Source organism: Cognatiyoonia sp. IB215446 (assembly GCF_033963825.1).
Taxonomy (GTDB): Bacteria; Pseudomonadota; Alphaproteobacteria; order Rhodobacterales; family Rhodobacteraceae; genus Yoonia.
Genome location: NZ_JAXBMD010000012.1, coordinates 1 through 45,648, shown reverse-complemented (window position 1 = coordinate 45,648; position 45,648 = coordinate 1). Strand labels below are relative to the sequence as shown.

General features: G+C 57.6%; 40 protein-coding genes and 1 pseudogene. 20 read left to right on the top strand and 21 right to left on the bottom strand.

All coding sequences use genetic code 11. The features are described from left to right. Nucleotides 1-174: 174 nt before the first annotated feature. Nucleotides 175-2,310 (top strand): TonB-dependent receptor domain-containing protein, encoded by a 2,136-nt coding sequence (locus tag SLH49_RS21880; protein WP_320271271.1) that lies wholly within the window; start codon nt 175-177, stop codon nt 2,308-2,310. A gap of 623 nt (nt 2,311-2,933) precedes the next feature. Here the strand turns inward: SLH49_RS21880 and SLH49_RS21875 are convergent. Together SLH49_RS21875 and SLH49_RS21870 are read right to left on the bottom strand one after the other, a co-directional pair. Continuing rightward, complete coding sequence (locus tag SLH49_RS21875; protein ID WP_320271270.1) at nt 2,934-3,716, bottom strand: aldo/keto reductase; 783 nt, start codon at nt 3,714-3,716, stop codon at nt 2,934-2,936. A 13-nt stretch (nt 3,717-3,729) separates the two neighbouring features. Beyond that, a complete protein-coding gene (locus SLH49_RS21870) occupies nt 3,730-3,972 on the bottom strand; it encodes a DUF2798 domain-containing protein (RefSeq protein WP_320271269.1) in 243 nt (80 codons plus the stop codon). Between the two features lie 105 nt (nt 3,973-4,077). On the opposite strand from SLH49_RS21870, the gene SLH49_RS21865 reads away from it, so the two are divergent. After that, entirely contained in the window at nt 4,078-4,998 is a 921-nt protein-coding gene (locus SLH49_RS21865; RefSeq protein ID WP_320271268.1) for a LysR family transcriptional regulator, read from the top strand. Between the two features lie 244 nt (nt 4,999-5,242). On the opposite strand, the gene SLH49_RS21860 is transcribed toward SLH49_RS21865, so the two are convergent. Then, nucleotides 5,243-6,001: a 3-keto-5-aminohexanoate cleavage protein gene (locus SLH49_RS21860; protein ID WP_320271267.1), complete on the bottom strand. Its 759-nt coding sequence runs from the start codon at nt 5,999-6,001 to the stop codon at nt 5,243-5,245. Then, nucleotides 6,001-7,320: an aspartate aminotransferase family protein gene (locus tag SLH49_RS21855; protein ID WP_320271266.1), complete on the bottom strand. Its 1,320-nt coding sequence runs from the start codon at nt 7,318-7,320 to the stop codon at nt 6,001-6,003. Before SLH49_RS21855 ends, SLH49_RS21860 begins: the two co-directional genes overlap by 1 nt. Nucleotides 7,321-7,419: 99 nt before the next feature. On the opposite strand from SLH49_RS21855, the gene SLH49_RS21850 reads away from it, so the two are divergent. The 9 genes and pseudogenes from SLH49_RS21850 (at nt 7,420) to SLH49_RS21810 (ending at nt 18,536) form a co-directional block, all read left to right on the top strand. Next, complete coding sequence (locus tag SLH49_RS21850; RefSeq protein ID WP_320271265.1) at nt 7,420-8,274, top strand: MurR/RpiR family transcriptional regulator; 855 nt, start codon at nt 7,420-7,422, stop codon at nt 8,272-8,274. A 36-nt stretch (nt 8,275-8,310) separates the two neighbouring features. Next, nucleotides 8,311-9,279 (top strand): TAXI family TRAP transporter solute-binding subunit, encoded by a 969-nt coding sequence (locus tag SLH49_RS21845; protein ID WP_320271264.1) that lies wholly within the window; start codon nt 8,311-8,313, stop codon nt 9,277-9,279. Between the two features lie 89 nt (nt 9,280-9,368). After that, on the top strand, nt 9,369-11,984 hold the full coding sequence (locus tag SLH49_RS21840; protein ID WP_320271263.1) for a TRAP transporter permease: 2,616 nt from the start codon (nt 9,369-9,371) through the stop codon (nt 11,982-11,984). Continuing rightward, nucleotides 11,981-12,412 (top strand): universal stress protein, encoded by a 432-nt coding sequence (locus SLH49_RS21835; protein WP_320271262.1) that lies wholly within the window; start codon nt 11,981-11,983, stop codon nt 12,410-12,412. Before SLH49_RS21840 ends, SLH49_RS21835 begins: the two co-directional genes overlap by 4 nt. Before the next feature lie 141 nt (nt 12,413-12,553). Then, nucleotides 12,554-13,501: pseudogene (locus SLH49_RS21830) on the top strand (DUF5996 family protein). A 292-nt stretch (nt 13,502-13,793) separates the two neighbouring features. Beyond that, nucleotides 13,794-14,861 (top strand): LacI family DNA-binding transcriptional regulator, encoded by a 1,068-nt coding sequence (locus SLH49_RS21825; RefSeq protein ID WP_320271261.1) that lies wholly within the window; start codon nt 13,794-13,796, stop codon nt 14,859-14,861. 135 nt (nt 14,862-14,996) lie between these two features. Beyond that, complete coding sequence (locus SLH49_RS21820) at nt 14,997-16,187, top strand: carbohydrate porin (RefSeq protein WP_320271260.1); 1,191 nt, start codon at nt 14,997-14,999, stop codon at nt 16,185-16,187. 97 nt (nt 16,188-16,284) lie between these two features. After that, nucleotides 16,285-17,772, top strand: a complete 1,488-nt coding sequence (locus SLH49_RS21815; protein WP_320271259.1) for an alpha-amylase family glycosyl hydrolase — start codon at nt 16,285-16,287, stop codon at nt 17,770-17,772. A 17-nt stretch (nt 17,773-17,789) separates the two neighbouring features. Next, nucleotides 17,790-18,536: a glucodextranase DOMON-like domain-containing protein gene (locus SLH49_RS21810; RefSeq protein WP_320271258.1), complete on the top strand. Its 747-nt coding sequence runs from the start codon at nt 17,790-17,792 to the stop codon at nt 18,534-18,536. Between the two features lie 10 nt (nt 18,537-18,546). On the opposite strand, the gene SLH49_RS21805 is transcribed toward SLH49_RS21810, so the two are convergent. The 7 genes from SLH49_RS21805 to SLH49_RS21775 all read right to left on the bottom strand — a co-directional run bounded on the left by SLH49_RS21805 (nt 18,547) and on the right by SLH49_RS21775 (nt 26,285). Beyond that, a complete protein-coding gene (locus tag SLH49_RS21805; RefSeq protein WP_320271257.1) occupies nt 18,547-20,700 on the bottom strand; it encodes a peptidase domain-containing ABC transporter in 2,154 nt (717 codons plus the stop codon). Nucleotides 20,701-20,734: 34 nt separating this feature from the next. Further along, nucleotides 20,735-20,941 (bottom strand): hypothetical protein, encoded by a 207-nt coding sequence (locus SLH49_RS21800; RefSeq protein ID WP_320271256.1) that lies wholly within the window; start codon nt 20,939-20,941, stop codon nt 20,735-20,737. A 60-nt stretch (nt 20,942-21,001) separates the two neighbouring features. Then, on the bottom strand, nt 21,002-21,148 hold the full coding sequence (locus tag SLH49_RS21795) for a hypothetical protein (RefSeq protein WP_320271255.1): 147 nt from the start codon (nt 21,146-21,148) through the stop codon (nt 21,002-21,004). Between the two features lie 319 nt (nt 21,149-21,467). Beyond that, complete coding sequence (locus SLH49_RS21790) at nt 21,468-22,700, bottom strand: HlyD family secretion protein (RefSeq protein ID WP_320271254.1); 1,233 nt, start codon at nt 22,698-22,700, stop codon at nt 21,468-21,470. Nucleotides 22,701-23,178: 478 nt separating this feature from the next. Next, nucleotides 23,179-24,762 carry an alpha/beta hydrolase gene (locus SLH49_RS21785; RefSeq protein WP_320271253.1) on the bottom strand — a complete coding sequence of 528 codons (1,584 nt, stop codon included), beginning with the start codon at nt 24,760-24,762 and terminating at the stop codon, nt 23,179-23,181. Nucleotides 24,763-24,836: 74 nt separating this feature from the next. After that, entirely contained in the window at nt 24,837-25,724 is an 888-nt protein-coding gene (locus SLH49_RS21780) for a hypothetical protein (RefSeq protein WP_320271252.1), read from the bottom strand. Nucleotides 25,725-25,847: 123 nt separating this feature from the next. Beyond that, on the bottom strand, nt 25,848-26,285 hold the full coding sequence (locus SLH49_RS21775) for a hypothetical protein (protein ID WP_320271251.1): 438 nt from the start codon (nt 26,283-26,285) through the stop codon (nt 25,848-25,850). A 55-nt stretch (nt 26,286-26,340) separates the two neighbouring features. Here SLH49_RS21775 and SLH49_RS21770 point away from each other — a divergent pair, with 55 nt between their 5' ends. Then, nucleotides 26,341-26,601, top strand: a complete 261-nt coding sequence (locus tag SLH49_RS21770; RefSeq protein ID WP_320271250.1) for a Blp family class II bacteriocin — start codon at nt 26,341-26,343, stop codon at nt 26,599-26,601. A gap of 218 nt (nt 26,602-26,819) precedes the next feature. Then, nucleotides 26,820-27,953: a glycosyl transferase gene (locus SLH49_RS21765; protein WP_320271249.1), complete on the top strand. Its 1,134-nt coding sequence runs from the start codon at nt 26,820-26,822 to the stop codon at nt 27,951-27,953. Here the strand turns inward: SLH49_RS21765 and SLH49_RS21760 are convergent. Further along, nucleotides 27,950-28,804 carry a Stf0 family sulfotransferase gene (locus SLH49_RS21760; RefSeq protein ID WP_320271248.1) on the bottom strand — a complete coding sequence of 285 codons (855 nt, stop codon included), beginning with the start codon at nt 28,802-28,804 and terminating at the stop codon, nt 27,950-27,952. The genes SLH49_RS21765 and SLH49_RS21760 overlap by 4 nt on opposite strands. Before the next feature lie 84 nt (nt 28,805-28,888). Continuing rightward, a complete protein-coding gene (locus SLH49_RS21755; protein ID WP_320271247.1) occupies nt 28,889-29,083 on the bottom strand; it encodes a hypothetical protein in 195 nt (64 codons plus the stop codon). A 124-nt stretch (nt 29,084-29,207) separates the two neighbouring features. Here SLH49_RS21755 and SLH49_RS21750 point away from each other — a divergent pair, with 124 nt between their 5' ends. The 4 genes from SLH49_RS21750 to SLH49_RS21735 are packed head-to-tail and all read left to right on the top strand — an operon-like array spanning nt 29,208 to nt 33,556. Further along, a complete protein-coding gene (locus SLH49_RS21750; protein WP_320271246.1) occupies nt 29,208-29,915 on the top strand; it encodes a sugar transferase in 708 nt (235 codons plus the stop codon). A gap of 29 nt (nt 29,916-29,944) precedes the next feature. Beyond that, nucleotides 29,945-31,153, top strand: coding sequence for a polysaccharide biosynthesis/export family protein (locus SLH49_RS21745; protein ID WP_320271245.1), 1,209 nt, complete (start codon nt 29,945-29,947; stop codon nt 31,151-31,153). A 10-nt stretch (nt 31,154-31,163) separates the two neighbouring features. Beyond that, entirely contained in the window at nt 31,164-32,657 is a 1,494-nt protein-coding gene (locus SLH49_RS21740) for a lipopolysaccharide biosynthesis protein (protein WP_320271244.1), read from the top strand. Beyond that, nucleotides 32,654-33,556, top strand: coding sequence for a polysaccharide pyruvyl transferase family protein (locus tag SLH49_RS21735; protein ID WP_320271243.1), 903 nt, complete (start codon nt 32,654-32,656; stop codon nt 33,554-33,556). Before SLH49_RS21740 ends, SLH49_RS21735 begins: the two co-directional genes overlap by 4 nt. Here the strand turns inward: SLH49_RS21735 and SLH49_RS21730 are convergent. Continuing rightward, entirely contained in the window at nt 33,529-34,776 is a 1,248-nt protein-coding gene (locus SLH49_RS21730) for an O-antigen ligase family protein (RefSeq protein WP_320271242.1), read from the bottom strand. The genes SLH49_RS21735 and SLH49_RS21730 overlap by 28 nt on opposite strands. Further along, a complete protein-coding gene (locus tag SLH49_RS21725) occupies nt 34,769-35,557 on the bottom strand; it encodes a family 16 glycosylhydrolase (protein ID WP_320271241.1) in 789 nt (262 codons plus the stop codon). The genes SLH49_RS21730 and SLH49_RS21725 overlap by 8 nt, the downstream gene beginning before the upstream one ends. Nucleotides 35,558-35,735: 178 nt before the next feature. Between SLH49_RS21725 and SLH49_RS21720 the strand changes: the two genes are divergently transcribed. Both SLH49_RS21720 and SLH49_RS21715 read left to right on the top strand, forming a co-directional pair. Then, nucleotides 35,736-36,749, top strand: a complete 1,014-nt coding sequence (locus SLH49_RS21720) for a glycosyltransferase family 2 protein (RefSeq protein WP_320271240.1) — start codon at nt 35,736-35,738, stop codon at nt 36,747-36,749. Further along, the gene (locus SLH49_RS21715) at nt 36,746-37,717 is read left to right on the top strand and encodes a glycosyltransferase family A protein (RefSeq protein WP_320271239.1); all 972 of its coding nucleotides are present in this window, start codon (nt 36,746-36,748) and stop codon (nt 37,715-37,717) included. The genes SLH49_RS21720 and SLH49_RS21715 overlap by 4 nt, the downstream gene beginning before the upstream one ends. Here SLH49_RS21715 and SLH49_RS21710 read toward each other — a convergent pair. The 4 genes from SLH49_RS21710 to SLH49_RS21695 form a co-directional block, all read right to left on the bottom strand. Beyond that, nucleotides 37,714-37,959 carry a hypothetical protein gene (locus SLH49_RS21710; protein WP_320271238.1) on the bottom strand — a complete coding sequence of 82 codons (246 nt, stop codon included), beginning with the start codon at nt 37,957-37,959 and terminating at the stop codon, nt 37,714-37,716. The two genes, SLH49_RS21715 and SLH49_RS21710, sit on opposite strands and share 4 nt — an antisense overlap. Before the next feature lie 74 nt (nt 37,960-38,033). Beyond that, nucleotides 38,034-39,884 (bottom strand): AAA family ATPase, encoded by a 1,851-nt coding sequence (locus SLH49_RS21705; RefSeq protein WP_320271237.1) that lies wholly within the window; start codon nt 39,882-39,884, stop codon nt 38,034-38,036. Nucleotides 39,885-39,904: 20 nt separating this feature from the next. After that, nucleotides 39,905-40,822 (bottom strand): glycosyltransferase family 2 protein, encoded by a 918-nt coding sequence (locus SLH49_RS21700; protein WP_320271236.1) that lies wholly within the window; start codon nt 40,820-40,822, stop codon nt 39,905-39,907. Beyond that, nucleotides 40,819-41,835: a glycosyltransferase family 2 protein gene (locus SLH49_RS21695; RefSeq protein ID WP_320271235.1), complete on the bottom strand. Its 1,017-nt coding sequence runs from the start codon at nt 41,833-41,835 to the stop codon at nt 40,819-40,821. The genes SLH49_RS21700 and SLH49_RS21695 overlap by 4 nt, the downstream gene beginning before the upstream one ends. A gap of 345 nt (nt 41,836-42,180) precedes the next feature. On the opposite strand from SLH49_RS21695, the gene SLH49_RS21690 reads away from it, so the two are divergent. Then, nucleotides 42,181-43,083, top strand: a complete 903-nt coding sequence (locus SLH49_RS21690) for a hypothetical protein (protein WP_320271234.1) — start codon at nt 42,181-42,183, stop codon at nt 43,081-43,083. Nucleotides 43,084-43,523: 440 nt separating this feature from the next. Here SLH49_RS21690 and SLH49_RS21685 read toward each other — a convergent pair whose 3' ends face one another. Together SLH49_RS21685 and SLH49_RS21680 are read right to left on the bottom strand one after the other, a co-directional pair. Further along, nucleotides 43,524-44,585: a DUF1513 domain-containing protein gene (locus SLH49_RS21685; RefSeq protein ID WP_320271233.1), complete on the bottom strand. Its 1,062-nt coding sequence runs from the start codon at nt 44,583-44,585 to the stop codon at nt 43,524-43,526. Continuing rightward, nucleotides 44,585-45,648 (bottom strand): imelysin family protein (locus SLH49_RS21680; protein ID WP_320271232.1); only part of this gene is annotated, 1,064 nt, incomplete at its 5' end. The genes SLH49_RS21680 and SLH49_RS21685, both read right to left, overlap by 1 nt.

Sequence of the window (45,648 nt, the reverse complement as noted above, 5' to 3'; positions counted from 1 at the left end):
GTATTTAAGAGCCGTGGTCGTGATTATTCGCAATTCAATAGGTGAATGCGTCGCAACACCGCAGTGCGCATATCAAACTTGACTCTTTTTGTCAGCTTTTCTAACCGGAAAAGGTTAACCGCTGCCGCCAGCTTCCCTGCCAGCACCATAGCTCAAGAAATGAACGGGAAGCTCATGCGTATCTTACAATCCAAACGTCCTATGCTGCGCGCCTCAGTCGCCATGTCGCTGGCCCTGTCGGTGCCAGCATTTGCACAGGAGACAACCGAAACTTTCACACCATTAGGCCGGATCGTGCTGGGGGCCGGTGCCGAAAAAGTGGCGATTGACGCACCACAATCCATCTCTGTGCTGGAAGAGGAGGATATTGCCGAGGTCCAGCCTGGCACAATTGGCGATGTGCTTGAGCGCAGCCCCGGTGTGTCGACAGTCGGGTCCGAGTCGCGCTTTGGCGAAAGCTTCAACATCCGCGGGATCGGTGGCGGCACCTCTGCCGATGAACCGCGCATTGTGACCGTGATCGACGGGGTCAGGAAGTACTACGAGTCCTATCGGCAAGGCTCCCTTTTCACCGACCCCGAGTTCTTTAAGAGGGTTGAGATCTTGCGCGGTCCTGGCTCATCCACACTTTATGGCGCGGGTGCTCTGGCAGGGGTCATCTCGTTGGAAACTAAAGATGCGTCCGACTTTCTGGAGCCCGGCGATCCATTCGGCGTTGATCAAAAACTGGAATATCGCAGCAATGGCGACGGCGTCGAAACCGCAACCTTTCTCGCCTTCGCCCCGGATCAGCGTTTTGATGGCCTGATCGGCTTCATCTATGACGACAGCGATTTCTTGGAAAGCGGCGATGGTGATGAGATCCCAGGCACCCGGATCACCGAGTACAACACGCTGATCAAAGGCACTTTCTCCTTCGGTGAGGCGATGGAGCATGAGATTGAAGCGGCCTTCATTCGCTATCAGGGTGAGGCAGATGATCAATTGCTGGATGTCATTGACCTTGGCACCAGCTTTGGTCAGGTCGACCGCGAGGTGATCGATACAACCGCCTATGTGCGCTATAACTTCGCCCCCGTTGATCGCGATCTAATCGATTTGACGGTGCAGCTCTCATACGGCAAATCCGAAAACAACATCACCGATTTTCGTGTCCCCTCGCCGCCCCCTGGTTTCACCGAAGATAGCGTACGCGCGCTCTTTGACGCTGACTATGCCTACGAGGGCACTGGCCTGCGTGTTGAAAACACCTCTCAAATCCTCGGAAACCGGTTTGCCAACTATCTGACCGTTGGTACTGATATCAGCACGCAAGACCGGATTAGCACGCGTGCAACGGCGGCGAATGCCGAATTCCAGCCAGAGGGTGTCACCGACATATTTGGTCTTTTTGCCCAGAACGAGTTCATCTGGGATGAGCGCTTTACCGTTCTGACAGGCACACGGATCGATTTCCAGGAAACCACCCCAGGTGATCTGGTGGCCACCGACGAAAAGGTCGAGGACGAGGGTATCTCAGCCACGCTCGCCCTGCACTATCAGATCAATGATCAGTTCGCCCTGTTTGGTTCGACGTCATATACAGAACGGCTGCCTGTTGTGGACGAGCTTTATGATGCCCGGCCAGTCTCACTCGGACCAGGCGTCACTGGCGCCGATCAGATTTCGGCGGGTTCGCTCGAAAACGAAGAGAGCCGCAATGTCGAACTCGGCTTTTCCTATAGTCAGGATGCCGTGTTCCAGACCAATGACCAGATCGCGCTCAAGACCGTCATCTTTCGCAACAACCTTGAAAACCTCATCGCGCGCAATGATGAGGGCGTGGCCGGTGACCCGGTCTTCATCAATATCGACAAGGCCAATATCCAAGGGCTGGAGCTAGAGGCTGCATATGAATCTGACCGCCTCTTTGGTTCGCTTGCCTACACATTTCTTGAAGGTGAGAACGAAAGCGATCCCGACGGTATCAACCCGGAGCTTGAAAATCGTATTCCGGCAAACACGATCGTGCTGTCCCTGGGGACACGCATACCGGCTGCTGATCTGGAACTCGGTTGGACAGGGACACATTATGAAAGCAAGAGCCGGGAAGTCAGCTTTGCCGGCGCTGTCCAAGAGGTCGACACGCCCAGCAACCTTATCCACGATGTCTATGCAGCCTGGGCCCCTGACGAAGGCCAATTCGCAGATATCACTGTGCGTTTGGGTGTCTCAAACGTCGCTGACGAAGACTATCGAACTCATTTGCAAGACCCAGCCGTGCGTCGCGCTGGGCGCAGCATCAATCTGTCCGTGTCGCGCACATTCTGAATGAAATTCGAACAACGATATTCCTCGTTTCTTACGTTGTTCGATGCTTGTGCCACGGCATACGCTGCGGCACAGAACACCGTGTTACTCTATCGAACACCAATGCTGGGCGGGTTGCATTCTCAGATCTTCAAGAAGACGCTTTGAGGGGGCTTATCATACTGTCCGAACTCGTTGAAAGAGATATCCCGCAATTCGCGAACCGTTGTCTCTGCGCAATCTAAAAGTGGTCTCTGCTGAGACTTGCAACCTCGTTTGGATGAGCAGTTCATCACTCGGCCCCACTGCGATACCCAGTCCGTTGGCAAATCGAAAAGAGACACGCAGTATTTCGCAAGCTTTATCTACACCCGATTGATAAGCCGCCAAACCACAGCTCACACATCTTCGAGGTCCACGTTGGGCTCGTGAAACTCAATTCTTTGCAATTCGGTCTCTTCCCTATGCTGCTGTTCGATTTCGCGGAAATGTTCGATATCCAAGGTGACACAATATCACTCCCTCTTCAGGCTGACCGTTTCGACAAGCCCAAATCGACTGCAAGACGATCGTTCGACGAACGATTCCCCAAACATCTATAGCTGCGTTCCTTTCGTTGAAAGTTGTGGAGAGGCTGGGGGCGCTTAGAGCGCCGCCCAGGTTGAGAAATTCTCGGCGACATGCGCTGCTTTTGTCGTGCCAGGGATCACGACAATGTTGGGCGATCGCTTCAGAAGCCAGGCGAGCGCATCCTTGGGGTCCAGCTTCGCCCCGGCTTGCATTGGGTGCGCGCCGAGAGGGCCGTAGGGAATGAATGCGATACCTTCACGCGCCGTGAAATCGACCATCTGCTCCGCACCACGCTCTGCCGTGTTAAAGCGGTTCTGGACGGATGCGATTGGCGCGACGGAAAGCGCACGCTCCAGCTGGGTTTGATCCACATTGGACAGCCCGATATGCCGGATCAGTCCTTCGGATTGCATCTGCGCCAAGGCTTCGATTGAGCTTTCTATCGGCGTGTTGGGATCGACGCGGTGGAGCTGGAAGAGGTCAATCTTGCTCCGACGCAAGTTCACAAGGGCGTCTTCGACCTGACGGCGTAGGGTGTCTGGTGATCCATCTACAGTGATGCGATCTGGCGCTGGTTTATCGACGCCACCTTTCGTTGCGAACACTGCATCGGTGTCACCGAGTGCTTCACCAAGGATCTTGTCAGACCACTCGGGACCATAGGACCGGGCGCTGTCGAAGAATGTCACGCCTTGAGCATGAGCAGCACGCAGAAGCTCCACGCCCGCGTCCCATTGTTCATATGGGCCAAAGTTGCCGGGCTGACCGGTCAGGCGCATCGCGCCATAGCCGATACGGTTGACTGGCATATTGCCACCGATGGCGAAGGTTTCAGGGATTTTGATTGTATCGAACATTTTCGTCTCCAGTTCATTCAGTGATCCGGTCCACCAAGCGCCGAACGATGGGCGCAAGGAACGTGACCGATGGGAATGCAAGGGCAAAAGCCAGCGCGTAGGCTTGCAACCAACGATCAAAGAAGCCCGCTGTGAGGCCGGTGTTAATTGCGGTGATTAAGGCGGACATCACGCCGCCCAGGCTGGCAGACATGATGAACGCAAAGACCACCGGCGCAGCCGACTTAGGCAGTTTGTGGCGGGTGAGCGTTGTCATGGTGTCAGTCCTTTCGTTTCGATGGACTGAATATGAACGGGGCTGGAAAACTTTAGAATATGCCGCAGATTGATATCACTTATTAGTCAGACTAAATAATACGAGATGATCGACCTACGCCTCATCGAGACCTTTATCCAAGCGGCGCGGCGCGAGAGCTTCAGCGGCGCAGCCAAGGCGCTGGGCGTCTCCCCCGGTGCCGTCAGCCAAAACATCAAGGCGCTGGAAGATCGGCTTTCGACGCGGCTGTTTGCCCGCACTACAAGACAGGTCAAGCTAACGCCCGAGGGACAGCGCTTTCTTTTGCGCTGTGCGCCAGCGGTCGAGGCTCTTGGGGATGCCGCAACAGCACTGCAAGAGGATCATGCGGCCTTCCGAGGAACGCTACGCGTGACCTCGACCACCGCGTTCGGACGCTCTCACGTCTTGCCTGCTTTGACGGAGTTCCAGACGATGCACCCGGAACTCACTGTTGAGCTATCCCTGTTCGACGGTTTCGTTGACCTGGTGGCCGAAGAATTCGATCTGGCGATCCGCGCAGGTGTCCTCCCCGACAGCGACTACATCGCGCGGTTGCTTCTGCCTGTGACGCCAATGGTCTGTGCATCTCCTGACTATTTGAAGAAAGCAGGAAAACCAGAAACGCTGGCTGATCTGGCAGAACACCGATTGGTAGGGATGAGGTCTAACCCGTCACAGCGTGTTTTTGCATGGGAGTTCGAACCCAAAACAGGACGTGATCCGATCCGGCACGAAGTTACGCCATGCGTCGTCGTAAACGACCCCGAAGCACTCGCCTTGTCGATAGTGCATGGCGCTGGCATCGGGCAATTGGGGAGCAATCTGGCTCTCCCTTTGATCCGCGAAAAGAAGGCGGTTCACTTGTTTCCTGAAAGCACAGTCCAGTCTCGCGGCATCTATGCGGTCTATCCAACGAAACGGTTTGCCCCGACCAAACTCACGAGTTTCATCGAACACTTGGCAGAAACATTGGCCAACCGGCCCGACTTGGTTGTTCAGAGTTAATCGAAAGCTCCATTTTTAAAGATGAAAGGTAGGTTTTCCTGCACGGCTGCCTTCAGCACAAACATGGCCAGTTCTGTTGACTTTAACTCTCCAACATCCAATCGAGCACTGATCGAGCGAAGCAAGAAGCCTTCTCAAACCGCTTGTAGCCTTCTCCGTCTGCCGCTGCCGCCACGAGGACTGACTTGCCAAAGCTGATCAGCGTGATGGGGTTGGAGAGTTAATACTCTTGCATCAATTCGCTTTAGTTCTTCAGCAATATACGAAGATCTTCAACCTTGGCGGCATTGTTCGGCGCAATGCGGCCCGTCGACAAATGCAATGAGTTTTCGAACCCCGTCCTGCATTTGCCGCCCTTCGCGGCTGCCTCTTTCAGGCAATCGGATTCGTGCGGACCGAAGGCACAGACGGCCCAGTCGGGTGCCAATGCGCGTGTTTCCATCCAGTCTAGATACGGGGCTAAATTTGTCGGCTGCGCTGGGCGCCGCCCGTACCGGCCAAGAACAAAAAGGACCTGCAAGTCGGGATCGCTCACGTCTTTCTCTGGCAATGTCTGTTCGAGCAGGGCGCAGTCATCGCGGTCATAAAGGATGTATTGCAGCCTGATATGGCGTTGCACGCATTCCTGAACAAAATGCGTCACTTCCCCGGCAGATGCCCGGCAAATCTCGCGGATAGAGACAGAGACCATGTCGGCCCCGCCATCTAGCGCAACCTGCATCTGGTGCTGCGGGGCGTATCGGCCAGCAGCTTCGGTTGTGATTTGCACGGCCATGTCGGGCAGGGCTTCGCGCAGTGAAGCAACCAACTCGCGATAGGCGCCACTGTCCAGTATATGTTGACCTTCATTGTCCCGAATATGGGCATGGATGGCGCCAGCGCCAAAGGCAAAGCAGGATTTGGCGCAGGCGACAATCTCGCCGTTCGTGATCGGAAGTGCGGGATGATCAGCTTTCTGCAGGCGTGCGCCATTTGGCGCGACCATGATTTGCGGCAGTCGCATCAGATGACCGCTGCGAGGCTAGCCGCCAGTTTGTCCATCAGTTCGTCGATCTGCGCCTCAGTACTGATGAATGGCGGTGCCAGCAGCACATGATCCCCGGATTTGCCATCAATGGTTCCGTTCATCGGATAGCAGATGAGCCCGTTTTCCATCGCGGCCCCCCTGAGCCGCGCGGCTAGCTTCTTTTCCGGTGCAAAGGGCGTCTTGGTTTCCCTGTCAGCAACAAATTCCAGGCCCCGGAACATGCCGCGTCCGCGGATATCGCCCACATGCGGGTGCTGGCCAAAGGTGGATTGCAGCGCGCCCAAAAGGTAGTCGCCGCGCTCTGCCGCATGCGCCGTCAGACCGCCATCGGTGAGTTTCGTGACAACCGCATTTGCCGCCGCACAAGCAACCGGATGGCCAAGATATGTGTGACCATGTTGGAAAAAGCCGCTGCCGCTCGCAATGCCATCGTAAATCGTACCACTGCAAAGCATCGCGCCGATAGGCTGGTAACCTGCCCCCAGACCCTTGGCGATGGTAATGATATCCGGGCGTACATTGTCCTGTTCGCAAGCAAAAAGCGTGCCGGTCCTGCCCATCCCGCACATGACCTCATCAAGGATCAGCAGTATGCCATGCTTGTCGCAAATCTCCCGGATGCGGGTGAAGTATCCCTCAACGGCGGGCACGGCACCGGCGGTTGCACCCACGACCGGTTCGGCAAGAAAACCAATCACCGTGTCGGGGCCGAGGCGTAGCAACTCTTCTTCCAATTCGTCGGCGACGCGCTGGCCGTAATCCGTAAGGCACTCATCCTCCGCCTGACCGCGATAAGCGTAGCAGGGTGCGATATGGCTGGCAGACACCATAACCGGATCAAACGGCGCGCGCCGCCACATGTTGCCACCGGTTCCCAGCGCGCCAAGCGTGTTGCCGTGATAGCTTTGACGGCGGGCGATAAATCTTGTTCGGTCAGGCTGACCAATTTCGATCATGTATTGCCGGGCGAGTTTCAGCGCGGCCTCAACCGCCTCTGATCCGCCAGAGACCAGATAGACGCGATCAATCCCTTCGGGCGCGTGAGCGATCAATTTGGAGGCGAGATTTTCAGCCGGTTCGGACGTGAAAAATCCGGTATGGGCGAAATCAAGCGTCTCAACCTGTCTTTTGATCGCGGCAATCACGTCCGGATCATTGTGGCCAAGACAGGAAACCGCCGCACCGCCAGAGCCGTCGAGATAGGCCTTTCCCTTATCATCGTAAATATAGACCCCTTCACCACGCGTGGCAGTGGGCAGGTCAGCATGGCAGTGCCGGGGAAAGACATGAGACATTGGGCAGCCTGTTCGAACATGCTTTGAAACAAATGAAACGCCGTTTGACTTTGTCTGAAACAAGAGGAACACTCAAGCGCGGAATCGGGGGAGACATCAATGTCGTTTGAAACGCGTCTGGCAGAGCGGTATGACAGCCTGTCCGAGGCATTGCGACAGGCGGCGCGGTATCTCGAAGAAAACCCGGTAGATGTTGCAACCCGCCCGCTTCGTGCGGTTTCCAAAGAGAGCGGCGTGTCTCCGGCGGCGTTCACACGGCTTGTGCGGGCGCTGGATTACGACGATATCGAAGCGTTGCGCGATGAATTTCGTGATAAGATCACCCGCAAAATTGACAATTTCGCGCATCGTGCAGAGCGCCTGCAGCAGCAATACCATGCGGATACGAGCAGCTTTTTCGATGCTCATCTTGCGGCCTGCCAGGCGAACCTCGAATCGGTTGCGCAGATCGACCGCGCCTTGCTGGAACGGGCGGCCCAAAGACTCAGTGAAGCCCGGAAAGTCGTTTTGATGGGCGCACTTGGGTCCACGGGCGTGGTCGAATACCTATCTTACATGGCTAATTTCTGTGCCGACAACTGGTCGATGGCCAGTCGCATGGGGGCGTCACTCGGTGGCGGGTTGACGGGGCTCGACAACCGTGATGCCCTTCTGATTGTGACCAAGCCGCCATTTTCTGATCGCGCGATCAGGGCAGCGCGGTTCGCAAGTGACCGGGGGGTCTATGTCATCGTAATCACTGACACACATCGATGCCCTGCTTTGCAGGTGGCCAGTGCGGGGTTTGTTCTGCCAACGACGAGCCCGCATTTTTATTCGTCTTATGTGACGACACTATTTTTCGTTGAGGCGCTGATTGGCCTGATCGTCAGCCGCTCAGGAGATACCGCAAAGGCTCGCATCGCAGAGGTCGAACAAACAACGCAGGTGCTGGCCGAAGTATGGGACCAGTAGCGCAAGAGTAACCAACACATCACAAGGGAGAACACGATGTTTGCTAAGTTAAGAATTGTTGCAGCCGGGGTGGCGACCGCCGCGATGATGGCACCCGCCGCGATGGCGGAAGAGTTCATCACCATCGGCACCGGCGGCGTGACCGGGGTCTATTACCCAACCGGTGGCGCGATTTGCCGTCTGGTGAACCAGGGCCGCCGCGATCACGGCATCCGCTGCTCGGTCGAATCCACCGGCGGCTCGGTCTACAACATCAACACCATTCGCGAAGGCGAGTTGGAGTTCGGTGTGGCCCAGTCCGACTGGCAGTTCCACGCCTTTAACGGCACGTCACGGTTTGAGGAAAACGGCGCATTCGAAGACCTGCGCGCTGTCTTCTCGGTCCATCCAGAGCCCTTTACCGTCGTCGCCCGTGCTGACGCGGGCATCACAACCATCGAAGACCTCAAGGGCAAGCGTGTCAATATCGGCAACCCCGGTTCAGGTCAGCGCGGCACGATGGAAGTACTGATGGAGGCGCTAGGCTGGACCATGGACGATTTCGCCCTGGCGACCGAGTTGAAAGCGGCAGAGCAATCGGCAGCACTTTGCGACAACCAGATTGACGCGATGGTCTATACCGTTGGCCATCCATCCGGTTCGATCTCAGAAGCAACAACCGCCTGCGACTCTGTTCTTGTTGAAGTGTCAGGTCCGGCTGTTGAGCAGTTGATCGCTGACAACTCCTTCTATCGCTCGGCCACCATTCCCGGCGGGATGTATCGCGGCAACGACAGTGATGTGACCACCTTTGGTGTGGGTGCGACTTTTGTAAGCTCGGCAAGCGTGTCCGATGATGTGGTCTACACATTGGTGAAGTCGGTCTTTGACAATATCGACGACTTCAAGGGCCTGCACCCTGCATTTGCCAATCTGGAACCAGCCGAGATGGCATCTGCCGGTCTGTCAGCGCCGATCCATGATGGCGCCGCGCGCTACTACAAAGAAGCGGGTTTGATGGAGTAATACACAACCGCACGTGACAATTCCGGGGGCGGTTCTGCTGGCCCCGGACCTCAACAATGATCAGCTGGGAACCGGTGACAGGGGGACACATGACAAACGCAGAGAGCCGCCAGCTCAGCGAAGAAGAGCTTCAGGAACTCGTCGCCGCCAGTGATAGCGGCGCGCGCAGCCCGACAGGTGCGATTGGCACCATGATCGCGGTGACGGCGCTGATCTGGTCGATCTTTCAGGTTCTGCTCGCGTCGCCGATTGCGCCTTATGTCCTCCCGGGCGATCTTATCAACAACTCGCGGCAAATCCATCTGGCCTTTGCCGTGTTCCTTGCCGCGATGGCTTATCCGCTGTTCAAATCCAGCCCCCGTGACCGGATCCCATGGTATGACTGGATTCTCGGCGTGGGCGGCGCGTTTCTCGCGCTTTACGGATATTTCTTTTACGACAAGATCGTTCAGAACGGTGGCCTTGCCGACACGACCGATGCCTATTTCGGGCTGGCGGGTCTGATCTTCCTTTTTATCGCTGCCTACCGCACTTTGGGCCCGGTCATGGTGATCCTCGCGGTGGTCTTCCTTGGCTACGTTTTCTTCGGCTCGTCCGAGGTGGTGCCAGACCAGATCCGCTGGGCCGGTGCGTCATTGCGCAAGGCGATGAGCCATATGTGGATCACGTCAGAGGGCGTGTTCGGCATCGCATTGGGTGTTTCAACCAAGTTCGTGTTCCTGTTCGTTCTGTTCGGTGCCCTGCTCGATAAGGCCGGGGCCGGGAACTATTTCATCAAGATGGCATTTGGCGCGCTCGGTCACCTGCGCGGTGGCCCCGCCAAGGCGGCGGTCGTCGGTTCGGCGGCCACTGGCCTGATTTCTGGGTCATCCATCGCCAATGTTGTCACCACCGGGACATTCACGATCCCCTTGATGAAACGCGTGGGCTTTACGGCAGAAAAGGCAGGCTCGGTCGAGGTTGCCTCATCCGTCAACGGGCAAATCATGCCACCTGTGATGGGCGCTGCGGCGTTCCTGATGGTCGAATATGTGGGCATTTCCTACGTTGAGGTGATCACCCACGCCTTCCTGCCTGCGGTGATTTCCTACATAGCGCTGGTCTATATCGTCCATCTTGAAGCGGTGAAGAACAACATGCCGACCATCGGCAACAAGGTGGTCAGCATGGGCCGCACCATCGGTGGTATGTTCGCGTTCTTCGCGGGCTTTGCACTGCTCTGTTACGCAACCCAATATCCTGTCAGATTTGTGACCTCGCTCTTCCCGGAAGGCTCTGGCTGGATCCTCGCCGGTCTTTTGGGGCTGGTTTACCTTGCGCTGATCTATCTTGCTGCACAGACCGACGACCTTGAGCCGGACGACCCAAATGCCGACGTGGTCGAACTGCCGGATCTGGCGAAAATCTACAAGTCCGGGCTCTACTACCTGCTGCCGATCATCGTGCTCGTTTACTTCCTTATGATTGAGAGGAAATCGCCGGGCCTCTCGGCCTTCTGGGCGACATTCCTGCTGTTTGGGATCCTGCTGACCCAGAAAACACTCAAAGCGATGTTCCGGGGTGAGGCAAACGCGATCAGTCGCCTGCAGGACGGCCTGGTCGATCTGGTCAACGGCATGATCGACGGCGCGCGCAACATGATCGGCATCGGCCTCGCAACGGCGACCGCTGGTATCATCGTTGGCACGGTATCTCTGACGGGTATCGGGCAAGTGATGGCGGACTTTGTGGAGTTCCTGTCTGGCGGCAACCTGATCTTGATGCTGGTCTTTGTGGCGATCCTGTCGCTGATCCTTGGCATGGGGCTGCCCACAACGGCGAACTACATCGTGGTCTCATCCCTGATGGTGGCCGTTGTCGTGGAACTTGGCGCGCAATCGGGCCTGATCGTGCCGCTGATCGCGGTACATCTGTTTGTCTTCTACTTCGGGATCATGGCCGATGTGACGCCGCCGGTGGGGCTCGCGAGCTTTGCAGCCGCGGCTGTTTCTGGTGGAGACGCAATCCGGACAGGCTTTACCGCGTTCTTCTATAGCCTGCGGACCGTGGCACTGCCTTTCGTGTTCATCTTCAACACCGACCTTCTGCTGATCGATGTGACATGGACACAAGGGATTATCGTCTTCATTGTCTCAACTATCGGCATCCTTGTGTTTACGGCGGCCACGATGGGCTGGTTCCTGACCAAAAACCGGATTTGGGAGACGGTCGCGATGCTCGCCATCGCCTTCGCGCTCTTCCGGCCCGGCTTCTTCATGAACCAGATCCAACCACCATTCACCGATATCGCTCCGGCCAATTTCGCTGAGGCGCTGGGGAATGCAGAGGCCGGCAGCACCCTGCGGGCTGTGATCTCTGGCCCTGATTTCGATACGTTCGAGATGAAAGAGATCACAGTGCCGTTGACTGTACCGGACGTGGCGGGAGGCGATGCGCGTCTTGATGCGCTTGGCTTCATCATCATCCCGGATGGCGATGTGCAGCAAATGGATGAACCCGGTTTTGGCACCGAACTGGCCGATGCATTGTCATCGTTCGATTTCTACGGGGATGACCCTGTGACGATTTCATCGGTTCAGGCAACGTCCGACCAGCTGCCCAAAGAACTGATCTGGATCCCCGCACTTCTGCTCTTGGCCTTCATCGCATTTTTGCAGACCCGCCGCGCTGAACCGGTGCGCGAACCGCAAGGAGAATTGGCATGATTAAGAGTGTGCTTTGTGCCGTTGATGTAAACCGTCCGGAGGAGGAGACACGCGTCCTGAAAACCGCCAAGCGCATGGCCGACCTGGATGGGGCGCAGTTGGATGTGATCACCGTTGTCCCCGATTTCGGGGCCAGCGTTGTCGGCGCCTATTTTCAAGAACATCATGTAGAGACAGCAAGGGACAGCGCCGGAGAGGTCTTGAGCGGGTTCATTGCAGAAACACTTGGCAAGGATGCAGACAGCAAAGTTCGCCATATCGTTGCAGTAGGAAGCGTCTATGAAGAGGTTCTGAAGACCGCGTCACATGCTGGCACCGACCTGATCGTGATTGGCGCCCATCGCCCTGATTTCAAGGATTACCTACTTGGCCCCAACGCCGCCCGTGTCGTGCGTCATTCTGACTGCTCGGTCTATGTGGTCAGGTAACAGTGGGCCGTCGGCAGCTGATGCACAGGCGCAGTCGTCACCTGTCCCCGAACACACCTTTGCGTGGGTGAACCTACATGAAACTGTCGTTGTAAGGTGTAACGTTCTCGCCAAATAGGTGCCAGCAGGGGAAAGGATGCGATGACGACACGCAAAGAACTGTACTGGCCGGATATCCCATTCGTACCGTGGCAGGAAACCTGTGAGGCGCTTCACCTTTGGTGTCAGATCGTCGGAAAGTACCGGCTGCGACACTCTTTTTGGGTCAACCACTCTTGGCATGCCACGCTCTACGTGACGGCACGCGGTCTGACGACTGGTCCCATACCCGACCCGGTAGCGTCCGTCACAGCAGATTTCGACTTCTGTGATCACAAGCTAAAGGTCGACGCTGCGGGCGGCCAGGTGGAAAGCTTTGACCTTGAGCCGATGAGCGTCGCACGCTTTCGAAAGAAGTTCGGCGAGGCCGTCGAGGCCGTCGGCGGCGATTGTCGCATTCATGGGCGACCGAATGAACTGCCTGACCCAACGCCGTTCCTCGAGGACCATGTGGAACGCCCGTACGATGCCGGCGCGGTGGAAAGATTTCACCAGGCGCTTCTGCAAATCCACGATGTATTTAACCGTTTTCGAACGGGGTTTCACGGTAAGGTATCGCCGACTCATTTGTTCTGGGGGTCTTTCGATCTGGCTGTGACCCGGTTTTCGGGGCGTGCCGCCCCTCTACATCCTGGAGGCATTCCATTCCTGCCAGATGCGGTTACGCGCGAGGCCTATAGCCACGAGGTATCATCAGCCGGGTTCTGGCCGGGCAATGGCTATGGCAAGCCAATGTTCTACTCTTACACCTATCCCGTACCAGAGGGTTTTTCCAAAAAGAGCGTTCTTCCGGCGGGCGCATTTTGGAATGATGAACTTGGCGAGTTTCTCTTGCCCTATTAGGTTGTGCAGGGCGCCAGTGAACCCGACGATCTGCTGATGCGGTTCCTACAATCAACTTTCGAGGCAGCGGCCAGTACAGGAAATTGGGACCGAAGCATGGAGCGCCCTTTGGGCCAATGCGGTCGCCCGCCAGGTGAAGTCGTGTAGGGTATGAGGTTCGATCGATCCGAGACTTATTGGTCGGCGCTTGGTCAATTGTTCGAGCCGACTTACAGTTGACCAGTTTCAATGATGAAGACTGTGTCGGGAATTTGGCAAACCCTGCGGGCAACGGTGGGGGTCCTAATCGACAAGATCAACGCCCCAACCAAGTATTTGGATAGAGTTTCCGGAATCTAAACGTTATTTCTGCGAAATACTTTAAGAAATTTCATATTTTTCTGTACAATTAGCATTTCCGTCGATACCAGAATCTAAACGTTTAGATTCGAGACGATGAATGGTAAGCCTCAGGGACGTCAGCAAGAAGGTAGGGTTGTCGACGGCAACGGTCAGCCGCGCGCTAAACGGTTTTGATGATGTCCATCCCAAGACGCGCGCACGCGTCGAGGAGGCCGCCCGCGAGCTTGGCTATGTCGCAAACCGTGCGGCAAAGCTGCTGGTCTCGGGCAAATCCAACATCATCTGCCTGATCGCTGATCTGGAACTGGTCCGTCAAACGCGGGATGCGGGCGGCCCCGATTTCCTTGAACTGATCTCACGCCTTTCGTGTGAACTGGCAGAACGTGGCTTTGACCTCGTTTTTTCGGTCAAGTCGCCCAACGAAACCGCCGTTGCCAAATATCAGGACATGATCAAGCGGGGTATTGTCGATGCATTTATCGTTGGTGCGCCGATGCAGGACGATCCGCGGATCACTTTCCTCAAAGAGGTCGATTTCCCGTTTGTCGTGCATGGGCTACCACCAGTTGGGACTGATCTGCCGTTCGTTTCTGTAGACAACGCCCAGATCGTCCGGGATCCTTTGCTCGCGCTCCTTGATCTTGGCCACAAACATATCGCGTTCGTGCAAGGCCCACCTGACACCACGCATGCCGTCCAGCGCCATGACACCTATCGTGAGGTGCTGAATGAAGTGGGGCTCGCGGCGGATGAACACATGATCATCATGGATGGGGACAATCCGTCAAAGCTGAAGGCGCAGCTCTTGGGGCTGTTTTCGGGCCGCCTTGGGCCGAAACCCACCGCGATCATGTGTGGGTCTGTTGCGTTGGCCCAGGATTGCGCCAACATTCTGGTTGAACTGGGCCTGAAGGTGCCAGACGACGTATCGCTTGTTGCCAATGATGATGGTGGTAATCCGGTCCGGCTTGATCCCAGCATCCCGGAACTCTGCCGTACTTACTTTGATTGGAGCGACACGAGTGGCCCGTTGGCCGAAGTCGCAATCAATGTCAGCCAAAAGGGAATGAAGCCGGGGCCCGACCAATGTCGGAATCTGGCATGTGAGATGATCTTCGGAAAGTCGATCGGACGACCCAGCCCGGGTCTTGGAGGGGAAGCTTAGGGCAAAGCACTAAGGGAGGGAATTTCCGTAAGGAGATAAAATCAACAGCGTTCGTTAGGACGCTGACCGATAGGTTTTGCCTGCGCTCCCCCACCGCAAACACATCCGGAAAGCCGGATCACATTGGAGGAAAGAATGAAAAGAATACTTACGGGAACAGCGCTTGGTCTGGCCATGCTCAGCGGTGCGGCGGCGCAGGCCGAAGTCAGCTACTCACAGACGGGCTATCTGCGGATTGGCGTTGGCGAAAGCAATGGCGGCGACTTTGCAGAGCTGCAGCTGAACGGGGCCTGGACTAACTATCGCCTTGGCAACGAGTCAGATTTCTACGGCGAATTTGGCGTCAACCTGACCAATGAGCTGAAAAACGGCAGCAAGATCGTCGGCGGCGTTCGCTATCACCTTTCTGGTGATAGCAATGACTTGCGCGTCAGCGGTGAAGTGGATGCGAACCTTGCGCTGAGAGAGGCTTGGCTGGGTTATGCAGGCATCGGTGATGGCGCCTTGAGCGACAGCACTATCTGGGCTGGACGGCGCTACTACAAGCGTAAAGACATCCATATCATCGACTTCTACTACGAAGACTATTCGAACTTCTCTGGCTTTGGCGCAGGTCTCGAAAACGTCAAACTGGGCTTCGGTGATCTGTCGGTTGCTGCATTCTCGGATCAGGATTCGACCGTTATCACCCTGGATTCACGGGTTGAAAACATCGCGCTGGGCGAGGATCTGTTCGGTGAAGTGGGGCTGGCTTATGCCGTTGTTGATGAGGATGAGCCAGGCGAAGACGGATTTGCCGTGCGCGGTCACCTGCAGCGCAACAACTTCTTCGGCGGCTTTCTAAAGGCTGGTCTGATGTATTCCGAAGGGGCCGCTTGGGGCTTTTTCGGCGATGGCGCCTCCTTTGCGACCAGAGATCGTTCGCTGACACGGGCGCAGGTCCACGGTCTTGTCCCGCTTAGCGAACGGCTTGAGATGTTCTTTGTGGCACTTCATCAGATCGATGACGACGACGGTACGCAAACCGCATGGAGCTCTGCCGGTGTCCGTCCGCAATACACAATCAACGACAATTTCGCCGTCGCTGTTGAGGTCGGTTTTGACTATGTCGATGACGAAGCTGCGGACGAAACCCGTGACCTGACCAAAGCGACAATCGCGGGCATCTACACCTTCGGCAAGCCAGGCTTCTGGTCGCGGCCACAACTGCGCGTCTTTGCAACACAGGGCAGCTGGAGCGAAGTTGGCGCGATCAGCAATCAGGCCGCGTTCGATGACGATACCACAGGCACAACTGTCGGTGTCCAGTTTGAAACCTGGTTCTAAATCAGCCGCTGCTTGACCCAATTATCAACAGCATCGCGTCACCTGACGGAAGGTATCGGGTGACGCCCATCAAAAACATGATGAAAGGAAAGATCAGATGCGTCTTCATGCAATTCCACTGCAGCTTCTTTTCATCCCCCTGCTGCTGGCTTGTGCCGGACCAACCCTTGGCGAGAGTGAGGATGTCGCGGCCGCCGCGAGCTCGGACTGGAACCGCGAGATTGTCTATTTCGTCATTCCGGACCGCTTTGCCGACGGGAAACCAAATACGCATGAGGTTGACCGCAGCCAGCCGGGTTACTTCCACGGTGGCGATTGGAAAGGGCTGACCGATCAACTGCCCTATCTTGATGATCTGGGCGTCACCGCCCTTTGGATTACACCGATTGTCGACAATATCGACGGTTTCGTGGATGGCGCCGGTTTCCCGGACTGGGCCTATCACGGCTATTGGGCTGACGATTTCAACGCATTGGACGACCGTCTGGGAACAGAGGCCGAACTCAAGGCATTGGTCGATGGCGCGCATGCACGAGGCATGAAGGTTATCGTGGATGTGGTCTTTAACCATGTCGGCTATGACAGTGACTTTCTGGAGGCGCATCCCGATTGGGTCAGACAAGGTGTGCAATGCGGTCAGGATGACCAGACGTCTTGCTTGTTCGGTCTGCCGGACCTGCGCACGGAGCAAGCAGAGGTGACCGAACATGTACTGGCCGCACACGCAGATTGGGTGGAGCGGATCGGCTTTGACGGATACCGGATCGACACCGCGAAACATGTGGCACCTGCGGTGCTCGCACAGAACCAGCAGCTGGTGACTCAGCGGTTCGGCGCTGATTTTCTGACCCTGGGCGAGGTCTGGGGTGCTAATGCCGCCACGCTCTCATCACAATACTTCGCGCCGCAGTTGATGAATGGAGGTATCGACTTTTCGTTTCGCGGTGCGACCCGTGACTGGCTTTTGGGGCGGGGTCGGACCGTCGCATATGCAAAGGGTTTCCTGCCCCGACGCCATGCACACACATCCGGCGCTGTTCTGGGCCATTACTTGTCGAGCCATGACGAGCCCGGATTGCTGCTTGAGCTAGGCGGCGACCGCGATCTGTTCAGACTTGCCGCTGGTCTGCAGATGACATCGATCGGCATGCCCATCATCTTCTACGGTGAAGAGGTGGCGCGTGATATCGGCGACTGGCCCGACAACCGCTCTGCCATGCCGTGGGGTGATCAGGGAATTCTGCCCGGCGCTGGGATTCAGCAAGACGACGACATGCTTGCGTTTTATCGCAATCTCATCGCAATCCGGCGGGCGACGCCCGCGCTGTCCATGGGAACCTATCGCCCGATCTCATACAATGGTGACCTGCTGGTCTTTGCCAGAGGCTGGCAGGGCGAAGTGGCGCTTGTGGCCGTCAATCGAGGTGATGTCGAACAATCAGCGACCCTGATCGATGCAGCGTTTCAAGGTCAGGACAGATGGGCCGAACGCCTGACCGGTCGTGATCTGATCGTCTCAGATGGTCAGTTAACACTCCAATTGCCACCACGCTCCATCTGGATCCTGACGCCAGACAGTAAATGAACCAAAGGGAGATCGCCGTGAGAAGCGCCATTCTTACGTCCTTATTCGCATTGCTGTTGTCTACAGCAGCAGCCGAAACCGTCTCATTCACTGATCCGCGTGGCGACGATCATGGCGACGGCGCGTTGGTCTATCCAACCAATCCGGTTTTCCGACCGGGCGTCTTTGATCTCGTGGCTTTCAAGGCGACGCCAGAAGGCGACGGGCTACATCTGGAATTCGAGATGGCAGCGCCGATCCAGAATGAATGGAATATGGCTGGCGGGTTCGATGTGCAGATGTTTTTCGTCTTCATCGATACGCAGCCCGGTGGGCATAGTGCGGGTTTGCCCGGATTGAACATCGCATTCGCCGAAAATAGCGGCTGGGAACGCGCAATTGTTGTCTCACCGCAACCTTTTGAGCGTGTCGTTTCAGAAATCCGGAAAGCTGGAGATCTGGCACTGGATGTCATTCCGGCCGAGGGCGTCTCAGCCGTTGATCATACAATCAGCGCCTATGTACCACTGGACAAGCTCCCTGACTTGCCGCTGGAGAATTGGGGGTTTCAGGTGGTTGTTCAATCGAATGAAGGCTTCCCGGAGGACAACGACCTGCTGACCCGGCGCGTGAATGAGTTTGAAGGTGAGTATCGCTTTGGCGGCGGCTTTGACGGGAATTGTGATCCGCACGTCATCGATGTTTTAGGCGCTTCTCAGCAATTGTCCTATGATTGCGGTGTAGCAAAAGCGACAATTCAGATGATCCGAGTGACCGATGGGTAGTTGGGAAGTATCAGCGTGCCAAGGCAAAGCTGGTCTCCTTCGCGGCTTGTTCAGAGTTTTCGGAGCTGCATGAAACGCGGCGTTTATCAACGTACAACCGGTCTGACACTGAGTTGTTGCGCTCAGTACCGAGGGTCAGCACCTCATCGGCGTATGAAAGCAATGCGGGGCGGTGGGCGACGACGATCCGTGTTATCTTCATCGACTTGATCGTTTCGGCGATGATCTGTTCGGTTGCGACGTCGAGGTTTGCTGTGCCCTCGTCTAGGATCAATACCTTGGGCTGCCGATAAAGCGCACGGGCCAGCAGGATTCGCTGACGTTGCCCGCCGGAGAGTGCTGCGCCCATGTCACCGACAAGACTGAGGTAGCCCATTGGCATGCGGGCAATATCCTCGTGAATTTGGGCAGCCTCAGCGCAGGCTTGCACGCGCGCCATGTCGATAGCCGGATCAAAGAAGGCGATATTGTCGGCCAGCGTGCCCGACAGCAAGGTGTCGTCTTGCGTCACAACGCCAAGGCCTGCGCGCCAGCGACTGATCCCGAATAGCGGCAATGGCAGACCGTCGACGCGAACCTCGCCAGTGCTTGGCTCGGCCAACCCCAGCATCAGTTTCAGCAAAGTTGACTTGCCCGCGCCCGATGGGCCGGTGATCGCTACAAACGCCCCCGGTGCGATATCAAGCGAGAGATTTTCGAGTATGTAAGGATCCGCCGCGCCGTAGCGAAACGAGACGCTTTCAAGCGCCAATGCACCTTTTGTCGAAGGGGCCGCGAGGGCCGTGTGCGGGCGGATTTCTTCGCGTTTGGCCTGTACGATGTCAGCCAGACGCTCAAGGTGAATCCCCAGCATCCAAAAAGAGATTGCATGTTGAACAAGCGAGGTTGCGCGGTCGGCAAATTGCTGGCGATAGGTCATGAAGGCAAAGAGCATACCAACTGAGAACCCGTCGCCATTTATGGCCATCTTTGCACCCATATAGACGACGATGATCGTTTGAAGACCGAAGATCAGCGTTTGTGCTACGGTCAATGCGATGTCGAGCTTTCCCAGCCGGATCCCCGCATTCATCACATCGCTGAAGAGGTTGCGCCAACCGGTTTCGCGTTGCGCCTCGCCGCCAAAGACCTTGATGGTCCGCGATGCGCGAAGGCTTTCCAGAAGGTAAGTTTGCTCGGTCGCGCGGGCCGCGATCTCTTCTTCTTCGCGGGCGCGGATGGCGGGATAAAGCGCCAGCGATAGCGCCACGTAGAGAAGCGTGCCCGCCAGGACGACGAAGGCGAGTATTGGCGCATAGATGAAGATGACGATAGCCGTGACGATCAGCATCAGCGCATCGATGAAGCATTCGACGATCGTGCTGGTCAATGCGGCCTGGATCGGGTTGACCGAGCCCACGCGCGAAACGATATCACCCATATGCCGGGTCTCGAAATAGGCGGCGGGCAGGCGGAATAGGTGCCTTATGACGTTGCCTGCGATCTGGAATGACATCGTCTGGCCAAGGGTCAGGATCACCCAGGATCGCAGGCCGATTGTTATCGCGTTGATTATGTGGAGCCCGGCAAAGCCAAGGGCCAGCAAGAGCAGGAAATCCATGTCAGCATTGGCAATGGATTGGTCCACGGCGAGCTGTAGAAAGAACGGGAAGGACACCGCGGCAAGCTGTAAAAGCAGCGACAAGAGCAGCAGCTGTGTCGCCGCGCGGGCCCAGCCATCGAGACGGCCCCAAAGATCGCGCAGCCGCGTGCGGGTGCGCAGGACCGGAGGCGCGAAGCTGGTGGTGGGCGTCAGCTCAAGCGCGACGCCTGTGAAATGCTTTGCCGCTTCTGCGGGGGTCAGCCGTTGTTCGCCCTGCGCTGGATCAATGATCACGATACTGCGACCTACGGATTTCAGGACCACGAAGTGGTTCATGTCCCAGTGCAGAATGGCGGGCAGTTTGAGCTTGGCGAGGCTTTCAGGTTCGAGCCTGAGTGCCCGTGTGCCGAAATTGAGCGTATCGGCAAAACCCATCAGATCGCGCAGCGTTGCCCCGCGAAGGGACACACCGAATTTGGCGCGCAAGCCGCGCAGATCGACCCGCGCGCCATGGGCCGTCGCGACCATAGCGAGGCAGGCGAGGCCGCATTCAGCGGCCTCGGTTTGTCTGATTGTTTTCATCACTGGCTCCCAAAGGATAAGCGACGCTGCGCCGTTATTTCGCGTAGCGCCGCAAGAAGAAGCCGCCAGTGAAGACGGCGGTTGAAATAGCAAAGCCAACCGGACCCCCAGCAGCAGTAGCAAGGACAATGCCCCCAATCCCAAGGATATTGGCCGCCCCTTCTCCGCGACCATGCGTTTGGCCGCCACCGACCTGCGCGCATGCGCTTGGATCAATTTCGATGATGTCTGAATTTTGCATTGAGAATTTCCTTTCCATTCAATCTTGCGGCAGAGCCGCCTTCAAAATGTTCGAGCGTGCCTAGAACACGCCGTCGTCAATGATTTCGTTGGGCTGAAACCTGCGGAAAGTGAAATTCTTCCACGGGTCTTTGAGACTGGCCTTCGACAACGATCCTCCACTTACGGCTTCGGTCTCTACCTTGGTCAGTTGCTTGATCTTTCGCATTTCAAATGTCCTTTCGTTGATGGGGTTTAGAAGACGTGGGTGTTGACCGGGGGGCGTGGTGGACAGATCACTGGCGGCTCTATTGGTGCCGGTCTCAGTGGTGGCAGCTTGCGCCTTAGCAAAGGGTCCGGGCAGATCAGCCTTGATCCATGAGCCCAACACAATGTGCCGCCACCGACGCGGTCCAGCTTGTGGTTTTCAATTTCGTACATTCATAAATCCTTTTTGTTTTCTGGAAGTCGGTGCGAGGTTTTGTCTTTGCCCCGCGATTAGGTGTTGGTCTGAGCCTCCTTTCATTGTTGCTGTGGTGAGAGATCGGTCATCGGTTCGCCGCCGCCCGGACAGGGTCGGTCAGCAGGGACCAAAGCGTGCGCGTTTCCAGCACCAGATCGGCGGTGAGGGTCATGCCGGGCTGCAATGGCATGTCGGTGCCGTAGGCTTGGACGGTTTGGGCGTCGATCTCTGCGGTCACGCGAAAGACTGGCTCTTCCACAGTCCGTTGGCCGGGCATCAGGACGGTTTTGGAGACGGTTGCAACCTGCCCGGTCGCGATCCCGAATGTCTGATGTGGAAAGGCATCGTACCGCAAACGCACCGGCTGGCCAGGCGACAGAAAGCCTGCCGCGCGCGATGGCACGAGCAATTCAGCCTGCAATGCAGCCCCCGCCGGCATCAGGCTGACGACAGGCATTCCCGCCTGCAGATCGTCACCGAGATGCGCAAGGAGTGCGCCAACCTCACCGTCAAATGGGGCGCTTATCACGGTCTTGCCCGCAATCTCGGCCTCGGTACGGCGTTGGTCGAGCGTGGCCAGATGGGCGTTGATCTCGGTCTGCCGCATCGCGGCTTCAACGGTTAGTGCGGCGACCTCGGCCTCCGCTTCGGCGCGGACGCGATCCGTGCGTGCGATGGCGGCGCTCAGTTCGGCAATCCGTTCGTGCAAGGACAAGTAAAGGTCCTCGCGCTGCGACAACTCGATTTGCGTGACGGTCCCTCTGGTCAAAAGGTCTTGTGCTGTGTCGCGTTGGTGTGCGGCCAATGTCGCGCGTTCAGTCGTGACGCGCATCTGTGTCTTAAGCGCCGATTGCTCTGACAAAAGACCAGCGTGCCGGGCTTCCAAAAGCGCGCGGCGCTCTGCCGTTTCGTCGCGGAGCAAGGCAAGCCGCCGCTCCGTTTGCATTCGTTCATCGGCGATTTGGGCCAAAAGCTGGTGGTTGGCATCGGCCCCGCCAGCCAGTCTCGCGTCGCGCACGATGGTGATCAGCGGTGCGCCCTTTGCGACCATGTCGCCTTCCTGTGCGTGTATTTCCAGCAACCGACCGGCCCGGTCGGTGCGGATCTCGGCAAGGCCGCCTTCGGGCATCAACTGCCCCAGCACCGTTTCACGGCGGGGATACTCGCCCATTACCAGCAGCGTGAGTGCGGCGCCTGCGATCACCGTTAGCAGGGCCGTGATCGCCCAAGAGCCAAGTGCGACATCAAGCCGGACATCACCCTCTAGGCGTTTTGAGCGGGCATGGATCGCTTCTTCGCGGAACAATGCATGTTTCACGGTGTCACCATCTGAATAGAAGATCGTTAGTTGATGAGGCGGTCGCAGGAATGGACCACCTCGGCTGGTAGCACGCCCCTCAACCAGCGATGAGGAACGCGTTATGACCTACCCGCGTATATCACCTGCTGGCATCGATATTGTGGGATCCTTATCGCCAGCGTTGGCACCGAACCAACCTCCGATGACACCCCAAGCAAATCCTAGGCCAAATTGGATGCTTTGCCCCATGCTCATGGGGCGGGGAGAGACGCTGCCACGCTCGCCACTCATTTGACCGTTGCCAAGCGTGTTTGCCGCACCAAGAAATGAAGAGCCGCCTGCGACATACAATTGTTCTCTCGCGTCTAATTCGCACTTTTTAGTATTCATCATAATCAACCTCTGTCAGGGCCGTCGGGTAATTCCATCGGTAAGGACAGCATAGCGTGATCGTCGGCATTGGGTTTCACCCACATGGGGGATGTTGACAAAGGAATCAGGGGACCTCGCCCTGCACGCAATGGTCTTGCTCAATCCAGCCAGCGATATGGTCCCAGACAAGATCAGGTTGTGAGACAAAGCAGAATTGTCCCCCATCTTCGATCACCGCCAGCCGATCCCCACGTGATGGGTTTTGCAGCTTTTGCATGACCGCCAGTGGATTTGCGCGATCTGCAGCACCATGAATTGTAAGGATCGGCATTTGAGACCTCTCAAAACCTTGCGCGTAGATGTCTTTGTAGAAGATGTAAAAATCGTCAGCGACACCGATGTAAGAGGATTGGTAGCTGACCTGCAGCGCCGGATACGCGGGTGGGCTGGCGCTATGTCCTTCAAAAGCCGCGATATCTGCGGGGGTTTCCTGAAACAACCGTCGCAGGGCCGTACGCATAGCCTTGGGCGTTGCGTAGCGACGACGGAATTCCCGGGCGAGCATCCGAAACACCTCGGGCGAGGAGGCCAGTTTGGCGAAGCTGCCGAAGAAACGGCGATGCAGGCTGTCGCGCTCTGGCCTTTCGCCGCGTACTGGAAACGACAACATCATGATATGTGTGACCAGATCGGGATAAAGCGCGGCAAAACGCAGCGCGATCGGGGAGGCGAAGCCGTGGCCGATGATCGGCACCGATCCGTGTTCGCGCAGGTCGCGATAACTGGCAACATCGCTGCAAAACTGGTCGATATCTGCCACATCAAACGGCGTGCTGGCACTTTCAAGATAGCCCGGGCGCACCGGCATTTTTAGCCGGATGCCCAGCCTATGAAGCTGCGGTGCGGCGCTGGCCAAGAGAGGCGCAAATGTCATGCTGTGGAAAAGAATGACGGGTCTGCCGTCATCCGGGCCACATTCGATGACACGCAGGTACCGCCCGTCTTTCAGCCGATGAAGCCGGAATTGTGTGCCTGCCGGGCAGAAATCTGCAACGAAATCCTCGGTGATCTGATCGCGATCACCGTCATTGCTGCTTAGGGTCAGAAGATGCACTAGCTGACCGAGGGCCAACCGGATCACGTCGTTCTGACCGCCGCATTCCAGCTTAAGGCATATCGTCTTGAACTGGCTGCGCTTTGTCTCGAACGAGACGCCGTCCTGATCAGCGGCGTCGCGCAAGCTCATCCCGATTGTCAGTTGCGCGATGATGCGTGTTTCGGCGTCGGTCAGACCAGCATCGGGGTTGAAGTATTTCAGGCTGTCCGACACGAGCGCAAAGGTGACAAGAAGGGCGCGGACATTGGTTTCCTGCTGCAGGGAATAGGGCAGAAGCCAGACGAACCGCTCTTCGTCCTGCAGTGGAATGATCTCGCCCGGTTTGGCGGCTTTGCCGATGATGACCTTTGACATTTGTGCGATGTCTGCATCTTGGGCGACATCGCTGAACAGGATGTCCGTGCTGTTGTTGATGTCGGTCGCACCTGCCCGCAGAAACTGGCCGTTTTTGTCGAGGTCCAGCCATTTCAGGTTGTCTGAAAAGCCCCAGCCGCTTTGACGATAGCTTTGAAAGAATGATGCACGGGCGCTTTCGGCGTCCTTTTGATCGAGGATCGCGAAGACCTTGCTGATGTCGTTGGGTGCAATCATGTCATGACTTTAGGCAACGGAAATGAGACGCAACAAGATGTGTTGCGCGCGAAATATGCGCAAATCTAAGGCAATCAGCTGTCTTTGATCGCGGGGCCCGTACTGCCACCTTTTTGGTGGTTGGTGCGCCAGGAAAAGTAGCAAAAGAATTGGGTCAGCCAGACAAAACCGAATGCGACGAAAGCGATCAACTCACCATGGTAGACAGGTCTGATGCTGGTTGCATATGCGGAATTGTTCCATGGAAACCAGGCAAAGAACTGGGCCCAAAAGCTGCCATTGGACTGGCCCCACCATGCGTCTTCCCAGATGATCAGGGTAAGACCATAGGCGATGGCGCTAAGCCCGATTGCGTTGATGCGTTTCTCGACCAGTTTCACAGGTCGGGCCACAAAGCTGCGCGTCTCGGTATCATAGGCTTTGTAGCTGTCGCGCGCCCAATGAACGATGCATAAGACTGCTAAAGAGCCGATGATCGCGAGAGCCCCGCCCCAATGAAGATATTGCGACAAGGCGTTGCCGATCAGGAATTCCTGACCGTGAAGGGTGACTTTCTCTGCGAACCACCCCGGCGAGAGGTTTGACCCCTCAAGCGCAATCAGTCGGAAATCTCCGCCATCATCCAATTTGCACCCCAAGCCACGCGTCGGCGCAAACGCGGTTAGCAATGCGCCCAGGCCGCCAATCGTCGCGATCACGCCATCGGCAAAGCACTGACCGCGATAAGCGATCATGAAGGCACCGACAAAGCACAAGACACCAACAAAGAAGGTGCCCGCAACCGGGGCGTAGAAATAGTGGCTGACGCTTTCTCGGGGGCAGGCGCTTCCGTCCAGCATATCGAAATGGCCGACAAATGAGGCAAGGATGATGCTGAGGACACCAACAACTAATGGGACGATGTCCGCCTTGGTTGCCTGGCCGCGTAGCGGTTTCTTCAGATAGTCTTCATCCGGCCTCATTGCGTGGCCGAGCCACTGTCTGCATTGCCTTAATATGTTACGGCCTTTGCTTGATCCTGAAGCCATCACAAACCCCTAGCTGAATTGCAAATGAAAAGGTGCATTGAAAATACAGCCTTTGTATCATTTGCGGTGGTCAGGCCTTTCACCCAAATGGGTGACGCAGTTTCTGGGCGCATCTATCTGACAGATCATGAAAGGCAACATGTGGATCAATATTGTGCAATCAGCTTTGGATGGCTGAGAAAAAGCTATTGCTACTTCTCCATGTAAATGGGCCTTTCTGATCGAGATCCGCCTTAGCAGGCCCTCAAGTTCAATCATCGGCCTTGCCCGCGGCGAATAAGCCATAGCTCTCAACTGTGCTGCGGACGACACAAAGGATAGTTTCTCGCCCGGTTTACGCAGGCGGCGCGGTTCGAGCATCATAATCTTGCCGTCAGTCAGCCCGGCTTCGAGCCCTTTCAAACTTGCCTCCACACCCATTCTGCTAGACGGAAAGAGTGTCTGCTCAAAAAGCTCATCCGCATCCCCCATCTGGGTGAACACGCCATTTGCCACTGCGGCTACGCATGGGCTGCGGCAATTCTGCCGTTGTTCAGATGGAGATTTGAAAATGACTGATAATGAAATGCGTGAATTGAACGTTGACGAGCAGATGCAGATCGCCGGTGGCGGCTGGGGATGGGGGATCGTCGGTGGTATTCTTGGTGCAGGCGCAGGCTTTCTAAAAGGCGGACCGGTAGGCGCCATCGCTGGCGCAGTTGCGGGTGCGACCGTCGGTGCCACCAAGGACAAGGTGAGTGAAAAGGTGTTCAAGGTCACCTTTGGTGGCGGGGGCGGCAGCCCCAACGAACAAGTGCAGCGAATGCACTAGGCACGTAGGAAAGGCCTGCGCAATCGCACAGGCCTTTTCTTTGATAAATCCTTCTCCTCCAAGACTGGTCGTGGCCATCTCGCGTAGATGCAGACATGCTGACCCAGCAGTGTGCCACCGCTCGTAGGCAATCCCGATTGGCATCACGTCATACACGCATTAGGTGTTACTTTGACAAGATCCACCACTCGAAAATCCCGCACTGCAGGAACTGGTAATTGGCGCATATCCTTGTCTTTGCATTTGACCTGACTGAAGCATCGCAGGTCAGGCGGATCAAGAGCCTTCAGATTCTGGGGCATTCGGTGCAATCCGCCTCTTTTCGGCGGGGCAATATGAATGCCGACTTTGTGCCGGATTGGCCCAATGTCGATCTGGGATATGTGGCGAACAACAGCTACGGGCGACGCGTGATCGGCATCATGCGCGGTATCTGGCAGATGATGCAGCACAAGCAGCAGGTAAAGGCGGCGGACGTTATTATTGCGCGAAATTTTGATCTTTTGGTGATTGCCTGGGCCGTCAGGCTGCTCTCGGGCGCGCGACAGACACCGCTTGTCTATGAATGCCTCGACATTCACGGGCTTTTTACACGCTCTGACCGGGTTGGTGCAGTTATGCGCTGGTGCGAAAGGCAGTTGCTGACGCGGGTGCAGTTGCTGATTGTCTCTTCGCCCGGGTTCATCAGCCAGTATTTTGCGCAGACCCAAGGCTATCTGGGGCCCTACGCCCTGATCGAAAACAAACTGTGGTTCGATGGGTCACCGGTCGCCCGTCCCACCGCGCGCAAGTCACACGACCCCCTGACGATTGGCTGGGTCGGTTCCATCCGTTGCGCGCCCAGCCTGCAGCTGTTGCTGGCTGCGGCGGATCACTTCGGCGACAACCTTCGCATTCGCATCCACGGCAATGTGCATCGCCATGTCTTGCCTGATTTTGATGATCAGATCGCCGCGCGCGACAACATAATCTATTTTGGCCCGTACACCTATCCTGACGGTCTCGCAGCGGTTTACGATGCTTGCGACGTTGTCTGGGCGCAGGATCTTTGGCAGCGCGGGGCGAATTCCGACTGGCTGCTGCCGAACCGCATCTACGAGGCAAGCTGGTTCGGTTGCCCCTCTATCGCTGTGGCCGATACCGAAACCGGGCGCAGGGTGGCAGAGGACGGACTGGGCTTTGTGATCGACGCACCCACAGCCGAAGCACTGATCGAACAGATCGGCGCGCTGACCCCAGAGAAGATCTCAGCCGTCAGCCAGCACTTGCTTGCCACACCGGACAACGCCTTCATGCTGCAGCCAAACGACATTGCGGCCGCACTCGCGCCTGTCTTGCCGCCCTCGCGCTAAAGCCCTGCCCGCGCCTTCAGACGTTTCGCAACTTTCCGCGCCCTGTGACGCAGGACAGCGATGTTATCGGGATAGGACACACCCGGAATCGCATCACCCTTTGCAAGCCTGTCGCGGCTGTCAGCCTCAAACCGCGCCAGCCAATCCGCCTGCGCCTGCCGCTTTTGCCGCTCGGGCGTGAAAGTGCCGGCGTCCGGTACGGCCTCGTCAATCCGCACATCCGTATAATCGGCGATCCGGGCCAGCGCCCCCGACATATCGGCGACAATGTCCTCGTAGTAGAGCTCCAGCGGCTGAATGCCGAGGCACTGCAGAAAGCCTTGCCAATCGGCATTCCCGCGCGAGATGTGGTCCATCTTCGTGGCAATCAAACCCCAGTCGTAGTAGGCGGGCGCAATCTCCGGCATGTCGGAAATCCAGGCACCGGTCTGCTGCGCACGCGCGAATGAGATCGCCTGCCGCGTCAGATCACGCCGCCGCAGATGGATGAACTTGTACGTCAGTGGCTCGGGCTCTTGCACCAGAAAGTCAGTCAAGTGCTCGTGGTGCAGTTTTACCGCGAAAACGCCGTTCGGCCCTGTCCGTTTCGACTTGATAAAATCGAGCGTTGGCATCTCGCCCGCACGCCTTTCCCAGATCTCCCAATTGCCGGGGTTGAGATATTCCAGCGGATAGCCAAAGGCGCCAAGGCTGTGCAGTTTGTGCCCCAGAAAATGGCTCCCGCAGCGCGGGGTTGTACACAGCGCAACTTTCGTATTCACCGGAACGGTCGGAAAGTCATGGACCGGATCGAACTGCCGCGACCACAGCCCGGTGTGGCTGTCTGTTGAGGTTTCGGGATTTGACATCATCCAAGCCCTCCGAGAGATTTGACGGTGTGATCGGCCTCAAAGTCTTGCGTGAACCCTACACCGAAATTGACGGCAAAGTAGATATTATTGCTGCAACGCAGAATCGCCCTTTTGCAGCTGCGGGTGCAAGGCCACAGATCTCTGCCATTCGGCGGATTTTCGACATTTCACGCGCAAAAAACCGTCGCCTCGCACAAGTACATGAAAAGAAACAGTAAATAATGATGTTTTTCCCGGCATGTGATTTTTCTCGCCCAAATTCTGGGCGGCGTCCGTCATGACCTCACGACACGTATGGCGGCTTTTCGCCGATTTCGCGCAACGCAGGGATGAATCGCTGCAATTGCACAAAGGTCTGTCACCTTAATTTCGTTCACTGAGTCGCAAACGTGGGGGCACGAAAATGGCGATGATGGATAGTGTAGGCTTTTCAGCCTTTGACGAAAGACCGGTACCAGTTTCCACCACAGTGACGAGTGACGAAAAACCAGCCCGGGCGCTTGGCGGCATCGCCAAACGCGGGCTAGATACACTGATCGCGGGAACTGCGCTGACGCTGCTTTCGCCGCTCTTCCTTTTGGTCGCAATGGCAGTGAAGTTCGCTAGTCCCGGACCGATCTTTTACGGCCACAAGCGCATTGGCCATGGCGGTGCATCTTTCCGCTGCTGGAAGTTCCGTTCGATGGTCACTGATGGCGACCGGGTGCTTGAGGAGTATCTCGTCAAGCACCCCGATGAGCGCGAGGAATGGGAAACCAACCGCAAATTGCGCGACGACCCGCGCGTGACCCGCATCGGTGCTGTACTGCGTGCCTACAGCGTCGATGAACTGCCGCAACTGATCAATGTGCTCCTCGGCGACATGAGCATTGTCGGCCCACGCCCCGTCGTTCAGGACGAGCTGGACATGTATGGCGAGGCCGCACCGCTTTACCTCAGCACGCGGCCGGGCATTACCGGTCTTTGGCAAGTCAGCGGGCGCAGCGACACAAGCTACGATCAGCGTGTGGCGCTTGATACGCGCTACGTCCAGGCGTGGTCGCTTTGGTCGGATCTGATGATCATCCTGCGCACTGTTCCCGCTGTCATCTCCTCAAAAGGGTCGTACTGATCCGCGCCCACCTCTCAGAGAGGCCGAAGATGTTGTTCAATCGTCTCGCAACCTATGTTGTTGCCCTGCTACTTCCCGTGCCCCTGTGGGCAGAGGGTTACCTCGTGGGCGTCAATGACAGGCTGACCGTGCAAATCGCCGTTTGGGACGAGTTGAACACCACCGTGACCGACCTGCCCGGCGTCTCGGGCAGCTATCCCGTGGGCGCGGGCGGCATGATCTCGTTGCCACTGGCCGGATCATTCCCTGCAGTTGACCGCACCTTGGATGCCATCGCTGCAGATATTGAGGAAGCGCTGACCGCTTATGTCGGCATCGGACAATCCGCTGGTGCCGCCCTCAGCGTCGAACGCTACGCCCCGATCTTCATCAGCGGCGAGGTCAAGACACCGGGCGTCTATGACTTCACCCCCGGCCTGACCGTCCAGCAGGCGCTCGCCATGGCTGGCGGGGCTGGCACGCTTGAACCGCCCGAAGGGCAGGAGCGGAACTTTCTGTCTGCGCGGGGTGCCATCGCCATGCTGCAGCAAGAGTTGATGTTTCTCACCGCAAAACGCGACAGATTGATCGCGGAGATTGATGGCACGACATCGGTTCCACCGACAGAGACAAGCACCACAATCGCCTGGGCTGCGGAAGAGGCCATCCTTGCCGCGCGGAACGCCCGTTATGAACACGAACTGCAATCGATCGCGCGCACCAAGGCGACATTGCAGGAAGCAACCGCTGTGTTGCAGGACAAGTTGGAGAACAACCGCGTACAACTTGCCGCCGGACAGGCCGAACTTGATCGCGAAGAGGAACTGGTCGAACGCGGCCTTGTCGCATCCGTCCGCGTCTTTGAACGCGCATCCTACGTCAATGAGCTTGAAAGCCGCATCCTCGATATCGAACGCAGTCTCGTTTTCGCCCAGCAGGACATTCAGGAGCTTGAGCGCAACGAAAGCGTTCTTCTGGCCGTGCGAAACGAGGATAACGCAACCAAACTGCAAGAGGTCGAAGCCCAGATCGCCGAAACCGAAGCACAACTGCGCACGCAATACGATCTGCTCTCTGCCGCGGCTGGCCAGCAGATCGCGCTGATGGCGGGGGTCGATCCGTTGACCGCAGAAATCGGCCTGACGATCACCCGCGTGCGCGGCGGGCCAGCGACACTCAGCGCCGACATGCAGACGGTGATGATGCCGGGCGATGTCGTGGCGGTCACTTACGTCGCACCATCGACCCCGTCGAATTAGGGGCTGGCGCATGACGAGCCCCGCCATCGCGAAGCCGGACATCGACAACGACTACCCGCATCTCACCTCGGGGCGATCCGTTCTGGCCTTGGCCGGGGTCATGTGGTCGTCGCTGCAAACGCTGATCCCCACGATCAGCGCGGCAATCGTGTTTTTTGTGAGCGCGATGTTTCTCTCACCTGCGGATTTCGGGCTGGTGGGTCTGGCGAGCGGCCTTGTCATGACCGTCATCGCCTTCACCCCGGTGGCATTTGGAGAGGCGCTGATCCAGCGCAAGGAACTGTCCAAGGCGCATGCGGACAGTGTCTTCTGGCTGACTGTAGGTTTCGGTGCTTTTTGCTTTCTGCCGCTCCTGATCTGGTCGGGACCCATCGCAAACCTCATGGGGGACGCGGCAATTGCCGCCATCCTGCCCGTGCTGGCCCTGCGCATCCCACTTGATCTTGCGGCAGCCGTCCCCAACGGCATGATCGCGCGGTCGATGAAGTTTAAACTGATCGCGCTGCGCACCGCGGTGGCAACACTCGTCAGCCTCATCGTTTGTCTGGTGATGCTCTTTGCGGGCTATGGTTATTGGGCCTTGGTTGGCAGCCAGATCTCCGGCAGCCTCGTGGCCTGCGCCATGGCCTTCTGGGTCGCGAAATGGCGGCCCGGCTTCTCGCTACGATGGCAAGCCCTGCGCGATCTGGCGCATTATGGTGTCTTTGCATCAGGCAACCGGATGCTGGCCACGGTGAAGCTCGACCATCTGGTGCTGGGCATCTTGGCGGGTCCAGCCATCCTCGGCCTCTTTTTCTTCGCGCAACGTTTTTACTTCATGCTGACCCAGCTTGTGGGCGGCGCGCTGTCTTCGGTCACGCTGGCATTGCTTTCGACCTTACAGGACGACGCGCCCAAAACCGCCAAGGCCTTTGGCATGGCCTCATACCTGTCAGCGGCGGTCAGCATGCCGATGTTTTGCGCGCTGGCCATCACGGCGCCAACGCTTCTTGATCTGCTTCTTGACGATGAGTGGGCGGGTGCGGCCTTTGCGGTGCAAGCATTCTGCATCGCGGGCGTTCTGGCAGGCATCGGCGTGGTTCAGGCCGCGCTGATCAAAGCACAGAACAAGGCGAATTGGTGGTTCTGGTATCAACTGGTGCAGCAGGCAACCTCCGTCCTTGTCATTGCGCTGACCGCCAATCTTGGCCTGCAAGTGCTGATGGTGGCGTTGATGGCGAAGAGTGTGCTGCTCTGGCCGGTCTCGGTCATCATGACCGCCAAACTGCTGAAATGCAGCCCGTGGGATTACCTTGTCGGGTTTGTCACACCGCTCCTCGCCACCACCGCGATGGCGCTCGCCATGCTGGCCACGCCGATCCTGCAGCCGGATCAACCGCCGATCCTGCAGCTTACCTTGCAACTCACCGCCGGGGCCGTCGTGTACGCCCCCCTAATCCTGCTTTTGTCCCGCGACAGGATCACCGATCTCCGCCGCCACTTTGCCAAAAAGGTGCCCGCATGAAACTGACCTATTTCCAGGGTGACCCGCCCAATTTTGGGGATGAGCTGAACGCGACCATGTGGGCCGAGCTTTTACCTGCCAACTTTTTTGATGATGACCCATCAACGCTATTCGTCGGCATCGGCTCGGTCATCCAGCACAACTATCCCAAAGACGCGAAAAAGGTTGTCGTTGGCTCAGGTTATGGCGGTTACACCAAAAAGCCCGACGTGCATGACGGCACGTGGGAGTTCCACTTTGTCCGCGGCCCGCAGACGACAGAGGCGCTTGGCCTGCACCCCGACCTCGCCGTGGCAGACGCCGCGATCCTGTTGCGGCAAACAAAACTGCCCGCACCCGCGGCGGACATTAAGGTCGGATTCATGCCGCATTACGAAAGCATTGAGCGTGGCAATTGGAAAGCCGCCTGCGACCTTGCGGGGATCACCTTCATCGACCCAAGCCGCCCGCCCGATCAGGTCATCGCGCAAATCCTTGGCGCAGAGCTTGTCATCACCGAGGCGATGCACGGCGCCATCGTCGCTGACGCCCTGCGCACGCCATGGATCGGCGTGAAAGCGATGCATCACGTGCACCGTTTCAAATGGCACGATTGGGCGCAGGCCTTGGACATCGATTACGACCCCGCATTCCTTTTCCCGTCAAACCTGCGCGAGGCTTGGGCGCTCTCGACAGGGCGGGGCGGGTCCGGGCCCCGCGCCATGGCGCTCTGCACCAGCCGCCCTGCCGCGCCGTTCAACACAGCCTGCCTGCACATGGCCGCCCGTTCCCTGCAGCGGCTAGCACGGCAAAACCCCAGCCTGTCTTCTGATGCTGCGACCGAGCGCGCAACTGATCGCGCGATGACCGCCATCGATGGTCTGATCGCGCGCTACGTGCGGAAAGAGGCGTTTGCCTGACGGCGCCCCACTGCCAATCCGCGCAATGCGTAGACGAAGGCGCAGATCACGATGACGGAACGAAGTGAGAACTGAAAGAAAACCGGCACTTCGACAAAGCTGACCATCACCACCATCATCACCAGAATGAACAAGAGCGACGCCTCGGCCCGATGCGTCCGCAGCGCCCAAATCCCGGTCGTGATCGCCGCCCCGTAAAGCACCACAACCTGCAAAAGAACGCCGATCATGCCGATCTCAACCGCGTTCGACAGATAGGTGTTATGAAAGTTGAAACCGCTGCGCCCTTCGATACCAAAGCGGAACCACAGCGCCTCAGCCGCGTCATGCCCTTTGACCCAGAACGCCTGATACCCCATGCCAAACGCGGGCCGCTCAGCAATCAGCGTCAGCGCAATCCGCCACAGATCGGTCCTGCCGGTCAGTGTTGCGTCCTTGCCCGTCGTGTCCAGAAGCAGAGCGAATAGCGCATCGGAAAAGATCACAGCCAGCACGATCAGCAAACCGCTGACGAGCGTTAGAAAAACGACAAGCCCAATCTGCTGCAAGGATGACAGCCGGTAAAGCACCAGCAAAAGAACAAGGATCATGATCGCCGGTGGTAGGATAATCAGCGCGCTGATCGACTGCGCCATCAGAAGCAACAACCCACCAACCATCGCACCGAACGCGCCCAGAAGCCGCAGGCGATGAGGCGCAGTGCTGTCCAAAACCTGCGCCAGACTGACAATCACATAGGTAGACGCCGCCCCGGCGAGCGCGTTCTTGCTGCCGTAAATTCCCAGCCACGCGCCGGTATCGTTGCGCACATCGCCGAAAAGAATGCTGGCCAGCATCGCCGTCGAATAAAGCGCAAAGAGCGTCCGGCTGAACATCCGCGCCGAGGTCGTCGCGGCAATGGTCACCGCAATCGCCACCGTCGCCGCCAATTGCAGACCGGCACGAAACGTCGCCTCCGGGTAGGCGGACCAGATGAATGAGATCAGGCAGAAGGCGGGCAGCGCAAAGATGTACCAATAGCGCAGGCAAAGGCTGACCTGGATCTGAAACCGCCGCACGAGCAAGGCGCAGCCAGCCCCGAGGAAGATCAGCGCGCCCATACTTCCCAGCACGGGCACAAAGATCAGGCCGGTCAGGGCGGTGAAGGCTAGGATTGCATCCGATTCAACCGTGATCACATCAATCCGGCGGCGCGGGAGGTTGATCTGCGCTTCAGCCATCCTGGCAGACCAGTGATTGCGGAAACTGGCAGGGTTCGCCCAAAGCGGTAAAGGCAATCCAATCGACCAGCATCGTCATATCACCCGCCGGTTCCGCAAAGGGGCCCATCCAGTTGGGAAAACTGTCACTGCCCCAAAGACTGGCATAGATCTTCTGGTCATTGACCGGCAGGTCCGCGCCGGGCGGCGTTTCATGCATCAACACACCATCGACATACCAGCGGATACCGTCTTCATCCCAGATGAAGGCGTAAGAGATAAACTGCTCTTGCGCGGGTTGCGGCAGCGGCACACGCTTGCCGTTTTTCGGCGCACCACTGACATAGGTGTTCAGGCTGACGGCCCTGGTATCGCGCAAGAGGACTTCAAAATCGATTTCATCATGCGGTCTGCCATGATGCGGGCCGATATAGGTGAAGAAGGCGGCGTTCAGACCTGACCCGGTGCCAGTGCGAAAGCGCGCCTCGTAGGTGCCATAGCCGTAGACATGCCGCGACTGGATCTCGCCACAGGTATAATCGCGCTTGTCATTCGGCTGGTTGGCGAATGTGAGCCACAGAACGCCACGCTCCACACGCAGATTCTCTTCCGACCACATGCAGTTCTGCCAATCCCCATTAACCCAACCGTCAGAGATGCCCCAAAGGCCTTCATCCAGCGTCTCAAAATCGTCGAAAAAACTGGCACCCGCAGGGATTTCCTGCGCGAAAAGCGGCAGTGGCAGCAAAAGCGCCGCACAAAGGGCTTTCAGTTGGGGTGAAGTCTTGCGTCGTCGGCTCATCAGATCACCTCTACGCTTCGATTTATTTCATCTTATCATATATTTAGGCGGAGAACCACGCAAGCTCACTACTATCGGCACAAGGTTGCCGAGGGGGCCTGCGTAAACACGCTTAACGTGAATTCTGACGCGAAATCAGCTATGATTTAGCAGGTAAATCGATGCGAGGATGCTTGCCTTGGCCAACCCAACCGTGTCTGTCATCATGGCAAACTACAACGCGGCGCAGCACCTGCCCGTGGCCGTGCAATCGGTGCTGGCGCAATCGCTCTCTGACATCGAGATTCTGTTTTCCGACGATGCCTCGACGGATGCAAGCGTCACCATCGCGCAAGATATTGCGACACGAGACCCAAGGCTGCAAGTCATCACCAGCCCGCACAACGCGGGCCCCGCCGCTGCGCGAAATCGCGCGCTGACCCGCGCCAAGGGAGAGTGGATCGCCGTCGTCGACAGCGACGATATCATCCACCCGCAACGGCTGGCGCGTCTGGTCGCTGCGGCAGAGCAGCTGGAGACCGACGCGATTGCCGATGATCTGACTTATCTGATCAACAATCAGGTGCAAAATGGTGCTACCCTGCTTGGCACCGCGAGGCAAAGCGTGCCACGCGAACTGACCGCCCGCACCTTCATCGCCCCCTCCGCCGACGCGCCAAAGCTCGGCTATCTCAAGGCCATGATCAGGCGATCAGCGCTCCGAGGTTTGACCTATCGCGAGGACATCCGCATCGGCGAGGATCACGATTTCTATGTCAGGTTTCTGCTCAACGGCGGAAAGATGCATCTGCTGCCGCAATCCTATTACCTTTACCGGCGTCACACGCTGTCGCTGTCGCATCGTCTTCATCCTGACGACATCATGGCGATGATCCGTGTGCAGGACGATTTGCTGACCAGCTATCCCGATTTGTCCGATGATCTGCGGGCTGACCTGGCCGCCCGGCGCACCGCTCTGCAAGAGCCTCTGGCCTTTGAGACGCTGGCCGACAACCTGCGTCAGAAGCGTATTGGCCTGGCTCTGGCAAATATCCTGCGCCAACCCGCGCTCATTTCGCGGCTAGGTGGCGTCATCTGGGCACGCATCCTGCGTCAGTTCCGACCGACACCGCCGCGCCAGACGACAACCGACCCCAGCGAATGGACGTTGCAGGATTGGGCACAAGTCTCTGCATCGGGGATACCTTCATGACCGGAAAAACCCATATCCGCACGCCCACCTACCGGCGGCCCGACGCCTTGCGGCGCTGTCTGGAAAGCTTGCAGGCACAGACGGTTCAAGACTGGATTTGCGATGTTTACGACGATTGCCCCGACGCATCCGCGCGCGCTGTGATTGCCGCCCTCAACGACGAACGCATCCGATACCGCCACAACAGACCGCAGCTCTTCGCCTCCAAAAACATCGATCAGTGTTTCACCCGGAAAAACCCGTATGATGCCGATTATTTCTTTGTGCTGGAGGACGATAACTTCGTGCTGCCGGACTTCATCGAAGCCAACATAGCGGCATGTGAAACCCACCGCGTCAATCTGATTTTCCGCAATCAACTGGTCGAGTTCGCCAGCGGCACCGACAAGGCATATCTGTCGGAAAGGGGCATCCTTGACGACAAGCTGATGGGCGGTGTGCATGCGCCGGACATGTTCCGCTTGTGCCTGATGGCCGATATCGGTGTGTCGAACGGTGGGCTATTCTGGACTCGCGATGCGGTGACGGACCTCGAAATCCACCATGCCTGCAGCGCGACCTTACAGGAATACATGCGCACATTCGCCATTACCGAGCCGATCTACGTTGCGATGAAGCCGCTGGCCGTCTGGGCCGAAAACGGGGAAGGCACGACACGCAATCTCGGGGCGGATGTCGGGTATTACAAACGCGAGCTGTCGCTGAAACGATCCATCGGGATCTTGCAGCGCAAAGCGTGGGCCCTGGCCAAACCGGAGGATCGCAAACAATACCTCTCACATCCTGTCTTTCGTTACCCGCAGCATATGCGTGCAACCGGGCTGGTGAAATCACATACGCGGATGCGCGTCGGAGATGCCCTGCCGACGAAAGAAGTCCTCCGACTGGCTTGGCGCGGCGCGCTCATCCGCTTGCTGGGTAAGGCGGAACCATCGCTCGCCCCGTTCCTCGCGGCACGGACCGGTTAGTGCTTTTGGGTCTTCGTCAGTGGGTTAACACGGGGCTTCGGAGCGTCTTTTGCAGGTGTCGGCTTTGGTGGCGATAGAAAGCTGACCAGCATCAGCAGCAAGAAATAAACAACCTGAAGCACCACAATCGTCGCGATAACACGCCATACGATTGTCCAGCCGCCCACGCCCGCCAAGTAGGAAGAAACGCCGATGAGCACAGCAGCAACACCCATAAAACAGACAAACACCAAAAGGCGCAAAGGCTCCTCCCCTCCGACGTGGGGCAAAGCATACGCGAAATCAGCGTATCGCGCCAGCGGGACGGATCACTTGGTCAGGCATTGTGGGCATTTGGCTGCAGGTAGCTTTCGGGCCAGCCGGGCCGCGCATATCTGGCGAGTTTAGCCATGTTAACCTTATTGAGCGCGATCCCCAGCACCTTTTGCGACACATCCGGTTCCTGCGCGAGATACCGCGTCACCAACGACCGTGGCGTTTGACCCCATTCGCAAACCAGAACGATCCGATCCAATAGCCCCAGCATCGCCTTGACGTCGGCTGTTGTACCCAAAGCAGGCGTATCCAGAACGATGTGATCATAGTGATTGCGCAACTCTTGCACGAGCGCTCGCAAGTGACGCTGGTAGACGATATCGGCCGCAACCGGCTGACGCCGCCCAGTTCCGGCGGGTAAGATGTCGAGCCCCGTCGCATCCAGCCGCTGCAGCGCGTCTGACACCTGCGCCTTGCTATGCAGAACGTCGATCAGGCCCGCGCTCCCGGGCAAGTTCAATGCCTCGCGCAGGCCCGCATCAGTCGCGCCCAGATCAATCAGCATCGTCCGCGCACCGGACGCGGCCAGCATATTGGCATAGTTTACGGCAAGGGTCGTCGCACCCTCCCCCGGCAGCATCGATGTTACCGCAAGCACCCGGCCCAACCCATCCGTTGCCCCAAGGGCAACGGTCGCGTGGATGTTGCGTAAGGTCTCGGCGAAAGTCGATTGCGGCATATCAACAGCCCACAGGAATTGCGTCGGCACTTGCCGTTGAGGCGTACCGGAAGCTGCTGACTTCGGCTCTATCTGCGGCAAATGGCCCAGAAAGGCGTGATCGGTATGGGTATGGATGTCACTGCTGACGCGAAAACCCCGTTCACGCATCTCGCGCAGGACGGCCAGCAGGAACCCCGCCATTAGCCCCAGCAAGCCCATCACGGACAAAGTGCGCCAGAGCTTTGGCAGCGCCGCCGTACGCGGCACGAGAGATTCTGTCAGAATGCGCCCGTTCGACACCGGGAACGACCCTTGCAGCGACATCTGCGCGTAACGCGCCGAGAGCGTCTGATAAAGAGCGTCCAGGGTCGCGGCGCGCTGCGCAAGTTCGCGCAATTCCATCACGTTTTCGGGCTCCGTCCGGCGCATCGCGGCAGCTTCTGCCAATACGGCGGCTGATGTTTCCTCAAGCTCGGCCAGACGGTTGCGCATCCATGCCGTGGTACGCTCGGTGGACTCGACATTTGCATTCAACCCATCGTCCAGATAGGCGGTTGCATATGTGTTCACGACATCAGCCGCGAGGGCCGGATCATGCCCGATGTAGCTGATCTCAATAGAAAAACTCATCCCGATCCGGCTGATACGGATATCGCGCTGCAGCTTTGCGGCGGCACCCCGCAACCGCCGCGCTTCGTCTGCAGCCGGGTCTGACGCAACTTGTGTCTCTTCGGCAGCATCGCTGCTGATCAGGCCGGTCAGCGTGCCTTTCGTGCCCGAGATGATGTCGCGCGCCAGTGAGGATGGCGGAAAAATAAAGACATCCTCATTATGCAGATCAAGCCTGCGCGCGACCTCTGTTGCGAGTTGCAATGATCGCAGCACCTGCATCTCGTTCAGCAGCGACGTATCGTTGCGCGCAAAGGGGATGCTCGCCGTGATCTCCTGATCAAGTGCGACGGGCCGTTCATCCACCAGCACGGTCGCGGCAACGTAATATTGTTTTGGGGTTGTCACATGATGCACGGCCCCTGCCATCAGCCCCAGCAAGGTCAGCAGAACAAGCGGCAGCCATTGACGGCGCAGCACGGCCAGTACGTCACCCAGCGTCGTGGCACCGCCAACGGCGGCCCCCTCTGGCCGGTCGGCCTGTGCATCCGCATCGCGCACGCGCAGCCCGATATCTTTCATCGACCCCACCCCGCGACCTCCTATTCGCTTTGCCGCTGTGTGAATTCTGGCCCGTATTGCTGCAAGCCGCGCCCACCGGCGAGACCCGACAGCGCGCCTAAGTGCAATGCACCGCGCAGGATCGCCTTGTTACGCCGATCCTGCCCAAACACCTGCAACACGGTCGCGCCGGCACAATAAACCACCTTGCCAACGGTGATCGTCCAAAGCCGGAAAGAGGCACCATTTTCCGCGACCAGCCGCCCATGCGTCTGCCCCATCCGAAAGCGTCGGCGCAGCAGCCATTTAAAGCTGACCCGATTGGGCGGGATCGTCTCAAACAGGCGCGCATCGGGTGAAAAGGCGATTGTGCCGCCCTCGGCCACAACCTTGGCGAAAAAGGCAGTATCCTCACCGCCGGTCTGACCGAGTGACAAATCAAACAGCCGGTCGTGCAATGCCGGTTTTTGCCGGTCGATCAGCACGTTGCAGGTATAGCCCGTGATGATCCGATTATCGACCCAGACGGGCATGGTCGCATGAATGCGCGTCCGGCGCATCCAGGCGGGTGCGCCTTCGGCATAATCCGCCTCAACTGGGCCTAGGACCACATCGGCCCCAGTCTTTTCCATCTCGCGCGTCAGATGCAACAGCCAATCGGCGGGCGCTACCTCATCATCATCGATGAACGCCAGAAAACGCGCGGTGCTGTGGGCCAGCGCACCGTTACGGGCAATCGAGATATTCCCCTCCGGACAATGGACATAGCGCAACGGGATCGGCGCATCTGCTGCCATTGCCTCAACCATCTCGGCCGCACTTGGATGATCATCATTGTCGACCACAAGGATCGACATGTCATAGCCGTCGGGCCGCTCCAACCCCATCAACGATGTCAACGTCGCGGCCAGTTGCGGCCTGCGATAGGTGCAGACGCATATCTCCAGCATTTGGGTCATTGTGCCACCCTCCGCTGCAGCCCGGGCGACCGCCGCAGCACTTGCTGCCAAAAGCCAAGAGACCACGCAAAATGCATGATCATCGCCGCAACACCACAAAGAACCAGCAGCGGATCACGCTGCGCGGCAGCCATGCGCGCGCCAGAGAAAAGGCAATAGAGCGCCCAGATGGCTGCGGGCAGTGCAAACACCCAATGCACCGGCGCAAGCAGTGCCATCGCCACGGCTGGCGCCACCATGATCACCTTGACCTGCCGCAATTGCGGCCTGACCTGATGCTTGATCAGGTTGCGCGCCCGCCCGGCCCCGTAGTTGAAATATTGCCGCGCCAAGTCCCGAAACGATGTGCGCGGATGATAGGTAATCGCCGTCGCATTCGTCAGCCAGATGCGCGATCCCGCCTTGCGCAGTCGATAGTCAAGCTCGGCATCTTCGTTATGGGTAAAACTGGGATCGTAGCCGCGAACCGCGCGAAAGGCATCGATCTTCATCAAGGCATGATGCCCGTGATTCACATAAGCGCCGCTGGGGATGTGCCTATGCGCCGCACCGCCATTGCCAAATGATGCGTTCTGCGTCGCCGCATTGATGCGCTGCACTGGCTGTACGCCTTCGGCGATCATGCTGACGACAATGCTGTCGGCATAGACGCTATTGGCCTGCTGCATCAGCACATCGCAGAAATCGTCCGGATAGGTACAATGCGCATCAACACGGAGCAGATGCGTGGCGCGCCCGCTATCCTGCGCCACAGCCAGATTGATCGCGGCGCTCTGGATCCTGTCAGGGTTATGCAGCAGCGAAATGCGCGGATCGGCCGAAACAAATTCACCCACAATATCCAATGTGCCATCCGTACTGCCCCCATCAACAACGACAACACGCCCGTTCAGGCGCTTCATGGCCGCACTGAGCTGTCGCAGAATACCGGCAATATGGGTGGCCTCATTCAGGCAAGGAACAACAACAAGAGGATCGGCAGCACGTTCATACGATGACAAAGTGTCAGGCATCGGGGGGATTCCAGAGGTTGTGAGTAGTCGGATCGCAAAACTGATTTTGCACTCGAAAGCAACGGCAACTTGCGCCTCTGTTATAGGCCCGCACTGTGACGGACGCACGACGACAAAGCCGCAATCGGCAGTTGATTGCCGCGCAGCGGGCGGTTTTTGGTCATGTTCACAGCGAACGCCCGTTAATTCAGCGCAGCTTTGCCGAAACGCGCAGAAAATATTGATTTTGAACGAGGAAACTGCTGCAAAGCTGTAAGGATTTGTAACATCCCGCGGGCCGCCTGCCGCGCATTCCTGGTACATTTTGTTTCAATCATAGATCGCGATAAGGATTTCTACCGCGCCATGGACCGCGCTTATCTCATTATTCAGAAGGTGAGCTACGCCTATATCACCTATGTCACACGCTTCATCCACGCCGAACTGGAACGCAATTTCAGCGGCGGGGCAGAGCTGATCATCTGCGACGAAATCGACGAAGCCACCCACGAGGAAAACGCCATCATCTTCGTGATCGGCGAAGGCTTTGCGCGGCACCGCCGCAGGCCCGGCTGCACCTATGTCTATCTTAACTTCTCGATCATAGCGGTGATGGGCAACCCTTTGAAGCTTAGCCGCATCGGGTGGAGCGCGATCCGCCGCAAGCAGCGCATGCTGCGCGAAAAACAGGACCGCTACGACATCCTGCTTGATTACTTCCCACCCCAGACCAAACGATTGCAACGGCGGATGAAGATGCCTGTCTTCGGCTTTCAGGTCGCGATTGATCCCGACACGCTGCCACCCGCCATACCACTGGCAGAACGCCCTTATGACGTCTGCTTTGTCGGCGGTCCATCCGCCCGCCGCAAGACGGTACTCGATGCGCTTGAACAGGCTGGCATACGCCTCTCGCCCCAGACAGGCGTTGTGTATGAAGAGATTGCAGCCCAATCGCGTTGCTGCCTAAACATCCACGCCTATCGCTCCAACCACCTTGAAATCCCGCGCATCATCGGCGCAATGGCCACAGCTACACCGCTTGTGACCGAGCCGAGCTATGGTCTGAACGCCGTCTTTCCCGAAGGCAGCGTGACAACAGCAGCGTTTTCGCGTCTAGCCGAGACGGCTGCAAATCTTGGTCGTGCGCTAGAGGAAAAGTCGAACGATCAATCCGAGCCAAAATGGTACAAAGACAGTTACCTTCCCCAAAGCAGAGCACTTTGGGCGGATCTTTGCACCAGGATCCGCCAAATCGCCACGTCATAGCTGTTTGGTCTTATTCGAGGGAGTCAAAAGGCAGCACTCTCCGACAAGTTCGCTAAGGGAGCGTCGGTCCAAGCCAGGACGACGGCGCCTCCACCATTGTGCCAGTTCTAGTAGGTAACGGCAGCCCAGCAAAAGGGCAAAAAAGAAGCTTGGTTTTTCCTTACTAAGTTAGTCGGGGTGTGAGCATCAACTTGTCGCCTTTGTCGAGCTTTGGTGTCAGAATTGCCAGATAGGAGGCCATCCTCATGCAAAAAAGGTCTCGACATCATCAATCCAAAGCCTCGATCCATTTTGGTCGAGTTAGACCGAGACGCTGCGAGGCTGTCAGCCGGTATTTTCGAATGCGAACGCCTTAATACCACTCACAGATCACTGGGATCCCCGCGAGGATCATATCCAGCATATTTTGATATGCATGTTACGTGACAACGTCAGGTGGGTTATCCCAAAGACACGAGATGATTGTCCCATTGCAGCGAATGAGTTTCTTGCTTGCGTCGCGATATCAGATCAACAAGTCGTCCAGTTCCGGTTGTTATGATGACGCCTTCTGACGTTGAAGCGGCTCCGCAAGCATCCGTCAGCTTTACTTCGTTGAGCAGAGCTAGTGTTTGTGCATCATAACTCTGGACCAGACCACCGCGGGGCGAAGTTACTATGATCTGCGTGCCATCGGCGATGAAAGTTATGCTGCCAACATAGCCTTGCATTTGCCTTACCGCCGCAGTGGCCAATTGGACAGCAGATCCACGTGTGTGGACGCCGACCAATGATGGTGAGGCGGCGGCGGCCCCTTGCCATTGCATGCCAAACGCGACGCGGCCATCTTGCGCAACCGATAAGTGTCGGATCGAGTTCTTGTGGTGCCTGGCGTCAAGTTGTGCAACGTCAATTACCTCGCCCTCCGCAATATAGGCCAGATTGGGACGCATCGTCGGGATGTTCAGCTTGGTCCGCCCGCTTTCTGGATGCGTGTCAATCCCGCCATTCGCTACGACTAGGACATCAGTGCCTGGGAGGCGTTTGATGTCATGTGGCCCTATACCGCCGCTGGCAAATTCATCGGTGCGTGCGAAACCAGCGGCCACATCCCATACGCCTAAACAGCCCGCTCCGGCACCATAGTCGTTTTCGGTTGTATAGAGCCATTCGCCATCCTGGCTGAACGCGCCGTGGCCGTAGAAATGGCGACCCAACGGCGCATCAAGCATGGCGACAATTTGACCAGAGCTGCAATCGACAACGCAGGCAAATCGCCCTGGTCTGCGTGCAAAAGCGACGGCAAGGGGCCGGGTCGGATGGGCTGCTGCAGCGTGACCACGGGCTGGCAATGGTATCTGGAATAGAACGTTCTTCGCGTCGCTGATCCCACAAAGCACAAAGGCACCATCATCCCGTCGAGCGGCGGACAGGAAAGCAGGGGACCCAGCATCGGCCCAACTGGGCAGCGGTGCCAGCCCCGTTGCCAGAAGCCCGGCGATGAATTGTCGTCGGCTGGCCATCAGTCCCCGTCAAGTGCATTAAATCCAGAAGCAACCCCCAAGCTTGGTCCAAGCTCGTTTTCGGCAATTGCGCGGATTTCTTCGACACGGCTGCGGATCGCTTCGACCTTAATGCGCGATGTAGGGTCGGCCACGCCGGCAAAAGCCGGGTCATCGAGCGCCGCGATTTGTGCTTGGGCGCGACCGAAGGCGGCGTTGAGGCTTTCCTGCAAGATCGGATCATCTACCGAGAGCCGCGTGCCAAGATCGGCCAAGCTTTCAATGGCGATGGCCACATGCCGTGCAGATCGCTCAGACCGCCACGCCTCGGCGCGGCGCGGGCGGGGCTGATCGAACGTGCCCAGCGGGCGGCCCAATCGTGCCTCCGAGGTCAGTTGCAGGCCGGTTGTCAGGGCTTTGAACAATTCCTGCATTGCCTCCAGATCCGTCCGGTAAACCCCGTCCCCCGACGGATTGGTGAGCAGTGCCGCATAGCTGTCGGTCCAATCTGTGGCGATGTCTCGCGTCATATTGGCAATGTCCGCGGCGACCGTTCGGACAAGCTGGCAGCGGTAATCTGCGTCACCGGCTATGCTGATCGCTTCGTCATAGAGCAGGAATTCCATTGCATAAAACCCGCGCGCGGCGATGGACATATCGCGATAGGCTTCTGCACTTTGCGCGATGGGATCTTCATCGCGAAGCAGGGTGCCAAGCGCCTTGGGTGTCGCCCCTCGGCTGTCGGGCCAGAAGGCGATGGCAAAGGCGCGGTCATCCGTTTCGGTTGGGCCAAAGCGCATATGACTGGCGGCGATCCACGTGTCAAATGCCACCCCGTAGGCGATCCGCAAAGGTTCGGACGTCGCAGCGCAATCCTCTGTCGCTGCATCCGACAGATCCTGTCCCGCTGCGGCCAGCATGTCAAAGCGGGGGAGCACATGATTTTCGACGATATCGGCGGTGATGGTCTGTGCTGCAACAATACCGGGCATGACTGCAATGAGGCTGGCGGCGATCAGGCGTTTCATAGGCTCTCCACAAACCGGATCAGCGCGTCCCGGTCTTCTTTCGACATCTCGATAAC

Coding starts and splice junctions, on each gene's coding strand:
- SLH49_RS21700 (WP_320271236.1), bottom strand. CDS start 40,822: ATGACCCAAATGCTGGAGATATGCGTCTGCACCTATCGCAGGCCGCAA.
- SLH49_RS21815 (WP_320271259.1), top strand. CDS start 16,285: ATGCGTCTTCATGCAATTCCACTGCAGCTTCTTTTCATCCCCCTGCTG.
- SLH49_RS21735 (WP_320271243.1), top strand. CDS start 32,654: ATGAAACTGACCTATTTCCAGGGTGACCCGCCCAATTTTGGGGATGAG.
- SLH49_RS21690 (WP_320271234.1), top strand. CDS start 42,181: ATGGACCGCGCTTATCTCATTATTCAGAAGGTGAGCTACGCCTATATC.
- SLH49_RS21800 (WP_320271256.1), bottom strand. CDS start 20,941: ATGCAAAATTCAGACATCATCGAAATTGATCCAAGCGCATGCGCGCAG.
- SLH49_RS21840 (WP_320271263.1), top strand. CDS start 9,369: ATGACAAACGCAGAGAGCCGCCAGCTCAGCGAAGAAGAGCTTCAGGAA.
- SLH49_RS21845 (WP_320271264.1), top strand. CDS start 8,311: ATGTTTGCTAAGTTAAGAATTGTTGCAGCCGGGGTGGCGACCGCCGCG.
- SLH49_RS21740 (WP_320271244.1), top strand. CDS start 31,164: ATGACGAGCCCCGCCATCGCGAAGCCGGACATCGACAACGACTACCCG.
- SLH49_RS21865 (WP_320271268.1), top strand. CDS start 4,078: ATGATCGACCTACGCCTCATCGAGACCTTTATCCAAGCGGCGCGGCGC.
- SLH49_RS21780 (WP_320271252.1), bottom strand. CDS start 25,724: ATGAGGCCGGATGAAGACTATCTGAAGAAACCGCTACGCGGCCAGGCA.
- SLH49_RS21715 (WP_320271239.1), top strand. CDS start 36,746: ATGACCGGAAAAACCCATATCCGCACGCCCACCTACCGGCGGCCCGAC.
- SLH49_RS21860 (WP_320271267.1), bottom strand. CDS start 6,001: ATGCGACTGCCGCAAATCATGGTCGCGCCAAATGGCGCACGCCTGCAG.
- SLH49_RS21805 (WP_320271257.1), bottom strand. CDS start 20,700: ATGAAAACAATCAGACAAACCGAGGCCGCTGAATGCGGCCTCGCCTGC.
- SLH49_RS21825 (WP_320271261.1), top strand. CDS start 13,794: ATGGTAAGCCTCAGGGACGTCAGCAAGAAGGTAGGGTTGTCGACGGCA.
- SLH49_RS21795 (WP_320271255.1), bottom strand. CDS start 21,148: ATGCGAAAGATCAAGCAACTGACCAAGGTAGAGACCGAAGCCGTAAGT.
- SLH49_RS21705 (WP_320271237.1), bottom strand. CDS start 39,884: ATGAAAGATATCGGGCTGCGCGTGCGCGATGCGGATGCACAGGCCGAC.
- SLH49_RS21695 (WP_320271235.1), bottom strand. CDS start 41,835: ATGCCTGACACTTTGTCATCGTATGAACGTGCTGCCGATCCTCTTGTT.
- SLH49_RS21875 (WP_320271270.1), bottom strand. CDS start 3,716: ATGTTCGATACAATCAAAATCCCTGAAACCTTCGCCATCGGTGGCAAT.
- SLH49_RS21770 (WP_320271250.1), top strand. CDS start 26,341: ATGACTGATAATGAAATGCGTGAATTGAACGTTGACGAGCAGATGCAG.
- SLH49_RS21835 (WP_320271262.1), top strand. CDS start 11,981: ATGATTAAGAGTGTGCTTTGTGCCGTTGATGTAAACCGTCCGGAGGAG.
- SLH49_RS21760 (WP_320271248.1), bottom strand. CDS start 28,804: ATGATGTCAAATCCCGAAACCTCAACAGACAGCCACACCGGGCTGTGG.
- SLH49_RS21685 (WP_320271233.1), bottom strand. CDS start 44,585: ATGGCCAGCCGACGACAATTCATCGCCGGGCTTCTGGCAACGGGGCTG.
- SLH49_RS21730 (WP_320271242.1), bottom strand. CDS start 34,776: ATGGCTGAAGCGCAGATCAACCTCCCGCGCCGCCGGATTGATGTGATC.
- SLH49_RS21880 (WP_320271271.1), top strand. CDS start 175: ATGCGTATCTTACAATCCAAACGTCCTATGCTGCGCGCCTCAGTCGCC.
- SLH49_RS21785 (WP_320271253.1), bottom strand. CDS start 24,762: ATGATTGCACCCAACGACATCAGCAAGGTCTTCGCGATCCTCGATCAA.
- SLH49_RS21820 (WP_320271260.1), top strand. CDS start 14,997: ATGAAAAGAATACTTACGGGAACAGCGCTTGGTCTGGCCATGCTCAGC.
- SLH49_RS21755 (WP_320271247.1), bottom strand. CDS start 29,083: ATGACGGACGCCGCCCAGAATTTGGGCGAGAAAAATCACATGCCGGGA.
- SLH49_RS21725 (WP_320271241.1), bottom strand. CDS start 35,557: ATGAGCCGACGACGCAAGACTTCACCCCAACTGAAAGCCCTTTGTGCG.
- SLH49_RS21850 (WP_320271265.1), top strand. CDS start 7,420: ATGTCGTTTGAAACGCGTCTGGCAGAGCGGTATGACAGCCTGTCCGAG.
- SLH49_RS21855 (WP_320271266.1), bottom strand. CDS start 7,320: ATGTCTCATGTCTTTCCCCGGCACTGCCATGCTGACCTGCCCACTGCC.
- SLH49_RS21745 (WP_320271245.1), top strand. CDS start 29,945: ATGTTGTTCAATCGTCTCGCAACCTATGTTGTTGCCCTGCTACTTCCC.
- SLH49_RS21870 (WP_320271269.1), bottom strand. CDS start 3,972: ATGACAACGCTCACCCGCCACAAACTGCCTAAGTCGGCTGCGCCGGTG.
- SLH49_RS21750 (WP_320271246.1), top strand. CDS start 29,208: ATGGCGATGATGGATAGTGTAGGCTTTTCAGCCTTTGACGAAAGACCG.